The following is a 54792-nucleotide window of genomic DNA, read 5'->3' on the forward strand; positions in this document are numbered from 1 at the left end:
ACCAACTGAGCTAATCACCCCCGCTGTGTGGAGTCGCATTATAGGGAGAGTTGAAAATGAGTCAACGCATTTTCTAAAGTTTTTATTCGTTCGTCGTAAAATTAGTCAAAACGATCGCAAAACGGACTGTGGCGCATGATTTATAAACAAAAACAGCAATCTCGAACTGGATAAAGTGATCGACATTGAGGAATCGGCCCACAGTGATAGAATATTGCCCATTGTTTTCTTCCCGGAATTTGCCGATTACCGGCATCTTTATAACGTAAGGCCATTTCATGAAAATCAAAACTCGCTTCGCGCCGAGCCCGACAGGCTATCTGCATGTCGGTGGTGCACGTACCGCTCTCTACTCCTGGCTTTTCGCACGTCACAACAACGGTGAGTTTGTGCTGCGTATTGAAGACACCGATCTGGAGCGCTCAACGCCGGAAGCAATTGAAGCCATTATGGATGGGATGAACTGGCTGAATCTGGCGTGGGACGAAGGCCCATACTTCCAGACCAAACGTTTTGACCGCTATAACGCCGTAATTGACGAGATGCTGGTGGCAGGCACGGCCTATAAGTGCTACTGCTCCAGGGAGCGTCTGGATGCGCTGCGCGAAGAGCAAATGGCAAAAGGCGAAAAACCGCGTTATGACGGTCGTTGCCGCCATGACCACAGCGAGCATGCTGCGGATGAGCCTTGCGTAGTGCGTTTTGCTAACCCACAGGATGGCTCTGTTATCTTTGATGACCAGATCCGTGGTCCGATCGAATTCAGCAACCAGGAGCTGGATGACCTTATCATTCGTCGTACTGACGGATCGCCAACCTATAACTTCTGCGTAGTTGTGGACGACTGGGATATGGAAATCACTCACGTGATCCGTGGTGAAGACCATATCAATAACACCCCGCGTCAGATCAACATTCTGAAAGCGCTGAACGCGCCTGTACCGGTGTATGCGCACGTATCAATGATCAACGGTGACGACGGTAAAAAGCTGTCCAAACGTCATGGCGCGGTGAGCGTGATGCAGTACCGTGATGACGGCTATCTGCCGGAAGCGCTGCTGAACTACCTGGTGCGTCTGGGCTGGGCTCATGGTGACCAGGAGATCTTCAGCCGCGAAGAGATGATCGAGCTGTTCTCTCTGAACTCTGTCAGCAAATCAGCCAGCGCGTTCAACACTGACAAACTGCTGTGGCTGAACCATCACTACATCAATACCATGCAGCCAGAATATGTGGCGACTTATCTGCAATGGCACATTGAACAGGCAAACATCGATACCCGTACGGGCCCTGAACTGGCGGATCTGGTGAAGCTGCTTGGCGAGCGTTGCAAAACGCTGAAAGAAATTGCTGAAAGCTGCCGTTACTTCTATGAAGAGTTTGACGCGTTCGACGCCGACGCGGCCAAGAAACACCTGCGTCCGGTTGCGCGTCAGCCGCTGGAAGTGGTGCGTGATAAACTCGAAGCCATTACCGAATGGACTGCGGAAAATGTTCACCACGCGATTCAGGCTACCGCTGATGAGCTGGAAATTGGCATGGGTAAAGTCGGTATGCCGCTGCGCGTTGCGGTGACGGGGGCAGGCCAGTCTCCGGCGCTGGACGTGACCGTTCATGCTATCGGCAAATCACGTAGCGTTGCGCGTATCAACAAAGCGCTGGGCTTTATTGCTGAGCGTGAAAGCCAGCAGTAATACTCATGTAATACAAAAAACGGCAGGGTAACCTGCCGTTTTTTTATGCCTGTTATTCAGCAATACCAAGACGCGTGAGAAAACCCTGCAACCCTTCACGAGCGAGCAACTTGTGCAAACGTTCCTGTTCGACAGTCGTCATGTTTTCCAGCGAGTCGATAATTTGTGGAAGCAGGCTGGATGAGGTTGCCACGCCGTAGTGGGAGGGGCTTTCCGCCACATGGTAAACAGCCCGACGGTTACGAATGGCGGGAAGACTAATGATGTGCTCCTTAACGTGCGCATCAATACATATCACCCTCGCTCTTCCGCCTTTTACACCGTTGATACCCTCCGTTTTCCATCCTTTCTGTCGTATCCAGCGATTAACGGTTTGTCGGGCTACGCCCAGACTGTCCGCCAGCTCTTCCGTGGTCATTTTGCTGCGTAATCTTTTCATATCAGCGTTGGTCGCGAATCCCTAAACGTTGTAACAAGCCGGTAATCCCTTCCCGCAGTAATAGCGATGTCATCTGCTTTTGCTCTTCCGGCGTCATTTCATTCGCCAGCGTCAGGAGCAGGGCATGAAGCGAGCCCTCGTGGTACGCCTTATCTGGCAGTTCCGGCGTCTCTGTTGCCCTGCGCGCGCTGCGAATAAAGTCGCGCACTTTTTCATTGACGTGTACCAGACGCGCCTTGCCACCCTGAACGCCTGGCTTTGGCGATGTAATCCAACCCTCTTTGCGTACCCATTTATTGATGGTCTGTCGGCTATAGCCAGTGAGCAGGGCTAACTCTTCTGGCGTCATTCGTTCCTTGATCATACAATTTCCTGAATATCTGTGGGGTTAATTAGTGGTTCATTTTATAGCACCGTTTTACGTGAAAACGTGACAAGCTTAACTCCTGGCTGCGAGCAGGCTCGCAAAGTGATTCATTTGCATGATTTTTCGGCGATTGAAAGGCGGAGGCTGAATTTGCCGTTGACACTCTGCGGCGGAATTCATATTATGCCGCCCGTCAACATGACAGCTTTACGACGGGGCTATAGCTCAGCTGGGAGAGCGCCTGCATGGCATGCAGGAGGTCAGCGGTTCGATCCCGCTTAGCTCCACCAAACTCTAAACCCTCGTCGCAAGACGGGGGTTTTTTTATATCTTGTAAAATATTTTAGACTGTTTTTGTTGCAATTAACGTCGTTTTCTACACCTCACCTCAATCCAAATCAATAAACAAGTCTATAAATAGACCTGAACTTGATTCGTGTTATTAATAAACCTATTATCCATGCGGTCAATGAGACGATGGTAAAATAGATTATCCGGATTAATGAATAGAAAAATTTACAATAATGTAAAGATATTTATGATTGCCCTGGCGCTAAGCCTGATTGCGATTCCTTTTTCTCGTTATATCTCTCCACGGGCCATCGTCAGCGAAAATGATGTTTATCTGGCGTGGTTGCCCTTAAGTGCCATGCTCGCCATCGTGTTGTTATTTGGACGGCGGGCAATCATTCCTTTGCTGTTAAGTTTTAGTATTACTAATATTTATAATCTTGATTTAGCACCACTACAATCTGCCGTATTATTATGTTGTCAGACGTTTACCGTCTTCGCCGCCTGTGGCGTCATCCGTCTGGTGCTGGGCAAGCGCTGGCGACACAGCATACCGAATAAGTACATTGGCATACGTATTTTCTGGCTCGGATTTATGGTGCCTGTGGGCATCAAATTATCGATGTATCTGGCGGGATATTTATTTGATTTCCCGGTGACAATCTCCTCCTATTTCGGCGAAGGCTCTGCAATTTATAACGTTATCGATATTCAGAGTCTGATTTGTGCCGCCCTGATTTTCACCATGATGTTCTATTATCCGTTAAGAATGATTATTAATCCTCGCTATGCCCGAACATTCTGGCGGCGAAGCGTGAAGCCCCTCTTTTGTCACAAAAAAGCGTTATTTATCGTTGTGTGGCTGATGCTGTTGATCTCGATGATCGCTATTTTATGCGCGCCTTTTGAATCGCAGTTTATTGCGGGTTATTTGATGCCAATCGTTTTCATTCTTTTTACCCTGGGGATTGGTCGTCTGAGCTATGCGCTCATCTCTTTACTCTGGGCGGCCTCGGCGCTCATGCTGTTGACCTATAATTATAATTTTCTTAATGGCGTTGAATCGGGCCATTCGCTCTCCTTTATCCTGTCGGTGCTGATCTCTTTCGCCATCTGCCTGCTTTACATGTCGCGGATCTATCAGAAAAGTGAATGGCTGAAACAGGGGTGGCAGGAGAGGGCGCTTACCGATCCGCTCACCGGTCTGCCTAACATTCGTGCGCTGGAAGTGTTTTTACAGCATCATCCCGAAGCCAAAATCTGCTGCCTGCGCCTGGATAATCTGGAATTTCTGAGCCGTCACTACGGCATCCTCATGCGTGTACACTGTAAAAAGATGATCACCGCGTCGCTGCAACCGTTATTGCAAAAAGACGAGAAGCTCTTCCAGTTGCCTGGCAGTGAGCTGGTGGTGGTCTTGCTGGGGCCGGGCACGGCTGAACGTCTGCAATATATGGTTGATCATCTGAACAGCCGTAAGATTGTCTGGAACAAGACTGAGCTCGACATCGAGTTTGGCGCCTCCTGGGGTGAAGTGCCGGATGGAGAAAGCCTGCATCATACGCTGGGTCAGCTGAGCTGGCTCTCCGAGCAGTCCTGTGCCGGGCATAACGTCCTGGCGTTAACCAACAGTCTGGATGATGTCTCCGGTCAGACGACGGACAGAGTGCTGATGCTGGCCCGCATAAAACGCGCCCTTGATGTCGGAGGGCTTCACCTTTACGCCCAGCCAATCCATAACGCGCGTGGGGAAGGGTACTTTGAAATCCTCTCAAGGCTTGAAAGCGAGGGGGAGATCATCACGCCTGATCGCTTTATTCCGCTAATTGCTCAGTTTAACCTGAGCCACCGATTTGACCTGAACGTGGTGGAAAAATTGCTGATGTGGATGCGCAGCCATCCGTCCGAACGGGCCGGAACGCGGTTCTCCGTTAATCTGATGCCGCTGACGCTGATGCAAAATGAGATAGCGGCTGAGATCATCGCGCTTTTTGAACGCTACGCCATTGCGCCGCAAGATATCGTCATTGAGATCACCGAGGAACAGGCTTTCTCTGACTCGGGAAGCAGCATCAACAATATCCAGCAGCTGCGGGATTACGGCTTCCGCATTGCTATTGATGACTTTGGTACCGGCTATGCCAACTTTGAGCGCCTGAAGCGGCTGGAGGCCGATATCATTAAGATCGATGGCTGCTTCGTGAAAGATATCTGCACCGACAGCATGGATGCGATGATCGTGCAGTCCATTTGCAACATGGCCAAAACGAAATCGCTTTGTGTGGTGGCTGAATATGTGGAATCGGCTGAACAACGCGAGATGTTGCTGCGATTCGGCGTGGACTATTTGCAGGGCTATTTGATTGGTAAACCACTGCCCCTGACGGCGCTGGAGGCATAAAAAAAACCGGGAGCGATGGCTCCCGGTTTTTATTGCACGGTATGAATTACAGAACCAGTGCTGCAATAGAGGCAGACAGGACGCTCACCAGCGTTGAACCGTAAACCAGCTTCAGGCCAAAGCGAGAAACGACGTTACCTTGCTCTTCGTTCAGGCCTTTAATCGCACCAGCGATAATACCGATGGAAGAGAAGTTCGCGAAGGAGACCAGGAAGACGGACAGGATCCCTTCCGCACGAGGGGAGAGTGTGCTGGCAATCTTCTGGAGATCCATCATCGCCACGAACTCATTGGAAACCAGTTTCGTTGCCATGATACTGCCCACCTGCAACGCTTCGTGAGCGGGCACGCCCATCACCCAGGCAATCGGGTAGAAGATGTAGCCCAGAATACCCTGGAAGGAGATACCGAGTACGGCCGCAAACAGGGCGTTCAGCGCAGCGATCAGCGCGATAAAGCCAATCAGCATCGCGGCGACGATAATTGCAACCTTGAAACCCGCCAGAATGTATTCACCCAGCATTTCGAAGAAGCTCTGTCCCTCGTGCAGGTTTGACATCTGAATGTTCTCTTCGCTGGCATCCACGCGGTACGGGTTAATCAGCGAAAGCACGATAAAGGTGCTGAACATGTTCAGAACCAGCGCCGCAACTACGTATTTTGGTTCCAGCATGGTCATATACGCGCCCACGATAGACATGGAAACGGTAGACATTGCGGTTGCCGCCATGGTGTACATGCGGTTACGGGACATCTTGCCGAGAATATCTTTATACGCAATGAAGTTCTCAGACTGACCGAGGATCAGCGAGCTGACTGCGTTAAAGGATTCCAGTTTACCCATGCCGTTAACTTTCGATAACAGGAAGCCGATCGCACGGATAACCACCGGCAGAACGCGGATGTGCTGAAGGATACCGATCAGGGCAGAGATGAAGACGATAGGGCAGAGTACCTTCAGGAAGAAGAAGGCCAGACCCTGATCGTTCATGCTGCCAAAGACGAAGTTTGTCCCTTCGTTGGCAAATCCGAGCAGTTTTTCGAACATTTCGGAGAAGCCTTTCACGAAGCCGAGGCCTACGTTGGAGTTCAGGAAGAACCACGCAAGTAAAACTTCAATGACCAGCAGTTGGACAACATAGCGAATACGAATTTTTTTGCGGTCTGTGCTGACCAGCAATGCAAGTGCAGTAACGACAACGAGTGCCAGGACAAAATGAAGGACGCGGTCCATATTTGCTCCAAATATGAGGCAGGTTTAATTTCCGTGCACATTCTATGTAACAAGCACAAAGAAAACGAGATCAAGCCCACACTATAGTTACATCCTGTGACGAGTCTCAAAAATAGTGATCAACAAGACATTTTTGTTATGTTAGGTAAATGAGTGAAAAGTTAAGTTTGTGTGCTACGCTTCACAAATGTCTGCGCATTTTCACATTCTGTGACCTTGCTCCACCTGCCTGTCTATCGTTCCTGACTATCAGAGAAATCATGTTAACCATTACAAATGAACTTGATAATCATTCTCATTTTGATAGCATGAAACATAGCAAAGGCTATATTTCCAGAGGCAGAAATGACGAATAGTCGCGTAGAGAGTAGCAGCGGCAGAGCGGCACGCAAGCTGCGGTTCGCATTAATGGGACCGGCATTCATTGCCGCGATTGGCTACATCGATCCGGGTAATTTTGCGACCAACATTCAGGCCGGGGCCAGTTTCGGCTATAAACTGCTGTGGGTTGTGGTCTGGGCCAATCTGATGGCGATGCTGATTCAGATGCTCTCCGCGAAGCTGGGTATTGCTACCGGAAAAAACCTGGCGGAGCAAATCCGCGATCATTATCCACGTCCGGCAGTTTGGTTTTACTGGGTTCAGGCGGAAATTATCGCCATGGCCACCGATCTCGCCGAGTTTATCGGGGCGGCGATCGGCTTTAAGCTTATCCTGGGCGTCTCCCTGCTTCAGGGGGCCGTGCTGACCGGTATCGCCACTTTCCTGATTCTGATGCTCCAGCGGCGGGGGCAAAAACCGCTGGAGAAAGTCATCGGCGGCCTGCTGCTGTTCGTCGCTGCCGCCTATATTGTTGAGCTGATTTTCTCCCAACCGAATCTGGCGCAGCTGACGAAAGGGATGGTGATCCCGTCGTTACCCACTTCTGAAGCCGTTTTTCTGGCTGCCGGGGTGCTGGGGGCGACCATTATGCCGCACGTCATTTATCTGCACTCTTCATTAACCCAGAATCTGCATGGCGGGACGAGTAAAGAGCGCTACTCCGCCTCGAAATGGGATGTGACTATCGCGATGACCATTGCCGGATTTGTGAATCTGGCGATGATGGCAACCGCCGCCGCCGCGTTCCACTTTAACGGGCATACCGGGGTTGCCGATCTCGACCAGGCTTACCTGACGCTGGAGCCGTTGCTGAGCCATGCCGCAGCCACTATTTTTGGTTTAAGCCTGGTTGCTGCGGGTCTTTCATCTACGGTTGTGGGGACACTGGCCGGGCAGGTGGTGATGCAGGGGTTCGTACGTTTCCATATTCCGCTGTGGGTTCGCCGCTCGGTTACGATGCTGCCTTCCTTTGTTGTGATCCTGATGGGGCTGGATCCGACCCGCATTCTGGTGATGAGTCAGGTACTGCTGAGTTTCGGGATTGCGCTGGCGCTGGTGCCGCTGCTGATCTTCACCAGCAACAAATCGCTGATGGGCGATCTGGTGAATTCGACGTGGGTGAAGCGCGCCGGGTGGGCCATTGTGGTCGTGGTGGTGGCGTTAAACTTGTGGTTGCTGATAGGCACAGCCGCAGGCCTGTAAAAGAAAAAGGAGCCGGAAGGCTCCTTTTTGTTGTTAATGGTGATGGCCGTGACCGTGGCCTCTGCCTTTTCCATGACCCCAGCCGCCACGGCGGTCGTCACGATCGTTCCAGCCTTCGCGGTAGCCGCGTTCGTAAGCCTTACGCTTATCCCAGCCACGGTGATAGCCGTTATCGTGTTTCCACCAGCGGTTTTGACGCCATTCATAATGGCGATGCCAGTAGTCACGGTCGCGCCAGTAGCCACCGTCCCAGTATCTGCCGTAGTCATCACGATCGCCAATTTGTAATTTAATCGATGGCAACAGGGTGATTTCGCCCGCACTGGCGACCAGCGGGGCCGAAGCCAGTAATACCGCTGCAAGAATCAGTGACCTGAACATACTCTTCTCCTTCACGATCGGGGCCGCTGTGCGACCTGTTAACGCAATTTTACGAGTTGGTAAACATTCGTTTCATCGCCTCAACTCCTAAATCATGAACGAGAGCACTTTTTGCTAAAAGTGTTTTTAATCTGAACTGGACAGGATCGTATCTATCGTCTTCAGCTCTTCTGCCGTGAACCGACAATTCTCAAGCACGCCTGCTGCATCTTCAATTTGTCCGGTCTTGCTTGCGCCGATGAGCACGGATGTCACCGCATCGTGGCGCAGGATCCAGGCCAGTGCCATTTGCGAAAGCTTTTGCCCCCGGTTTTCCGCCAGCGCATTCAGCTTGCGTACCTTTTCCAGCTTTCTGTCGGTGATCTGCTCCGGGTTAAGGAACTTACTGCCGCTTGCTGCGCGAGAATCCGCCGGGATACCGTTCAGATAGCGATCGGTCAACTGTCCGCCCGCCAGGGGGGAGAAGGGGATACATCCCACCCCTTTATGCTGCAACACGTCCAGCAACCCCTCTTCAGGCGCACGTTCAAACATGGAGTACTTCGGCTGGTGGATCAGACATGGCGTGCCCAGATCCTCCAGTATTTCAATCGCCTGCCTTGCCACTTCTGCCGGGTAGTTGGACAGACCGATGTACAGCGCCTTGCCCTGACGCACCACATGGTCAAGCGCTTTCATGGTTTCACGTAGCGGCGTTTGTGGATCCGGGCGGTGGTGATAGAAAATATCGACATACTCCAGCCCCATACGCCTGAGGCTCTGGTCCAGGCTGGCGATCAGATATTTACGTGAGCCCCAGTCACCGTAAGGCCCGTCCCACATGGTGTAGCCCGCTTTAGTGGAGATGATCAGCTCATCGCGCCAGGGCAGGAAATCCTCCTGCAAAATGCGACCGAAATTACGTTCGGCCGAACCAGGAGGCGGGCCGTAATTATTGGCAAGGTCAAAATGCGTAATACCCAAATCGAAAGCACGCTGTAAAAGTTGACGGCTGTTTTCGAGTAACGTCGCGTCGCCAAAATTATGCCAAAGCCCCAGCGAGATGGCGGGAAGCTTAAGGCCGCTTTGTCCACAACGGCGATATTGCATTGTCTGATAACGATTTTTGTCAGGCTGATAACCCATTGACGAGACCTCTGGCGCTGGAAAGAAACATCAGTGTATACGTTTACACTAACCTGAAGAAAATGAGCATAGCCCAGCTTTTTTCGTAAAGCATTCTTTCCAGACCCTGATTGTCGCCAATTCTGGACACGCTTCACGCTTATTTAATACTCAGAGTGAGGTCAACGTCAGAAGGACACTTATAATATGCGTACCCCCTATTGCGTCGCCGATTACCTGCTGGACCGACTAACAGATTGTGGTGCCGATCATCTGTTTGGCGTGCCAGGCGACTATAACCTGCAATTTCTCGATCACGTGATAGACAGCCCGGACATCTGCTGGGTGGGCTGTGCCAATGAACTGAACGCGTCTTACGCCGCAGACGGCTATGCCCGCTGTAAGGGCTTTGCCGCGCTCCTGACGACATTCGGCGTTGGGGAGTTAAGCGCCATGAACGGTGTGGCGGGCAGCTTTGCCGAACATGTTCCCGTCCTCCATATTGTGGGGGCCCCGGGTATGGCGGCGCAGCAGCGAGGAGAGTTATTGCACCATACGTTGGGTGACGGCGAGTTCCGCCATTTCTATCATATGAGCGAACCCATCACCGTTGCACAGGCGGTGCTTACCGAACAAAACGCCTGCTATGAAATTGACAGAGTCCTGACCACTATGCTGCGGGAGCGCCGTCCGGGCTACCTGATGCTGCCCGCTGATGTGGCGAAAAAAGCCGCTACGCCCCCTGTAAGCGCTCTCAATGTTAACCCCGCACCGGCTGATTCAGCCTGCTTGCAGGCGTTTCGTGAGGCTGCCGAAAAGCGCTTGTCCACGAGCAAACGCACCGCGCTGTTAGCGGACTTCCTCGTACTCCGCCATGGTCTGCGCACGGCCCTTCAGACGTGGGTGAAAGAGGTGCCGATGGCACACGCCACCATGCTGATGGGCAAGGGCATTTTTGACGAACGACAGAGCGGTTTTTACGGCACCTACAGCGGATCGGCGAGCGCCGCGCCGGTCAAAGAGGCCATCGAGGGGGCTGATACGGTGCTGTGTATTGGCACGCGCTTTACCGATACGCTCACTGCCGGGTTTACCCACCAGCTGACGCCAGACCAGACGATAGAGGTTCAGCCACACGCGTCCCGCGTCGGCGACGTCTGGTTTACGGGTATCCCGATGAGGGAGGCCATTGAAACGCTGACAGCGCTGTGTAAAACCTATGTTCGTGATACGCGAGCGCCATTGGATCACAGCGGCTTTTCGTTCCCGACTATCGAAGGGGCGCTGACTCAGGAGAGCTTCTGGCGTACCCTGCAAACGTTTGTCCGCCCCGGAGACATTATTCTGGCTGACCAGGGAACGTCTGCTTTCGGCGCTATCGATCTGCGTTTACCGGCGGACGTGAACTTTATCGTCCAGCCGCTGTGGGGATCGATTGGCTACACGCTGGCGGCGGCGTTTGGCGCGCAAACGGCGTGTCCGAACCGACGCGTGATTGTCCTGACGGGTGACGGCGCCGCGCAGTTGACCATTCAGGAGCTGGGATCGATGCTGCGCGACAAGCAGCGCCCGATTATTCTGGTGCTTAACAACGAAGGATACACGGTGGAAAGGGCCATCCACGGGCCGGAGCAGCGCTATAACGATATTGCCCTCTGGAACTGGACGCAGATCCCGCAGGCGCTGAGCCTGGCGCCTCAGGCAGAGTGCTGGCGCGTCAGCGAAGCGGAAGCGCTGGCGGAGGTGCTGGATAAAGTGGCACACCATGAGCGGCTTTCGCTGATCGAGGTGATGCTGCCGAAAGCCGATATTCCGCCGCTGCTGAGCGCGCTGACCAAAGCGCTGGAGGCGCGCAATAACGCCTGATTACCTGTCGTTTCGCCATCCCATCAGCATCGGTTTGCCCGCCAGCAGGAGCCAGGCGGGCAACATCACGATACAGAGCAGCGGCAGAAGCGTGGTATCCGGTACGACAACGGCCGCCATAAACAGGCTCAGCCACGCATCGCGCGTGACCACCAGTACCAGCCCCAGAATGGAACAGGAGACGGTAATCGCCGCAGGGACAGCGTCAACGTGCTCATGCAGCATCAGCCCCAGCGCGACGCCAACAAATACCGCCGGGAAGATTCGACCTCCCCTGAAACCACAGGCCGCAGCGACCACCAGCGCCGCCAGTTTTACCAGCGCGAACAGCAGATAATCGGAGACGCTAAAGACCTGGCTGAAGGCCAGCTGCTGCATCTCGTCCAGACCCTTAAACAGCGTAACCGTTCCGCCGATGGCGCCTAAAACGCCCAGAATAAACCCCCCCATGCCCAGAATCAGCACCGGATGCTTCAGCCTGTGCATCAGGCGATGCAGACGAGGAAGACACCACACCGCGACCATCCCCAGCGCAATGGCGATGGCGACGACGACGGCACCGCTGAAAATATCGGTGAGTTGCATCTGGCCGTAGTGGGGGATGGAGAGTGAAAAATGGGGATGGAAAAACAGGCTGGTGGTGAGGGCTCCCGCAGCGGCGGCCATTAGCGGCGCGAAGAGTTTATCCCACAGCGGTACTTCATGATCACTGCTGAGGGTTTGCGAAAAAATGAGCGCAGCCGCGACCGGGGTGCCAAACAGCGCCCCGATGGTGCCTGCTGACGCCAGGATCGTCCAGTCCAGCGCGCCAACGCGCGGGAAAAGACGCGCCCCCAGAAAGACCGCCAGCGCGATATTAACCGCCATAATGGGATGTTCAGGCCCGAGGCTTACGCCCCCCGCAAGACCGATTATCAGCGCGATGATAAGCCCCGGCAGAGCAGAGGGAGAGACAGGCGCGCCAATCAAGGGTTCCAGTGCCGGGTCCGGCCCGGCATGACCCGGGCTATAGCGGATCACCAGCCCTACGGCAATCCCGGTCAGGGTCAGCATCATCATGATCCAGCCCGGCGAGTCAATGCTGATACCGAGTTTTACCGGAAGCGCGGTCCATAAAATCGTTTGCAGCACCGCCGCCACTTTCATGACGACGATGAGCACCAGGCTCGACGCCACGCCAATAATCAGCGCCGGGACAGCCAATAACAGCATGGTTCTGGCTCGCGGATGGAGCATGATGATTTCCTTGTACAAAACGGCTTAACGTTACTTTGCACAATCAGCATTGTGGCAATAGTGCAAAAGGTGCTGAAACGGTAAAGTTATAATGTGACGAAGATCGATAATCCATGGGCAGTCACCTTCTGGTCGTTGTTGTTATCACGCCTTGAATTTACAGTGTCCCAAAGATTTATTCTGACTTTAGCGGAGCAGTAGAAGAATGACAAAGTATGCTTTGGTAGGTGATGTAGGCGGCACCAACGCGCGCCTTGCCCTGTGCGATGTGAACAGCGGTGAAATTTCTCAGACGAAAACCTATTCAGGGCTGGATTACCCAAGCCTGGAAGCGGTGGTTCGCGTCTATCTGGAAGAGCATAAAGTGAGCGTTGAAGACGGTTGTATCGCTATCGCCTGTCCGATCACCGGCGACTGGGTGGCGATGACCAACCACACGTGGGCCTTCTCAATTGCCGAAATGCGGAAAAACCTCGGCTTCTCGCACCTTGAAATTATCAACGACTTCACTGCGGTTTCCATGGCTATCCCAATGCTTAAACCAGAGCATCTGATTCAGTTCGGCGGTACGGCCCCGGTTGAAGGCAAACCGATTGCCGTTTATGGCGCAGGCACCGGCCTGGGGGTGGCGCACCTGGTCCACGTCGACAAACGCTGGGTCAGCCTGCCGGGCGAAGGCGGTCACGTGGATTTTGCGCCGAACAGCGAAGAAGAGGGCATTATTCTTGAGGAGCTACGCGCCGAGATTGGGCACGTGTCGGCCGAGCGGGTGCTTTCTGGCCCGGGCCTGGTGAACCTGTATCGGGCGATTGTAAAATCAGACGGTCGTCTGCCGGAAAATCTGCAACCTAAAGATGTGACCGAACGCGCGCTGGCCGACAGCTGTATTGACTGCCGCCGTGCTTTGTCGCTGTTCTGCGTCATCATGGGGCGTTTTGGCGGCAACCTGGCGCTGAACCTTGGCACCTTTGGCGGGGTCTATATTGCGGGCGGGATCGTACCGCGCTTCCTCGATTTCTTTACCGCCTCCGGCTTCCGTGGCGGCTTCGAAGACAAAGGCCGCTTCAGGAGTTATGTCCAGGACATTCCTGTTTACCTGATTGTCCACGACAACCCAGGCTTACTGGGCTCCGGGGCGCATCTGCGTCAGGTACTGGGTCAGATCCTCTGATGCTCATTCCCCTCTCCTGCGGGAGAGGGAACGCGCTACAGGTGCATGAGCTGGCGGAACTCTTTCACTCTGCTGCGGCTTACCGGCACCTGAAAATCCAGATCCTTCAGCCGCAAAATATAGGTGTTGTTAAACCAGGGTTCGATTTCGCGGATCTTGTTCAGGTTGACGCAGAACGAGCGGTGGCAGCGGAAGAAGTGAGCGGCCGGGAGTTTATTGCAGAATTCGGTGATGTTCATCGCCATGACGTAGGATTCACGCCGCGTATAGACAAACGTCATTTTTTCATGCGCTTCGGCATAGTAAATATCGTCGACAGGCGTGACGATGATCCGTTCGTCCTTCACCAGATTAATCGTGTCGTTTTCCCGCGCTACCGGGCTGGCGCTGGCGGGTAATGCTTGCTGCTGCCACGCGGCTTCCAGCTTATGCAGCATGCTGATAATACGCGACTCCTGGTACGGCTTGAGAATATAGTCAAACGCCTCAAGCTCGAAGGCCTCCACGGCATGCTCTTTCCACGCGGTGACAAACACAATAAACGGCTTGTGGGCGAACTGATTGATATTTTGCGCCAGCAGGACGCCGTCCAGCGACGGAATATTAATATCGAGGAATATCGCGTCGACCCGGTTATGCTGTAAAAATTTCAGCACGTCCAGACCATCCTCAAAACAGCCAACAATCTCCATCTGGCTGTGGGTTTTGATAAGCCAGCTCAACTCCTGTTGAGCCAGAATTTCATCTTCTACAATGATGACTTTCATCTGTTACTCCGGCCTACGGCAACAAGGATATGGGGGCATTCACGGGCGTTCGCTCATTCGGAACATAAAAGGCAATTTCGGTGCCCGGCTCAAGACGGTGAATATGCAGCCCGTCACCGTACAGCAGTTTGACCCGGTGATGCACATTCAGCAGTCCGATCTTGTTGCCCGGCATTTCGTTTGATTTGACGCGCTCAATGACTTTAGGATCGATGCCGTGCCCGGTATCGCGCACGGCGATACGCACGCGGTTACCGCTTTCCGTCACGCTAATCGTTACCACGCCTTTGCCTTTACACGGCTGAATACCGTGAACAATGGCGTTTTCCACCAGCGGCTGGATCAGCAGGCTTGGGATCACGCAGTTGACCTCTTCATCAATATCGTAAATGACCGTCAGCTTATCGCCAAAGCGAGCCTGCTCGATGGCGATGTAATCCTTGATTTGATACAGCTCTTTTTTGATGTCGATCTGCTCGTCGTCATTTAGCTCAATGTTGTAGCGCAGATAGCGCGACAGATTAAATATCAGCTGCCGCGCGGTATCCGGATTCAGACGGATGGAAGAGGAGATAGCGTTCAGCGCGTTAAACAGGAAATGGGGATTGATCTTGCTTTGCAGGGCGCGCAGCTCTGCCTTATTTGCCATCTCGCGCAGCTGCTCTGCACGCGAAACCTCAAGTTGAGTGGAGATAATCTGCGACAGGCCAATCGCCATCTCCTGGAGCGAAGAGGTGATTTGGTGCGCATGGCAGTAGTAAATTTTCAGCGTCCCCGTGACCACGCCTTTTTCCCACAGCGGGATCACCAGCATTGAGTGGATCTCTGGCGTCCGGTGGGCTTCATCATTGTTTTTAATGATGATTTTTCCGTAGTTAATCGCCTGTCTGGTGGTCGGGCTGATGGTATCGTCGCTGTCGCGATAATTGTGCTCCCCGACGCCAACGTAAGCCAGCACGTGGTCAATATTGGTGATGGCGACCGCATCGGCGTGAATATCACGGCGGATGATATCGCAAACCTGACGTAAAGATTCGGCGTTAACGTGTCGGAAAAGCGGCAGCGTCTTGTTGGCGATATCCAGCGCCAGCTTGGCCTGACGCGCGGCGCTGGCCTCTTTTTCGCCCTCCACGCTTTGCACCAGCAGCACGATAAAACCGATACAGACGCTCCCGAGGATCATAGGAATACCGATCTTCGAGACGATATCCAGCCCCAGCGCAACGGTTGGCGCCCAGACGATGACCAGGATCATGGTCAGCGTTTCGCAGACCATCCCCGCGATAATCCCCGCACGCCAGTGCTGCTTTTTCGGGATTTTGCGGTTAATCCAGCCCGAGAGCAGCCCGGCAATAATGCTGGTGATAAAGCAGGGGACTGCCGTCACGCCGCCAATATCAATCAGGTATCGATGGGTGCCGGCGATGATGCCTGTGATAATCCCAACCCAGGGACCAAAGAGGATCCCGCCCGACATGACGGCGATGATGCGCACGTTCACCAGCGAGCCTTCTACCGGCACCCCGGACCAGGTGCTGAACAGGGCAAACATCGAAAAGATAAACGTGACGGCCAGCAGCTCTTTTGGCGAATGGGCAGATTTATGCAACAGTTCGCGGAACAAGCGGATGCGGATAAGGAAAAAGAGACAGATCAGCATTAATGCCGCGCGGTCGAACACCGCCAGGAGCATATTGAAGATTTCGTGCACGGTCAGGCCTGGGAAAACGGGAAAAATCTATGATAGAAAACATAGGGCCTGATGACCAGCTATCCATCAGATTTATCAAATGGGGAAAAACCATAATTCTCAAAGGGGATTGCTGGCTTTTGACTGAAAGCCGGTGCTTTTCCGTTTGGGGAGAAACGTCAGGTAACGATACTGAAAATATTGTGTTAAATCGTAGCGCTTAAAACTGCCTGTTCACGATAAGAGTTCCGCTTTTCACTGCAATCGCATTCCCGTTTTAGCGCAAAATATTGTTTTGCCGTTATCCTCTCGACAGCGTCTTTTTCTTCAGGTTATTTTCTAAGCACGCCACACGGGTGGCAGCGTCGCTCGGACGGTCCGGGCGCTAACGTGACTCTGAGGAATCTATGGCTGAATTCAGTCCTGAACGCCGTTTTACGCGTATCGATCGTCTCCCCCCTTATGTTTTCAATATCACTGCTGAACTGAAAATGGCTGCGCGTCGGCGCGGCGAAGACATTATCGATTTCAGTATGGGTAACCCTGACGGCCCAACGCCGCCGCATATCGTTGAGAAACTCTGCACGGTTGCGCAGCGTCCTGATACCCATGGGTATTCCACCTCACGCGGCATTCCACGCTTACGTCGGGCGATCTCCCGCTGGTATCAGGATCGTTATCAGGTCGATATCGATCCTGAAAGTGAAGCGATTGTGACCATTGGCTCCAAAGAGGGGCTGGCCCACCTGATGCTGGCGACGCTGGATCACGGCGATACCGTACTGGTGCCGAATCCGAGCTACCCCATTCACATCTATGGGGCGGTGATTGCCGGCGCGCAGGTGCGTTCTGTCCCGCTGGTGGAAGGCGTCGACTTCTTTAACGAGCTGGAACGGGCGATTCGTGAAAGCTATCCGAAGCCGAAAATGATGATCCTCGGTTTCCCGTCAAACCCAACAGCACAATGCGTTGAACTCGAATTCTTCGAGAAAGTGGTCGCGCTGGCTAAGCGTTACGACGTGCTGGTGGTACACGATCTCGCCTACGCCGATATCGTTTATGATGGCTGGAAAGCGCCGTCAATTATGCAGGTACCGGGTGCCCGCGATGTGGCGGTTGAGTTTTTCACCCTGTCGAAAAGCTACAACATGGCGGGCTGGCGAATTGGTTTTATGGTGGGAAACAAAACGCTGGTGAGCGCCCTGGCGCGTATTAAAAGCTACCATGACTATGGCACCTTCACGCCGTTACAGGTCGCGGCCATCGCGGCGCTGGAAGGGGATCAGCAGTGCGTGCTCGATATTGCCGCTCAGTACAAACGCCGTCGTGATGTGCTGGTAAAAGGGCTTCATGAAGCAGGCTGGATGGTGGAAATGCCTAAAGCCTCTATGTACGTCTGGGCGAAAATCCCTGAGCCGTATGCGGCGATGGGTTCTCTGGAATTTGCCAAAAAACTGCTTCAGGACGCGAAGGTTTGCGTCTCTCCAGGCATTGGCTTTGGTGACTACGGTGACACGCACGTGCGTTTCGCGCTGATTGAAAACAGCGACCGTATCCGTCAGGCAGTGCGGGGCATTAAAAGCATGTTCCGCGCGGATGGCCTGCTTGCAGCGAAGAGCGTTGCGGAACAACCCGAGTCGTAACGGACACCAAAAAAAACAGGCGCCAACGGCGCCTGTTTTTTTGACTGCATTTTCTTAACTAGATCATCAGAGCAAACGTTCCGGCCCAAACTAAAACAATAACCGAAATGCCCATAAAGAAATATTTCACGTTTCATCGCTCCGCGTATCTTCCGGTACGCATTAAAAAAACAGAGTCCAACTGAGTATAGAGAGTTGAAATCATGCGAAAGGGGAAATCGGAATTATCCCGTGACGTCGCTAACTTCAGCTCTGAATTCTGTGCTTTCCTGTCGCCAGACGGCGCTAATGTACGCCTAAATTTCAGGAGTGACAAGAGGCATTTTTTTAAATAATTTCCGACACTTACGAGTGTCGTGGAACGGCGACAGTTTGATTTCGGTACGCAATAAATGCCTGTTGAGCGACGGTCGAAAAAGCCGTTACGCACTGCGATTACAGGTGTTTGAAAAGGCTAGTTTCTTAGCGAAACTAACCTTCGACAGGGGTCAGATATAGAGCGAGGCTTCGCCCAGGGGGCGGGTTTTAAAGCGGCGGTGCATCCACAGATACTGCTCAGGCGCACGCATAATCTCAAACTCAATCACCTTATTGATAAAGGTCGCGGCTTCACTCTCATCTTCTGGATAGTTCGCCATCTCTGGGGAGATATGCAGACGATAGCCTGACTTATCCGCTTTTCTGACCATGGTCACCGTCAACATCGCGGCGCCTGAGAGACGTGAAATCACAAAGGTACCGTTCGTCGTAGCGACATCTTTAACCGCAAAGAAAGGGGCAAAGCTGCTGCCTTTAGGACCGTAGTCCTGGTCCGGGGCAAACCAGACGGCTTCCCCTTTTTTCAGGGCGCCAACCATACCGCGCAGATTGTTACGGCTGATCATCGCCTTATTTGAACGCATGCGGCCCCGCGTTTGTACCCATTCCATCAGCGCGCTGTTATGCGGGCGATAGGTTGCCATCATCGGCTGACAAAGACCCATAACGCGGCCGCCCAGCTCAAGCGACATAAAATGCACACCCACAACCATCACGCCGCGGTTTTGCATCTGGGCACGTTTCAGGTTATCCAGGCCTTCCACGTCAAACCATTTACGGACACGCTCGTCTGGCCAGAACCAGGCCATACCGGTTTCAAGCAGCGCCATACCGATAGATTTAAAGTTTTCCGCAATCAGCGTTTCGCGCTGCTGGGCATTGTAATGCGGAAAGCAAAGTTCGAGATTTTTTCGGGCAATGGACTCACGACGCTTAAGGAAGTGACGCGATGCGCTACCGAGCTTAGAACCCAGGAAACGGATCACGGGATAAGGAAGTTGAACCAGCAGCCAAAGCACGCCAAGGCCGAACCATGTAAACCAGTAGCGCGGGTGCAGAAACGCCCGCTGAAATTTGGATTGAGACAAAATAGTGGAACCTATGTGAAGCCTGTGAAGGTAGCGCAGACTTCGCGATACCACGTGCCATTGAGACCGTAGGACGAGGTCATGGTTGCAGGCTTTACCGTTCTTTACGACGTTGCCTGGCCATTGCTGACTTGGGTGGGCGGCATAATGTAGCACCGTTATACATTATGAGCCATCACTCGTTTTTGTTTAAAAAAGCGGCAATTGCGGAGTGGTTTGATTTGCTATTGTTTAATCTGCGTTCCCGCATGTCTCCTGAAGGTGCAGACCATGGAAACCTACCTGCAAACGGTGAAAGAAGAGTGGGTGAAGCTGATTAATGAAACCGATCCCGATGTGCATCGGCTTGCGACTGAGCTTGCCAGAGACAACGCAACTCCCCTGGTCGCTGAATTCTATCGTGTTGTGCTGGCAGATCCATCGGCAGCTGAATTCCTGACAACCGAACAGGTGGAGAGGCAGCTTCAGGAGGCGCTTCGTCGCTGGCTTATTGATGTGCTCTCATGCCGTGTGGAGCAGGTTGAAGAGCAGATGCGGGCGCAGCAGCGCGCTGCGGATGTTCATGCCCGTATTGGTATTTCGGTTGATTTAGTTGAAATGGGCTTCCGTGTTCTGAAAAAGCTGCTGTTACCTGTCATTACTACCAGCGCCCATTCGCCTGAGGTGAAGCTGCATATTTATCACTACGCGATAAACAGTATCGATCTGGCCATGGAAGTGATGTCGCGGGCCTATGTATTTAGCGAGAACAATGCGGCGAAAGAGGACGAAAATTATCGCATCTTTTCCTTAATGGAGAACGCAGAAGAGGAGAAGGAGAGACAGACCGCGGCGCTGCTGTCATGGGAAATGGTGCTTCTGTATAAGATCACGCTTAATTCCAGTATCGGCATCAGTCTGCCGCTGGGGCAGTCTGAATTTGGACTGTGGTTTAGCCATAAAGGTCGGCACTACTTCAGCGGGATCGCTGAGGCCGGTCATATCTCTCGTCTGACTCAGGAATTCGATGACCTTTTTAACGAGGTCCGTCTTGCAGGGCAGGGTCTGAGTGATAAAGCGCAGCGGGATAAATTCTTGCAGCGAATGCGTAATACCCTCTCGCAAATCATCACGCTTTTGCGCGAACTGTTTGACGAAGTGTCGCGACACGAGGTGGGGGTTGATGTCCTGACCCGCCTGTTGAATCGCCGTTTTCTGTCAACCATCTTCAAACGCGAAATCCTGCACGCCACCCGGGCGGGAACAAAGCTCTCGACGCTGCTGATTGACGTCGACAAATTTAAACAAATCAACGATACCTGGGGGCACAATACCGGGGACGAGATCCTGCGAAAAGTCTCCGGCGCGTTCTACGACAACGTGCGAACCTGTGATTACGTTTTTCGCTACGGCGGCGATGAATTTCTGATTGTGCTAACGGAAATCTCAGAGGTGGACGCGCTGCGAATTGCCGAGCGTATCCGTAGGCGGGTGGAAAAAATCAAGGTTAACTCCCCAACCGGCGATATTATCCCGCTCTCCCTCTCGATAGGCGTTGCGATGTTCAACGGGCATCCCGATTACGAGCGATTGATTCAGGCGGCGGATGAAGCCTTATACGGCGCGAAACGGCGTGGCCGAAACTGCGTGGAGCTTTGGAAGGGGGCGTAAGGAAAGACAGAAGTGTCCCCTGCAGGAATCGAACCTGCAACTAGCCCTTAGGAGGGGCTCGTTATATCCATTTAACTAAGGGGACGTAGAAATAACTGGTTTTTAAGTGTTCGTCTTGTGTTGCATGTTATCGCAAGAGTCCACGCCGCTTCAAGCTTTTAGTCCCTTTTATTTCCCATTCGTTCCTGTCTTTACGCAAAGAAAATCATTTGGTTCACTTGCCATTGCGTACATATTGAGTACAGAATGCAGAAAATCAGTGTGTACAGGATTCAGAGCCGTGGCCCTCAGTGATACCAAACTTCGCAGCATCAATGACAAGCCATACAACGGCGCGCCCGAAGTCACAGATGGTGACGGTCTCAGCGTGCGTATTACCCCTACCGGAACGATTACGTTTCAGTTTCGGTACCGATGGAATGGTAAACCTGTTCGCCTTTCTATTGGGCGCTATCCTGCTACATCTCTGAAAGAAGCTCGCGTCATTGTCGGCGAGATGCGCGAATTGTACCTCAAGGGGCTAAACCCTAAAAATTATTTTGCCAAAGAGGATGGCGAGCTGACACTTAAAGAGTGTCTCAATCAGTGGTGGAACAAGTATGTTGAGACCCTGAAGCCTAATACACAGACATTATACAAGTCAGTTGTGTACAACACTATGTACACAGAATTCCCGGATGCTCCCGTCGTAAATATTCCTGTTTCATCATGGGTTAGGTTCTTCGATAAGCAGGAAAAGAAAAACGGCAAAAAGGCCAGGGTACTTCTCCTCCAGCTGCGATCTGTAATGAACTGGTGTATCAGCAGACAGCTCATACCTTCGTGCGAGGTTCTGAAGCTCAGCGTTAAGACGATAGGAAAGAAGCCGGATGTTGGAAGCCGGGTTTTAACCTATACCGAACTGGCAAAAATATGGCTCGCACTGGAAAACAATAAGATTGTTACCTCAAACAAGGTACTTCACCAATTGTTGTTACTGTGGGGTGCCAGGTTGTCAGAGTTGCGTCTGGCTACTAACAGCGAATTCAATATGGACGATCTAATTTGGACAACTCCAGCTGAGCATTCAAAAATGGGGAATGTTATTCGTCGTCCTGTTTTTGAGCATGTAAATCCTTTTGTGGAGAGGCTGTTAAATTCGGGTAACACCGTCCTGTTTCCCGGACAGGAACTGGATAAGGCAATAGATCGTTCGTCAGCAAATCTCTACATGAAAAAGTTAAGGGATAAAATTGATATACCGGAATGGAGAACGCACGATTTCAGGCGCTCACTGGTAACGAATTTGTCAGGGGAGGGAGTTATGCCCCATGTCACCGAAAAGATGCTGGGGCATGAACTGGGTGGTGTGATGGCCGTGTACAACAAACACGACTGGCTGGTGGAGCAGAAAGAGGCTTATGAAATATATGCCGATAAAATATTCTGGCATGTTAAACAGCTCGGTTGACGCCGCCCTCTTCAATCCACTTCATAACTGCTTTACGGCTATATCGTGATGGATAGGTGAGAACAGGATCGGGGAAACCACGTTCTTTGCGTAAACGCCAGACAGCAGTTTTTTTCTTTTTGAGCAGGTCGAACACTTCCTGCTCTTCCATAAAATCAGTAGTAGTCATAAATACCTCATTAAAAATTACCGTTAAAAATACACGTACCACACCCGCCGCGAGCGCCTTCAGTGCAGACATCGCAGCGATCTACTTTTTTTGTTTCTCTTTCCCCTCTAACTTCAGACATGCCTTTATATGCAGTCGAGGCTCACCGTCTTTCGGTTCCGGCCATTGACGAGTCTTGTTCACTGCCAGCTTATCGATCAATGCCTGTGTAATCTTCTCGTCAGTTATGCCAGCGCGTCGCTGGGCATCCCACAGCAGGAATTGCATATCAGCCCACTCGCTGAGGTCTTCAGGTTCGTCCGCTGCTTCCAGTGCTTCTTTTGAAAGGTGCTTAAGCGGGCCGACAGGACCAACATCACCGAACGTGGCCTGTGACCAATCAGCATGGCGCTGACGGATGAGATTGCGCAACTGCAAAGATGAACCGGTTTCTTCCGGTAACTTGTTAGCCGCCTTTACATGTTCGGCCCCCTGAAGCATGGCGGCGCGTATTGTGCGAGCAATATGTTCACGAAGCTGCTGGCTCCCGTGATACTTGACTGCTATATCACGCAGCTCGTTCACCAGCTCACGGATCTGATGGTCTTTCATTGCTACCGGCGCTGGCGGGGAGGCGTAAAGCCTGTCTCCGATTCTCACCCCGGATTTAGGCGCAGGTCCGTGACCGATATATCTCAGGGTAAATCCCTCGCAGACCTCAGACACAGGCTCCGCTTCGAGCGATGCCAGCGCAATCTTCATCGCAGCGTGCGCCATAGCCGCATCTTCGTTTACTGCGCCGGGCATAGCATCTCGCTCTTCTTCAAGCTCCGCGATGGTCTTCAGTAGCCATTCTTTGGTAAGGGTAATCATGATGCTGCTCCTTCCTGATACTGTTCGAACCAGAACACCACTGGCTTCTCCACTGCCTCGATAAGGCCGAAACGCTCTGCCGTTCGGAAGTTCATGCTGCTCTTGCGCCCTCGCTCGACCTGAAGAGATATCTGCTTTCTAAACATTTCCAGCGAGTAGGACGTTTTCAGTAAGTTGCAGGGCGCACATGCCGGGAATAGGTTTTCCAGTCTTTCAGCCTCTGGCCTGTAGTATTCACCCGTCGCCTTCAGTTTGAAGATGCCTTTCGCAGCAGCCTTCATACACTGCTCAGATTTTCGCAGTACCGCCTCAACGTGGTCAGCATGCCAGCCCTTTTCGGGAAGTTCGCAGCCACAATAAGCACAGCGACCACCGAACTTCATGCGCAGCTCTGCGCGCTGTTTTTTCGTCAGTGCCATGCTCACTCTCCTTTTCCGGCTGCGGCCAGAGCCGACTTAGACTCATCAATGTTCCACTTCGCATCACCACAGCACAGAATCCCGTTTGAGGCTTCGTAGCCAAACGCCTCTGTATGTTCGATAAAGGCGTGCGCGCATTGGAGGTGGTGTGATAGCTCAGCAATCCGCTTCTCTGCCTCTCTGAGCTTATCTGCCCACCGATTACAGGCCATGAAAGCCATTCGCCGCTGTGATTCAACCTCAGCGATCCGATTCTCTGCTGCTTCCAGCTCATCCAGCAGCGCCAGTACGGTGGCGGGGTTGGCTGCGGCGATAAATCCTGCGCATTTGGCTGGAACATCACCGTCCGAACAATTAACGACTGTCGAGCCTTTATCGTCCGTTATGTATGCTTTCGAATGTTGCGTCGCGCGCATGTATTGCCACTTCACGCCACCTGCGCGAACCGCCGCTTCCCGTAATACACGGTTGTCGATGTTGCTCACTGGGCGGCCTCCGGTTCCTCTGGAATTGGAGCCCAGTGAGTGATAACAACATCGTCGATATCGATATCACCGTTCTGGAAAGTCCATTGCCAACTTCCAGTCTCTTTCTGCCCAAAGGTAATCCACATTGAGCGCCAACCAATCAGCCATCCCTCACCGGTTGAATCGAAAAGCAGAACCGTGTCATTGGGTGATGGAAGGCATTCATGCACGGAGAATGCTTTTTCTTCCAGCGCATCGCTCCATGAGACAGCCGCGATCTTTCCGCCAAAGATTGTCATTCCAGCGTTTACTGCTGGCTCTTTACCATCCTCAAACTCAACGACGAAAGTCACTTTGCTCATGACTGCACTCCTTTACGAAGCTGGGCGGCGATGTCTTCGAGTATTCCATCAGCGAGCGAGCGATCGAAATCCCCCTCTGGCGCATCAGCCATAAACTCTGTAGATGTGAGGATCATCCATGCGATGTCTGCCGCGTTCTTTGCCGTGTCATCGATAAACCCAGCCTCCCATGCGGCCAGCATCCTGTTAGCAACAAAGTGAGCGCCTTCCTTGTGGGCCTGCGCCCGCACTTCAGCCAGGAAAGCGTCGGTCGCCGTGGTTTCTGGCTCGTACCCATCAGCATTAACGTAGCGAGTAATTTCCTCTTCGTAGAATGTCTCTGGCTCAACGTGCGCAACGTGACATTCTTGAGTAATGAACTTCTTCAGCCCCGCATTCTCGGCAGCCAGCGCAGCAGCTTCATTACGAACCTTACGCAGTTCCAGAACAGCTACCTGCACTGCATAAGCGAACATAGCAGCAGGGCGGCCACTCACCTTTTCACTGTCTCGTTGCATGTTGACAGCAATAGTCATCAGTTCATCCAGCTGTTCGCCGGTCATTGGTTTATTGGCTGTCATGATTTTGCTCCTGCTGCAATTTGTGTTGCTTGACGAAGTGGGCCACAGCCTTTGACTGGCTGGTGACAATCCCATTAAGGATGACGTTCTTACCGCGATAGATTTGCGCTTTCCCGATCTCATTACCTTCAAGTCTGACGTAAAGAGTTTTACCTTTGATCTCAGTTTCAGGGACTGGTTGTGACAGGCGGTAAGTTTCACGCGCTTCGGCAATCGCTTTATGTTCGTCCATAATCGACAGCGCCTCGGCCAGAGCAGTGCCTTCAAGAGTAAAGACACCTTCATCACTGATCGTGGCCTGAGCCATCAGCTCAACGAAACGGCGTGCGTTCTTGACGCTCAGCTCCGGCGCGATAGAGCTACGGGTTACTTTCGATTTACCCTGGGCAGCCGCTACAGCTTTATCATGTTGGAGAACTTTCCCGGCCTGTTCGCCATACTCCATAACGCGATCAACCGCGACATCGACTGACACAGCACCGGATTTAACCTCCTGCTGAACGTCATGGTTCGCCGTACTGAGGAGCAGCAGCTTCTCGACGGTGGCCACAGACTTATTCACCAGCTTTGCAATCTCGCTGGTGGTCTGGTTGAAGGCGTTATGTAGCTCCTGAATAACAGCTGCCTGTTCCATATCGGATAGCGGGAGCTGGTTGTTACTGGTCATGATGCGCGCCAGGCGCTGAACATCGCTACCATTGAACGGCATGATATGGATACGGTCTACTGGCTTACCAGCTTCTGCACAGCGCGCATAGCAGCGACGCCGACGGTGGCCTTCAACAACCCACACTCCACCTTCATCGCGGGCGATAACTTCCAGTGGAGGAACAGAACCACCGTTCATCAGGTAGTTGAAGAGGTCATCATCTGCCTGGCGGGTACGTTCATCATCTTCGCGTTTGTTGAAACCTTCCCGCACATGGATTTGATCAAGGCTGATGAACATCCCGGTATCGGTGCGCTTGATGGTCCCGTCACGGGTCATTTGCTTGAATGAGTTAGCCATCAGAGAGCCACCTCGTTATTTTGGGAAATGACGATGGGTGACAGCTCACGCAATTCTCGCTGGGCTTCCAGTAAATGCATATTGGTTCTGGTCTTCGTGTGGCGTTCAATAATGCGGTCACACTCTTTGGCCCAGTTTGCGACATCTTCACGCAAAGTAGCGTTCTGAACAGCCAGTTCTTTACGCTGCGCCATCGCTTCACAAAGCGCGACGCTGGTATAGTCCAGGCGGTTAGCCAGTTCGGTCATAATGCCGCGATAAGCTGGCGGAAGGAGAGGGGCGGCCTTACGCGCTGCGTCGATCAGCTGCTCCCGGGTCATACTTGGTTGTAACTCGGTGACGTTCTGTGTGTTCGTCATGGATAGTTTCTCCGTGTTATACGCGCTCTGCACAGCGCTGAATTTTGGTTGCACGAATCCCTCGCCGATTGGCGACAAAAAATAAAGGGGGTTCGTTTTAGTAAGCACCCACCCAGGGCACTTAGTGAAACGGGCGGCTGCCACCGCCAGTTAGCTTCTCCACAATTGGAAGCGCGTTCTCCTGAGTTGATTTAACGACTACGGCCTCTCAAGTTGAACGCAGAACGCGCTTTCAGTTGTGTAAAAGGGGCGGTCGACATTAAGGACATTCAAAACTGCCGACCGCCAAGACTACACACAGCATCTGGTACAGCTACTACGGTTTACCACGGTCCTAACGTGATTCGTTTGTGGTGGCTGGTGCTGAACTCCAGCTCAGTGGCGCGGTGTTTCAATATCGTAACCGCCCGTTCCATCCGCGTTCGATCAATCCATATGCTCGCTTAGAACGTTTCGCCTGCTTATCTTTTCTCAACCGTTTGACGGTCAGCCCCGCCATTCACCACAACGTTGAGAGCACTAAATGATGCTTCTAAACAGCTATCGGTTGGGTATCACGTATCGCATTGCGATCTGGTGTACTTATTCACAGATAGTGCTCTCTACGTTGCATCCTCGTCTATTCCGAGGTGTCACACCTGATCGCCACGCTGGTGAAACGTCTCTGGCCGTCGTACTTGCCTGGCTTGCACATTCCGGCTACCCGCTGGATCTGGATACTTGAAGGAATCCCCGGACCGCTGCGGCACATGTGCCATATACCGTACTGCAACTGCTGCCTGTCTTTTCACCACATCAGGCTCGGTGGTTCTCGTGTACCCCTACAGCGAGAAATCGGTTAAAATCTTCTCACCCCTACAGAGAGTGATGGATTCCGCCGATGGACAACAAATGGTTGCAGGACTTACTGCGCTCGATCCTGCGTGACATAGACATTAGGCGTTTAATGCACATGCTAATCATCTTCGTCATTCTCACGGTTTTTCTGCCTGACTCTGTTAAGCAGTCTGTTGGCGCTCATAATCCGGAATTCCTTCCAGCATTCAGCCTGTACTACCTGATGATCCTCTGCGTCAGCTTTTTTATTTCTTCGCTGACCAGCTTCACTACCAAATCTGTATCAAACGCGCTTCAAATCCTGGCTTTACGCTTAAAAGTCAGCATGCTTTCAGTACCTGAAAAGCAGTGCCTTCTGTCTTTCATCAAAAACGGTGGTCACGTTGTCTATGCTAAAAATCACAATCCTGTAGTGGAACAGCTGGTCTACAAGGGTATTCTTAGAAAAACCTATTCCCTAAACTGCGGACCTGACATGGAAGGTTACGTTATTGATGATAAGTATCACTTCCACATTCTAAGGCATTTATCTTCTTACCTTTGACCAAGCCGTTTAATCCTCAAAGCCAGCTTTTTAAAAGCTATAGAAACTAATTTTTCAATTCGGGTTCTATTGCGACGTTTCATCCTGATTAGCTCATCGAACGTATCAGGTAGAACCTTGAAATCCGCAGGCAACTTTGTGAGGTCACACCCGCATTCCGGACACTTTGAATAAAGTGGCTCAATCTTAACGCCTCTCGGCAGTGCGACCATCTTCCTGTTTGCGCTTGAACTCATCATCACCCCATCATGTGCCATATGCCGTACTGCTAACTACCACACCGGCGCAGGTAACTGTCAGTACCCTTGGTGTGATTTAAATGTACCTTTAGTTACTTAAATGGTCAAGCGAGGAATGTACTTTTTGTTACCTGAAGGGGTGAAAAAAAATGCCAGTAGGATATCTGGCATTGGAAATGAATAACTTAGATGTTCTGGGTTATCTGAACTACCTTCCCAACGATCCGGCAGTTTCCGTCTATTGGGATAGGTTTAAATGCAGGATTTAGGGGCATTAAGTAAGCGTAAGGGCTATCCCAAACAAGCTTTTTTACCGTTGCCTCAGCTGAGCCATCAAGTATCGCCACCACAATTTTTCCGTAGAGGTCATCTAGTTGGCCATAATGAGGTTCAACAATAACGATCGATCCTTCTGGAATGGATGGCAGGCCGTGAGGGTTGGTCATTGACTCACCGCGAACTACCAGGCCGAATACTTCATCAGAAACGTTTGCAGTGGTTTGCGTCCATGAAATCACATCAGAAAGCCTTGAGCATGCATAAGTATCAGTCCACATACCAGCCTGAACAGCGGAGATAATAGGGACTGCCGTTGGGGGCTTAAGGAACGGAACAACTTTTGTATCGTCCTGCGTTTCCATACCCTGACCGTAAAGAATCCATTCTGGAGTTGTCTGCAACGCCATTGCCAGCTGGTGGAGGTTCTCACCATCAGGTTTGGTTGTACCGCTCTCCCACTTAGTTACGGAAACACGGCTGACGCCTAAGCGTTTAGCCAGGGTCTGCTGTGTTATGTCGAGCTGGACTCGTCGGGATCTTATTCGGTCTTTCATCTCTGTTTTCATGTAACCAATGTTACATTGATTCCTTGTAACTGTTGTTTGCTATTTGATGTACCTTTTGTTACCTTTAAGGCGTGAGTTAACCAGGAGGAACCATGCGTAAATCAGAAGTCATTGAGCACTTCGGCGGCGTATCAAAAACCGCAAGTGTTCTTGGGATTTCCCACCCGGCAGTTTGCCGATGGGGTGAGGTCATCCCTCAAAAGCAAGCGTTCGTCATCGAGCGAATTACGAAAGGCAAGCTTAAGTACGATGCGAGCCTTTATCAAAAGGCTACAGATTCAGCTGCTTGAAAGTAACTACAAAGGGAAAATCAATATGGTAGAGCCAAGCCTGAAAGAAGTAGTTAAAGCGATGTGTAAAGTGTATCCAGGAGGCCGTGAGGCTATGGCCGGTGCTCTTGGCATGTCAGTTACGCAGTTCAATAACAACCTGTATGAGAAGAATGGCTGCCGCTTCTTTGAAGTGAACGAGCTGGAGGCCATGGAAGACATCTCGAATACGTCCCTCCTGGCAGATTACTTTGCCCGTCGTCGTGGTGCGCTGCTGGTGGACGTTCCTCAACTTGAAGACCTTGATCGTGTCGACCTGTTTGATCGTGCTATGAGAACGTCGGCAGCGCGCGGACGTGTTGATACCGTGATCCAGAGAGCTCTCGAAGATGGGGTAATCGAACGTCATGAAGCTGAAGAAATCAACGAATATCACCGCCGTCATCTGGCAGCGCGTGAAGAAGAGATCCGCGCGATTGTCGCGCTGTTTAGCCGTAAGAAAAGCCAAAAGAAGTGACGCCCGCGAGTGTGCAGCTCCGGGCGTCGTGGCGTGTCGTATTCAGTGGAGAAACTAACGCATGAACAGTTTAAACCGATTGAGACCAGCGAAGCAATTCAGATGCCTTCCACTGGTGGGAAAAGATTCCCCGTTCGGCTATGTGGAGAGATTAAACAACCAGGCGGATCAGAACAACTACCAGCCTGTGAACGCGATGGTAGAGGCATTTGCACTGATGAACGAGAAGGGGCGTGAGGAATGGCTGAAGTTGACCGGCGATTCAGAGACCACAGAGGCATCACCGTCCACGTCATCAGGTGGGAGCCCGAGACTCGACGCGTTATATACCTTCGCGAAGGGTACGATCATGAGTGCTTCAGCCCTCTTGAGCAATTCCAGCGTAAATTTACAGAGTTAAAGGACGACCATGAGCACTAAATTAACCGGTTACGTTTGGGACGCTTGCGCTTCTTCAGGCATGAAGCTGTCCAGCGTTGCCATCATGGCGCGCCTGGCAGACTTCAGCAGTGATGAAGGGGTTAGCTGGCCTTCTATTGCTACCATCGCGCGCCAGATTGGTGCTGGTGAGAGCACGGTTCGCACAGCTATATCTCAGCTGGAAAAAGACGGTTGGTTAACCCGCCAGCAGCGTCGTAAAGGCAATCGCAATGCATCGAATGTTTACCAGCTCAATGTTTCGAAATTACAGGCAGCTGCCTTTTCTCACCTGTCAGAATCTGACGCGTCAAAATCTGATGCATCAAAATCCGACCCGTCAAAATTTGATGCGTCGAAAAACAGTAATAATGGCAGTTTTCACCCGTCAGAATCTGGTGGGGATCCGTCAGTAAAATCAACTACTGATCCATCAGATAAAAAACCTAATTGTCAGGTTGCGTCGCAACCCGACACTGCATGTGTCAATCAGGTTGATTTGATAACTGGTCAGGCAGTCTTAATCCTCAACCATCTCAATGACGTTACTGGTAAGACATTCCGCAAGGGGAAAAGCTCCCTGGATAATATTCGCGCCAGACTTCGTGAGAACTTCACACACGATGAGTTGCTGTTGGTTATTGATTACAAGCACGAGCAGTGGAAAGACACGAAATACTACGAACACATGCAGCCTACAACTTTGTTCAGGCCAACGAAGTTCGAAGGATATTTGCAGAACGCGTTGCGCTGGAATAGCAAAGGCCGACCTAAGCGCGAGGACTGGGACGCTGTCCGCAAACAAGATCCATTAAAATTCGGTCAGCCAGACAAAGTCATCCCGGCAGGTTTCAGAGGAGCGAACTCATGAGCCTTCTGAAAGATATTCAAATTTTCATCGCCGCTAATCCTGGCTTAACGAACAAAGAGATTGCGGCATCAATGCCACAGTACGACGTTCATGCTGTTCAGCGCGGTGTATGCCATCTGGTCAAACTGAATCGCGCAACCCGCCAGCATAACGGCAAGTGCTACCAGTATTTTGCCAAAGCACCGGGTGGGGAGGTTGGCGAGGGGCGTTCTGCACTGAAAATCAACCGGGCTGATAAACCAGCTGTACCAGAACAGGAAGAAGCTCTGAATCCGGCTGTGACCACAATGATGGATAAGGCTCAAGGCCTGTTTGAAAAAGGGCTCTACCAGCGTGCAGCCACGGTTCTGATGGATGCCTTCAATCGCTCTAAGAACGAAGAGCAGAGGATGAAGATACTGATTGAGCGTCAGCGTTGCCTGAGCATGGCGCCGAAAGTGAAAGCACCCTCTGATGCATGGTGTCTGGCTGGCCGAGCGAGGAATGTCTGATGAAATACTCACTGATTTACGCTGACCCAGCCTGGCTTTATGACAACAAAGCCAGTAACGGTGCAGCAGAAGATCACTACGACACGATGAAACTGATCGACATGAAGCGCCTCGCGGTTTGGGACCTGGCTGCCGAGGATGCTGTTCTGGCTATGTGGTTCACCGGTACCCACACCCGCGAAGCTATCGAACTGGCTGAAGCGTGGGGCTTTAAGGTCCGCACGATGAAGGGCTTTACCTGGGTGAAGTTCAATCTACTGGCAGAGAAGCATATCAACAAAGCACTTCAGGCAGGCCGTGTAGAGGATTTTTACGACTTCTTAGACCTGCTGAACGCACAGACCCGCATGAACGGCGGGAACTACACCCGAGCCAATACCGAAGACCTGTTGATCGCCACCAGGGGAAATGGACTGGAACGCAAGTGTGCCAGCATCAAGCAGGTTATCTACAGCCCACTCGGTGAGCACAGCCGGAAGCCGGCAGAGGTGCGTTTCCGTCTGGAGAAGCTTTACGGTGATGTTCCACGCATCGAACTATTCAGCCGTTGCGGTGCGCCTGGCTGGGACCACTGGGGAAATCAATCTGAATCACCAGCTGTTGAGCTTATACCGGCAGTTGCCGTTCCCATGAAAAAACTACAGGAGCGCGCCGCATGAAAAAGCTATCTACCGAGCATGAGAACGCTGTGCGTGATGTAGCCCGTCAATGCAACGATGCCATCAAAAAAGCCCTAAAGCAGAAGCCAAAGCCAAGCTGGAATGTCGTAGTGCCTCCCATCCTGAAGGAGTACCACGAGAAGGTTAAACCGATGGGCGTAAGCCTGGTGATGTTTAACAGCGTAATCGGACGCCTGAACGGGCGTTATGGAGTCGATTCATGATCGAATTAACGCCGCGTCAGAATGAAGTGTTCGAAGCTATCAAGGTTCATATCGAAAAGGCTGGCTTCCCACCTACGATGCTGGAGCTTGCCGGATTAATTGGCTGCGCATCACCGAACGCTGCTGTAGCGCACGTGAAGTCACTTAAGAAAAAGGGTTACATCACTGTTGCTCCTGGCGCAGCCAGGGGCATTACCGTCGTCAAAACGAAATGGGATGCAGAACCAGTGACGATCATCAAAGACCTGCTATCCGGTGGAGATAAGGCCAGAGATAACGCTGTTGAATGGCTGAAAAAACAGGGAGTGACGTTATGAAACTGGTGCTCCCGTTCCCACCGAGCGTAAACACATACTGGCGAGCCCCAAACAAGGGGCCGTTAAAAGGCCGCCATCTTATCAGCGAGAAGGGCAGGGCATACCAGAGCGCGGCATGTGCAGCGATCATTGAGCAACTGTGTTGCTTACCAAAACCATCATCATCACCAGCTGCGGTGGAGATCCTTCTCTTTCCGCCAGATGCCCGCCGCCGCGACATCGACAACTACAACAAGGCTCTGTTTGATGCGCTTACGCATGCTGGCATTTGGGAGGATGACAGCCAGGTGCAGAGAATGCTGGTGGAGTGGGGGCCGAAAGTGCATGGCGGAAGGGTAGAAATATCGATAACCAGGCATCAACCAACAATGGGAGGAATTGGGTGAGAGCCATACTGACGCCCGAAATTGCGCCGATGTCCGGGGTGGTTCTGTTCCGCCCTGGTACAGAACTGCTCTGGCTATTCCGTCAGGGAAGGGTAGTTATTGAGCCACCATCCGAAGCCATACAGCATCTACCATCTGGATTAATCCCTGAAGCCCACCAGCCCCTGACTGACGATGCCAACATGCAGGCTATTTTCGTTAACGAGAGGGTCATTCAGCGAGCCGGTGGATTAAGTAGCCTTGATGCCTGGCTGGAGAGAAAATTTCAATGTCAGTGGCCTCACACTGACTGGCATGCCACTGACTTTACGGTTATGCGCCACGCTCCGGGGAGCATTCGTCTTTGCTGGTCATGTGATAACCATTTACGTGAGCAAACCACTGAAAGACTGGCAGGAATTGCCATGCAGAACCTGGTAAAATGGCTGCTGGAAAGGGTAAATATTGATTTAGGTTTCAGCCCTGACCACACTCTTTCGCTTCCTGAGTTCTGCTGGTGGATGGTACGTAATGATCTGGCTGACCTTGTTCCTGAATCGGTGGCGAGTAAAGCACTCAGAATCAAGCCAGAACAGCACAGATCAGTGATGAGGGAAAGCGACATTGTCCCGTCATTACCGGCTACGCAAATCTTTCAGGAGAAGGCAAAAAAGATAGTGGCGGTGAAGGTCGATCCTGAAACGCCGGAATCTTTCATGCTGAGGCCAAAGCGCCGACGCTGGGAAAACGAGAAATACACCCGCTGGGTGAAGTCGCAGCAGTGCTGTTGCTGTAATAACCCGGCAGACGACCCCCACCACCTGATAGGCCACGGGCAGGGTGGAATGAGTACTAAGGCGCATGACCTGTTTGTGATACCGCTGTGCAGAGCGCATCACGACGAGTTACACGCTGATCCCGTGGCATTTGAAGCGAAATACGGCGACCAGTTAACGCTGCTGTTTCGGTTTTTAGATCGTGCGCTGGCAATCGGCGTACTGGCGTAAGTGGAGACGCAAATGATCAATCCTTCAGAAGTAGGTAAATCCGGCGAGTTGGTTCGCCTTCGCACTCTAGAAAGTATCTGGGTACAGGGAAAGCTCCGCATGTGGGGCCGCTGGTCTTATATCGGTGGTGGCTCGGGCGGAAACATGTTCAACCAGCTGCTGGCATCCGGGAAAATAACCAAATCCGCCATCAACGATGCGCTGCGCCGCATGAAGAAATCCGGCATCACTAAACCCGAGCTGGAAGCATACCTGCGTGAAATCCTCGACAGTAAAAACAAAACTGGCCTGGCGTTCTGCTCAGACGAGGAGGGGCTAATCATTGACGGCGTTATTGCAGCGGTATTGATGAACGAAGAATACCGTGGGCTGTATGGCGTGATTGTTGATCGTCATCGTCTGCGTAAAAGCAAACTCCAGATGGCTAAAGAGCTTAATTCAAAACACCCCGACTGGACCCTTATTACATGCCGTCGTCGCATTGATACATGGGTTAGTCTTGCAGAATCGATCCTTTACGCACCACTTTGTGATGCGTTCGGCACAAATGTCGACAGATTTAAGTTGCATAGTGAGCAAGAAAGTGCTTAAATTGTGGTAGGCTCGGGACAGTAAAGCGTACTGAGCAACAAATCAAAACATAAACCCGCCACTGCTGCGGGTTTTTTTTTAAGGGCTGCCTCCGGGTGGCCTTTTTTGTTTCCCCTCGTTCTGAGAGGACTCACGGCAAAAAGAGGGGGCTAAATGTCCGATCCTGTTTCTGGCGCTACGGTAGCTGCTGGTGGTCTCATGGGGGCCAGTATCTTTGGCCTGGCAACCGGTATTGATTACGGCGTGGTGTTTGGTGCATTTGCTGGCGCGGTGTTCTACGTCGCTACGGCGGTAAATATCAGCCGCCTGAAGCTGGTGGGCTATTTCATCACATCATTCATTTTTGGTGTTCTGGGTGCGCCTCTCCTCGGTTCTTACTTTTCGAAATGGACGGGTTATAGCGACAGGCCACTTGATGCGCTGGGCGCGGTAATCGTAGCCGCTATTGCGATTAAGCTGCTGACGTTCGTCAACAGTCAGGATTTGGGTAGCCTGTTTGGAATTCTCTCTCGTTTACGTGGAGGAGGGACCAGCAATGGTAACAAGTGATCCGAGTGCAATGGCGAATGCCATCATCTGCGGGGTGATCGTTCTTGCCCTCATGTTCTACCAGCGCGGGGGGGCGAGACATCGTCCTCTGATATCGCTGATGGCTTATTTTACGGTGCTGGTTTATGCCAGCGTCCCTTTCCGTTACCTGTTCGGCCTGTATCACGAATCACACTGGTTTGTGGTGCTGGTGAACGTCCTGATTTGCGCTGCTCTTCTCTGGGCACGGGGAAACATGGCGCGCCTAGTTGATGTACTGAGGCACTAATGAACCAAACACAATTTCAGAGGGCGGCTGGTATCAGCGCCGGCTTAGCTGCGCGCTGGTTTCCGCATATCGACGCCGCTATGAAGGAATACGGCATAACCGCACCGCTTGATCAGGCGATGTTTATTGCCCAGATGGGGCATGAAAGCACAAGATTTACCCGGCTGGTGGAGAACCTGAATTACGCGGCAGAAAACCTGGTACCTACGTTCGGCAGCCACCGCATCACGCAACAGCAGGCCGCCGCACTTGGCAGAACAGCAACGCAAACGGCAAACCAGAAAGCGATCGCCAATCTGGTATACGGCGGTAATTGGGGAAAAGAACACCTTGGCAATCAGGTTGCCGGTGATGGCTGGAAATATCGCGGTCGCGGGCTGAAACAGGTTACCGGCCTGAGCAACTACCGCAGTTGTGGCCAGGCGTTGAAACTGGACCTCGTTACCCACCCGGAGTTGCTTGAACAGGATGAATACGCCGCGCGCTCAGCTGCATGGTTCTTTGCCTCCCGCGGTTGCCTGCTTCATTCCGGCGACGTGGAGCGCGTGACGCTTCTTATCAATGGCGGCAGAAACGGGCTTGATAAACGCTGCGCGCTGTTTAACCTGGCGAAATCGGTACTCGTATGAAGAAGTGGTTAAGTCTCCTGATTCCTCGTTGGGAAACAGACACTGTAGTTTTACAGGTCAGGGGGAATGAGCTTCACATTGTCTGTAGCTACGAGGATATCGATCCCGGCGAAATGTTTGACGGCATGTGCGAGCTTAAGACCTTCACTTGGCTGAACTGGTCCTTTCCGTTTGGGGAACCTATCAACGTTCGCTAGTTTGAGCCAAAGGTAGCAGCATGAGCATTCTGGAAATAATCATTGGCGTTATAGGCGCTATATGTGTTGCCGCAGCTGGTGGCTTTGGTCTGGGCCATATCCGCGGCACCAGCAAAGCAGAGGCTAAAGCTGATCAGCAGCGCACCAAAGATAATGCAGCGGCAACGGTCGCAGCAGCCGAACGCCGGGTAGAAGCAACGAAAGAGGCCAGCAATGTACAGCAGACTGTTAACCATATGCCTGGCGACGATGTTGATCGCGAGCTGCGGGACAACTGGACCCGTAAGGGTTGAGGTAGTGGACACGGCTTGCGACTGGGTTAAACCCATCTACGGGACAACGCACGATTGGGATGTGCTGGACCGCCAGACCAAGAAAGACATCCTGGCTCATAACAAAGCGTGGCAGGCTAACTGCCAGAAACCAACTGAGAAAAAACTATGAGCGAAGCTAAACCGCAGGACGGCACTACCGTAAAGGGATATCGCACGCTGGGGCCGCAAGAAATTGAAGATATGAACGAGTTGAAGAAAGTCAGCCGTGAATTCTGTCAATTGCTGGAAAAGCAGAAGGTGTGGGTACAAGACGAACTCTCTGTGACTGGTAATCATTCTGCTGAGGCGCATGAAGCTGGTCGCTGCCTGTCTCTTGCACGCACCAAAATGCAGGAAGCCTGCATGTGGGCATGTCGTGCTGTGGCACGTCCTGATGCTGACTGTTAGCCATAAAACACACATAGAGCCTCGCAATAGCGCGGCTTTTTTATTACCAGAAGCAGGAGAAGAAGCATGTTAACAGTAAAAGTAATGTCGCCAGGTGGCGGTGAAGAGATTCATTGCGGATTGAGCGTAGGGTTCAATCCAGGCCACTGGCATCCGCTGGTGGCTTTTTTTATGCGCATCGCACGCGCAAATCAAAGAAAGTCTTTCAGCTGTGAGCCTGGGCAAACCGTTAACTTTCGGCGGATTTGCCGTGCGGCAGGCTCACGCCTAAAAGGAAATAAATCATGGGTCAGAAAATCATTACGTTGTCCGGCGCTGCGACGGATGTTCTTTATGCACTGTTTTTCCGTGGCGCGCTTCAGTCTGGTGACCTGCCAGCTAAATCTGGTGCTGCTGAGCTTCGGGAGCTGGGATTCGCTGAAACACGCCATACCGCGACGGAGTATCAAAAGGAAAATTATTTCACCTTCCTGACCGCTGAAGGGCAGGCGTTTGCTATAGAGCATCTGGTCAATACTCGTTTTGGTGTGAAGCAGTATTGCAGCGCAATCACTATTGGCGTTGAGCTGGACACATCAGGCGCACAACAGGCTGTTGATGAACTGGATGACAAAATCCGTAACAGCGACGCATTCAAAGTCCTGAAAGATGGCTGGACTTTCGAAAAGAACGGGGTGCTGATTATTAATAACGGCGAGGTGTTCGTTACCGATGCGAAGATCGACGATGACGTAGTGTCTAAGAGCTACAGCGTTAAATTAAACGTCGCCGACAAAGGTAAACCGCACGAAGCTGGTATGGTCCTTAGTGTTGAAGGCGACCAGAGCAAGGTTGAGTTTCTGGCCGATCGCTATACGGTGCATGAAGCCGCTCAATCAGCCAGCAATAATGAAAAGACGACATTCAATGTTGGTTTGTCTTTTGGTGGCTTCCCTGGAGCAATTAGTCATGATAAGGCTAATCCCGCTGATGGTAATAATGCCACCAAAACCAGCCTCAATGATGAGATGCGCGAAGCCATTATCTCCGCCGTACGCGAAAGCGATTTGTTCGCAGCCCTCCAGGCAAAGATTGATGCGCAAACAGCTTCAGTAGCTGGCCTGCAACAGGCGATGCACGATGCGGTGAACGATGCTCTTCGCAATGCGCTGAAGCCTGGCGGCATCCTCTGGAATACACGGTCGAGTGGACTCTGAGGGTGGGTGTATGCGTATCACTGTATTGGATGACGATCCGGGGCGGAAAATTAATCTCGCTCAGGAACGATATAAAGTATATATCGATGGCGTTGAAGTTAAGCACGTATTCACTGCTGATGATGAAAAAGGCGAGGTAATTGCCGCCGTGACCGATGAGCGCGGATACATTAAGGCGGAGTACGGCGAAGTGAAGCGACAGACGCTTTACGGGAAAGTCACCATTAAGAGTCAATAAACCCCGATGGAGAAATTATGCAGGTCACTATTGATGGTGTCCCGTTTGTGCCTGCCTGCGCTTCAGCGTCACGGATTGGCATTGCCATTACTACCCACAACCGGCCGCAGGTGCTTGCAAATTCACTTGAGCAACATCGTAAATATTTACCTCCCGGCGCAGTGGTATTCGTCATCGATGACGGGTCAAACCCTCCTGCAAAAGTGCCGGATTGGTGCAAGTTAATCCGGCACGATAAGTCACTTGGGATTGTCGCATCTAAAAATGCCAGCCTTGAATGCCTTATGGACTCAGGATGCGAACATTTATTTTTGTGGGATGACGATGCATATGCCATCGCCGACAACTGGCACCTGCCTTACATCAAATCACCTGAGCCTCACCTTGCTTACCAGTTCCTCGATCTGGCAGGAACGAATAAGCTGAAGGATATGGCGGTCCTGTGCCGGGATGATAAGCACATCGCTTACACCGGGCAGCGCGGCGTGATGCTGTATTACCACCGCAGCGCCATTGAGAAAGTAGGTGGATTCGATCCGATATACGGCCGTGGTATGTATGAACACAGTGACCTCGCGCTACGTATCCATAACGCTGGCCTGACGACGTGGGCTTACGGTGATGTGGTCGGTTCAGAAAAGCTGATCCACTCTCTCGATGAGCATGAAGCCGTAGAGCGTTCGGTACCGCGTCCCGACCGACAGGTGCTGGTGGAACGTAACGTGAAGATCCACAACGAACGGCGTGATGCCGGATTTACTGGTTACGTTGAATACCGTCAGCAGCGCGACGTGGTTATCACAACACTGCTCACCAGTCAGCCTGACCCGCAGCGCGGCACGAGAATGGTGGCCTCGCCTGACATGCTGAGCAAATGGGCGGCCTCGCTTCGCCAGTGTGGGCGTATAGCGCTGGTGGATGAATTACTGACAGCCCCGGCAGATGTTGAGCTGTATCTCGTACCTGACGTGAAGATGAATGTCTACTTTCGTCGCTGGCTGCACATCTGGCAGCACCTGCGAGATCACCCGGAATACCGGTTCGTCTGGTGTACTGATGGTACCGATGTCGAAATGATTCGCGCGCCGTGGGAAGAAATGGAACCCGGGAAGGTGTATGTCGGTTCTGAACCGAAGACCTACGCCGACTCCTGGGCGAAACAGAATCATCCTGAGCGTATCTATCAGGAATTCATTGAAGCGCACCGCGGCGATGTGATGCTTAACGCTGGTCTGCTGGGTGGCACTCGCGCTGATGTAATGGCGTTCGCTCACGGCATCATCCGTCTTTACTACCGGATCGAGAGTTATCGTTTCTGGAAGAAGGAACAGGCTGGCGCTGCGGTGGGGGATATGATCGCTTTTGGCATTGTCGCGCAGTCATTCGCTGACAGGCTGGTCACCGGCCCTCTGGTACATACCGTTTTCAAAACTGATGGTATCGGTAAGGAGGCCGCATGGTGGAAACACAAGTGAAGTTTGTTGTGGTTGGTCACCACTCACGACATAAGCAAGCGTTGCGTCTGGCTGAATCCCTTGGTGCTTTCCTGCTAATTGATAACAGTGACCGTGGGGCGAACTGGAATCATCACCGCGCGCTACAATGGGCTGCTGAGCAATCAGACAGAGTGATTATCATCGAAGAGGATGCATTACCCGTTGATGGTTTTCGTTATAAGGCTCAGGACTGGCTGGCGAGGTTCCCGTGTCACATGCTGAGTTTTTATCTCGGTACCGGGCGGCCGCCACAGTATCAGATGCAGATTGCTGAGCGGCTAATAGTGGCTGATAAGACTCGCGCTGATTACATCACGCTGCCGAGACTCATTCACGGCGTTTGCTACAGCGTCCCGCCTGAGCATGTGCAGCGCGTGCTATCCCGCTGGGATAACAGCAAGCCCGCCGATTACGCTGTTGGTGATGCATGGGGTGGCTCAGTGATCTATCCGTGTTACTCGCTGGTGGACCATGCTGACGGCGAGCCGGTTGAGCGTCACCCTGACTCAGCGCCACGCACAGAACGCCGCCGGGCGTGGAGGTTAGCCTGATGCCTGCGTTAATACCGAGAGCATGCCGTAAGCGTGGCTGTTCTGGCACAACCACAGACCGCTCAGGCTATTGTCCCAAGCACCTTAACGAAGGCTGGCAGCAGCATCAGCGAGGACAGAGCAGGCATCAGCGAGGTTATGGCAGCAAGTGGGACAGGCTGCGCCCAATCGTTCTCGACAGAGACAAACACCTTTGTCAGGAATGCCTGCGAAATGGAAGGTATACACCCGCTGAGACGGTGGACCACATCATCGCCAAAGCAAATGGGGGTACCGATGACCTGTCCAACCTCGAAAGCCTCTGCAAGCCCTGCCACAGAGCGAAGACAGCGGTCGAGAGACTCAAATGACATCATTTCTCATTTGAAATGAGAAAGGGGGAGGGTGGGTAAAAACCTCAGGGGAATCACCCCAAAGGACCGCCGCCTAACCTCTTTTCACATCGCCGCAGGTTAGAAAACTTTTTTATGGGGTCCCCCACTCGATGATTAATAGGAGTTTTCGATTATGTCTGGACCACCGAAAACCCCGACCCATCTACGTTTGGTGAGGGGTAACCCATCTAAACGCCCGATCAATGAGAACGAACCAAAACCCCCTTCAGGGGTACCCCCAACGCCGAAGCATTTCGACAAGCAGGGGAAATACTGGTTTAAACGGATGGCCGACGAGCTTGATGCTATCGGTGTGATGTCTCAGCTTGATGCCAGAGCCCTTGAGCTGCTGGTTGAGGCCTATACCGAATACCGGCATCACTGCGACACGCTTGAAGTTGAGGGCTACACCTACCGGACCGAAACGCAGAGCGGGGATGTGCTGATCAAGGCTCACCCCGCCGCCATCATGAAAGCTGATGCCTGGAAACGTCTGCGTGCCATGCTTGGTGAGTTCGGTATGACGCCAGCCAGCCGATCGAAAGTGAATGCAAAAGGTCCTGAAGCGGTTGACCCGCTGGCCGAGTTTATGAAAGCGAGGGATTAATGGCTAAGGTTGCAGAAGGCATCCGCTACGCCGAGAGGGTAGTGGCGGGGGAAATTATTGCCTGTGAGTATGTGCGCCTTGCCTGTCAGCGTTTTCTTGACGATCTGGCACATGGCGAAGAGCGCGGTATTTTCTTCAGTGAGCCGCGCGCGCAGCACATTCTGAATTTCTATAATTTTGTGCCTCACGTAAAAGGCGCGCTGGCAGGACAGCCTATTGAGCTGATGGACTGGCACGTTTTCATCCTGATTAATATTTTTGGTTTTGTTATCCCGCTGGTTAACGAAGAAACGGGAGAAACTGTCCTGCGTAACGACGGCAGCGGTCGTCCAGTAATGGTTCGGCGCTTTCGTACAGCAGATGTTGAGGTGGCCCGTAAAAATGCCAAATCGACTCTTTGCTCCGGCGTGGGGCTTTATATGGCTGGTGCCGACGGCGAGGGCGGGGCGGAGGTTTATTCCGCTGCAACCACCCGTGACCAGGCGCGAATTGTTTTTGAAGACGCGAAAAATATGGTCAAGAAGGCGAAAGCCACTCTTGGGCGGATCTTCGAATTCAACAAGCTCGCTATCTACCAGGAGCAAACGGCCTCCAAATTCGAGCCTTTATCATCAGATGCGAACAACCTCGACGGCCTGAACATTCATTGCGCCATCGTCGACGAGCTGCATGCTCACAAAACCCGTGACGTCTGGGACGTTCTGGAGACGGCAACCGGCGCGCGTCTGCAATCGCTGCTTTTCGGTATCACCACCGCCGGTTTCAACAAAGAAGGCATCTGCTACGAATTGCGTGATTACGCCATCAAGGTGCTGCGTGGGCTGGTAAAAGACGATACGTTTTTTGCCATCATCTACACCTTAGATGAAGGTGACGATCCCTTTGATGAAAAAGTCTGGCAGAAGGCGAATCCGGGGCTGGGTATCTGTAAGCGCTGGGATGACCTGCGCCGCCTGGCTAAAAAGGCGAAAGAGCAGGTTTCGGCCAGAATTAACTTTTTCACCAAGCACATGAATATCTGGGTTACCGCTGAGTCAGCCTGGATGGACATGATGAAATGGGAGAAATGCGAGTTTATCGCCCCGCAGCACGAACTTAAAACCTATCCCTCCTGGGTGGGCGTTGACCTGTCAAACAAAATTGATATCTGTGCGGCCGCTAAAGTCTGGCGCGCGCCAGATGGCCACGTTCATGCGGATTTCAAATTCTGGCTACCGGAAGGACGCCTTGAGAAATGTTCACGCCAGATGGCAGAGCTCTATCGTAAGTGGGCCGGGATGGACAAGCTGATCCTTACCGACGGGGATGTAATCGACCATGCTCAGATTAAGGAAGAGCTACAGCTGTGGGTAGCTGGCGAGAGCCTGAAAGAAATTGGCTTCGACCCGTGGAGTGCGACGCAGTTCAGCCTTGCACTGGCAGAAGAAGGGTTGCCGCTGGTGGAAGTGCCGCAGACGGTTCGCAATTTCTCTGAGGCGATGAAAGAGGTCGAAGCTCTGGTATACGGTGGCCGCTTCCATCACAGCGATCACCCGGTGATGAACTGGATGATGTCCAACGTAACCGTCAAACCTGACCGGAACGAGAACATTTTCCCGAATAAGTCCACACCAGAGGCCAAAATTGATGGCCCTGCGGCTTTGTTCACAGCAATGAGCCGCGTTCTGGTTAACGGTGGCAACGACCAGCAGGATCTCTCCGGATTCTTCAATAATCCCATCATGGTAGGTTTCTGATGAAAAAAAACAAACGGCCAGGCAGGGTTAAAAGTGCTCTGCTTAACTGGCTTGGTGTGCCTATCAGCCTGACTACCGGCACGTTCTGGGAGGAATGGTTTGGTACCAGCAGCAGCGGAAAGGTGGTAACGGCCGATAAAGCCATCCAGCTATCGGCTGTGTGGGCATGCGTAAGACTGTTAAGCGAGTCTATTTCAACCCTTCCGCTGAAAATATACGTTCGACAGCCTGACGGTTCGCGTAAAGCGGCAACCGATCATCCGGCCTATTCGATACTGTGCCGCCGACCCAATTCAGAAATGACACCATCACGCTTTATGTTGATGGTGGTCGCCAGTATTTGCCTGCGCGGGAACGCCTTCATTGAGAAGAAATTCATCGCAAACCGCCTGGTTTCGCTGGTGCCTTTGCTGCCGCAGAACATGGTGGTTAAACGTCTCGTGACCGGGGCGCTGGAATACAAATACACTGAAAACGGTAACGAGCGCGTCATTCCCGTCAAAAACATCATGCACATTCGCGGGTTCGGTCTTGACGGCGTTTGCGGCATGATGCCGATGAAAACAGGCCGGGATGTGATCGGTTCTGCAATGGCGGTTGAGGAGTCTGCTGCGAAGATATTTGAACAGGGGCTTCAGAGTTCAGGTTTTCTCTCCGCTGAGAATGCGCTGTCTGACGAACAACGTGAAAGACTTCGCAGCTACATGGCTGCATTTACCGGTTCAAAAAACGCCGGGAAAATCATGGTGCTTGAAGGCGGATTGAAGTACCAGGGCGTCACCATGAATCCCGAAGACGCCCAGATGCTGGAAAGCCGCTCTTTCAGTATTGAGGAAATCTGTCGCTGGTTTCGCGTTCCGCCTTTCATGGTCGGTCACACCACGAAGCAAAGCAGCTGGGCATCCAGTCTGGAGGGCATGAACCTCCAGTTCCTGACACATACCCTGCGACCCCTGTTGGTGAACATAGAACAGGAAATAGGACGGTGCCTGCTGGACAGCGATGATGAGGTGTTCGCGGAGTTCTCTGTAGAAGGACTGCTGCGCGCCGACAGCGCGGGCCGTGCTGCGTACTATACCAGCGCGCTCCAGAATGGGTGGATGTCCCGCAATGACGTGCGCCGTCTTGAGAATATGCCACCGATTGAAGGGGGTGACATTTACACCGTTCAGCTCAACCTGACGCAACTGAAAAATCTCGAAAGCAGCAATCCTGCTGTGCAGGCTCTGGCCCTGAGAGAACTGCATAACCATATATTCCCTGACATTTCCTTTGAACAATCTCCGCTGAAACAGGCCGCTTAGGAGCACTTTCCTGATGAGCAAAAAACAACTTCCGGCAGCACCGGCGGGTCGCCCCTGCGCGCGGGTCACCTGTGAAACTTTACCCTCCGCCCTGGATCGCTGGGATGGCGGGATCAAAGCTGCGGCCACCGACGACAACAGTATTTCTGTTTTTGATGTGATCGGACAGGACTACTGGGGTGAAGGCGTAACAGCCAAACGTATCGCCGGTGCGCTACGGGCGATGAATGGCGCCGACGTCACGGTCAATATCAACTCCCCTGGCGGTGACATGTTCGAAGGCCTGGCAATCTACAACCTTCTGCGTGAATACGAAGGCCGTGTGACGGTGAAGGTGCTCGGAATTGCCGCCAGTGCCGCCTCAGTCATTGCGATGGCCGGGGATGATATTCAGATCGGTCGTGGTGCATTTCTGATGATCCACAACTGCTGGGTCTACGCGATGGGTAACCGCCATGACTTTGCGGAACTGGCACAGTCTCTGGAGCCATTCGATAACGCTATGGCAGACATCTACGCGGCGCGTTCCGGCCTTGATATGGCAGCTGTTCAGAAACTGATGGATGCCGAGAGTTATATCGGTGGCAGTGACGCTGTGGCGAAGGGACTGGCAGACAGCCTTCTTTCTGCTGATGCGGTCAGTGATAGCGATGAATCACCCGCGGCCGCGCTTCGAAAACTTGATGCGCTGCTGGCTAAAACCAACACCCCGCGCTCTGAGCGCAGAAAACTCATTAAAGCCTTATCCGGTGGCATGCCTGGCGCTGTCACCACCAACGACGGTACGCCGGGCGCTGCCGAAGAGATCAAACCTGAAACCCTCAATTCACTTGAAAGCGCTCTTGCGGCGTTAGTCAAATAAGGACCCTTTATGTCTGAAGTAAACGAAATTCTGAAAAAAGTCACTGCCAGCATTGAAGATGCAACCAGCAAATTCAACGCGAAAGCAGAAGAGGCACTGACCGAAGCGAAAAAGAATGGTCAGCTCTCAGCTCAGACCAAAGATGTTGTAGATAAAATGGCGACAGAGCTCAATGCTCTTAAGGAAGCTGAAAAAACCCTTAAGGCCAGCCTTGGTGAGCTGGAACAGCATGTTGCCCAAATGCCATTGAACAACGCTGCTAAAGTTACCGAAACTGTTGGACAGGTGGTGATTAATAGCGAGGCGTTGAAGGCCTTTGCCGCGAGCGTTGAAGGCAATAAGCGCGTAAGCGTCCCAGTTCACGCGGCCTTGCTTTCTACAGATGTTGCAGATGGCGTGGTTGAACCACAGCGACTGCCTGGCATCGACACTGCACCAAAACAGCGTCTCTTCATTCGTGATCTGATTGCGCCTGGCCGCACATCTTCACCGGCTATTTTCTGGGTGCAGCAAACGGGCTTTACCAATGCAGCGAAAGTCGTTGCAGAGGGGACTGCCAAACCTTACAGCGATATTGAATTCGCAACTAAAATCACGCCGGTGACAACCATCGCGCACATGTTTAAGGCATCCAAGCAGATCCTTGACGATTTCGCTCAACTCCAGTCTACGGTTGACGCTGAGATGCGTTACGGCCTGAAATATGTTGAGGAACAGGAAATCTTGTTCGGCGACGGAACTGGTGTGCACTTGCACGGCATCGTTCCTCAGGCCTCAGCATTCGACCCGGCATTTTCTGTTGAGAGCCAGAACGGGATTGATGATCTGCGCCTGGCAATGCTCCAGGCTCAACTGGCTCGTTTCCCTGCATCTGGCCACGTCCTGCACTTCATCGACTGGGCGAAAATCGAGCTCACGAAAGACAGTCTGGGCCGCTATATCCTGGCTAACCCGGCATCCCTGACTGGCCCTACGCTTTGGGGGCTTCCGGTGGTAGCAACTGAGGCAGCAGCTTTCCAGGGCAAATTCCTGACAGGCGCATTCAATGCCGCAGCTCAACTGTTCGATCGTGAAGATGCCAACGTGGTTATCTCCACCGAAAACGCCGACGACTTCGAGAAAAACATGATCTCCATTCGCTGCGAAGAACGTCTGGCGCTGGCTGTGAAACGCCCAGAGGCGTTCGTGTACGGTTCATTCAGCACCGGCGCGGGTAGCTGATAACTATTGCGGCCTTCGGGCCGCTTTTTTCGGGGCAAACAAATGCTTGATAAGAATGTGGTGAAACAGCATTGCCGCATTGATACCGACTTTACGGGTGATGATGCTCTGCTGGAGATTTACGCAGGTGCGGCGGCCCGGTACGTCCAGACATGGACACGCCGAACGCTCTATGAAAAGGAAAGCAGCCCTGGTTACGCTGACGATCCGGACCCGATACTGCTCAATGATGATGTTAAGGCAGCCATGCTACTGCTTATTGGTCACTGGTATGCAAACCGGGAAGCAGTGAACATCGGAAACATTACGACAGAAATTCCTTTCGCCGTAGAAGCACTTTTGCAGCCCTATCGGATTTATGGATTGTAGGGGGTGTTATGCAGGCCGGAAGACTGAGAGACAGGATCACAATACAGAATATTACTACGGAAAGGGATGATTCCGGTCAGCCAGTTGAATCCTGGCATGACGGCGCAGAAACCTGGGCAGAAGTAAAGGGCATCAGCGGGCGTGAACTGGTAGCCGCTGGCGCTGAAACCGCAGTCGCTACTATCAGGGTATGGACACGATTTCGTAGCGATATAACTGCTGCGTCCAGACTCAGGGTTATGACTGGCCCGCTCAAGGGGGCCATTTTAAATATCATTGGTCCGCCGATACCTGATTCTCGCGGTATTCAGCTCGAAATTCTTTGTAAGCAGGGGATCGAAAAATGATAGACACGAGCCTCGATTTTTCTGGGTTAAATGATATCGCAAAGGACCTGGAGGCGCTTAGCCGCGCTGAAAACAACAAGGTCCTGCGTGATGCTACGCGCGCCGGTGCCGAAGTGCTTAAGGAAGAAGTAATCGCACGCGCACCAGTGCGCACCGGGAAACTGAAAAAAAACGTGGTGGTGGTGACCCAAAAAAGCCGCCGCCGCGGGGAGATTTCTTCCGGCGTCCATATTCGTGGCGTTAACCCGCGCACCGGCAACAGCGATAACACGATGAAGGCGAATAACCCGAGAAACGCCTTTTACTGGCGATTCGTTGAGCTGGGCACCGCGAACATGCCTGCACATCCGTTTGTACGACCCGCTTACGATACACGCGAGGAAGAGGCCGCCAGCGTCGCCATTGCCAGGATGAATCAGGCTATTGATGAGGTATTGAGCAAGTGAATGAAGATAATATCTACGCCTTGCTTTCTTCCCTGGCAGAGGGACGGGTATATCCCTATGTCGCGCCATTAGGTAGTGACGGGAAACCGTCTGTCTCTCCACCCTGGATTATCTTTTCCATCGTCGATGATGTTTCCGCTGACGTGCTGTGTGGCCAGGCAGAGAGCAGGGTTTCCGTTCAGGTCGATGTGTATTCCACTTCGATCGCTGAATCACGATCCCTGAGAGATTTGGCGCTCGCTTCGCTTGAGCCGTTAAACCCTACAGAGGTGGTAAAAATCCCCGGGTACGAGCCGGATTATCGGCTCTACCGTGCCACCCTGGATTTTAAAGTTACCCCCTGACAATTAATTCACCCAACGAACCCGCCTGATGGCGGGTTTTCTTTTTCCAGGAGACAGCTATGTCTGCACTTTATGAAAAATCGCAGCTGACGAAGATCCTTATTTCCTCCCTGCCAGCCACCAAAGAAACGATGGATTCCGCAACCTTCCTCGATCTGAGTTGCACCATCAAAGAAATTCAGTTCACCGGTGGTCAGAAGCAGGATATCGACGTAACAACACTTTGCTCTACCGAGCAGGAGAACATCAACGGCCTGCCTTCTCCGTCAGAAATCTCTCTGTCCGGCAACTTCTACAAGAATCCGGCGCAGGATGCCTTGCGTGATGCGTATGACAACGATACGACTTACGCTTTCCAGGTCATTTTCCCGTCCGGCAAAGGCTTTAAGTTCCTGGCTGAAATCCGCCAGCACACCTGGTCTTCCGGTACCAACGGCGTAGTGGCGGCAACGTTCTCCCTGCGCCTGAAAGGTAAGCCTGAAAACATCGAGTCTGGCTCCTGAGAGGTCGCATGAAGAATATTAAAAATCTCGCCTTGGCTAAGATGTCGGGTTTTCGTCATAAGACGGTCGCCGTTCCTGAGTGGGAGGGCGTCAAAGTGGTTCTCCGTGAGCCGTCAGGTGAAGCCTGGCTGCGCTGGCAGGAAGTGGTGAAAGCGGGTACTGATGATGAAAATGTGTCGGTATCGGAAAAGGCACACCGTAATCTTTGCGCTGACGTGGTGCTCTTCATTGACGTCCTGTGCGACACCGATAAGCAACCGGTATTCAGCGTAGACGAAGAAGAGCAGGTGCGTGAAATCTACGGCCCCGTCCATTCACGCCTGCTCAAACAGGCGCTTGACCTGATCAACAACGCGGACGAAGCGCGGGAAAAGTCTCAACCCCCGGCGTAAAGTTTCTGATGTCGCTTGCGCTCCGGATGGGGCGCACGCTCTCAGAGCTTCGGCAGAATATGACGGCAAGCGAGCTTCTGATGTGGATTGAGTACGACAGGCAAAGTCCGGTTGGCGATATTCGCGGTGACATTCAGGCCGCCCAGCTCGTCTCTGCCATCTACGGCTCGCAGGGGGCAAAAGTACCGCTGGACGATGCGATCCTGCGCTGGGGTGGTGATGAGCAATCAGAACCGAATGACCCGTTTGCAGAACTTGAGGCTGCACTTACAGCTGCAACTCAGTGACAAATCTAGTACTTGGGTTTAGCATTAGCATGAATAATGCAATCAAGGTGCAAAAATGAAAAAGTTAATTATAGCTGCCATGTGTTTGTTTTTTATCAGCGCGTGTAAGCCTGAGAAAAATGATTTTATTAAAAATGGCGAAAACATCGTCAGAGAGAAATTAAATAACCCAGATGATGCTAAGTTTAACGCTGAATATTTTAAGTATGGTGATAATGCAGCATACGTTTGTGGTGATGTGACTTACAAAAAAAATAATGATGGCACAAGTTATCGTAATAAATTTTACGTCTATGTCGAGATTATTGATGGGAAATTAACAAGTAATGGTTCAGCAGTGGTGATTAAAGAGGACGACAAGGCATTTCTTGAGGTCTATAAGACGCTTTGCAGGTAGGGCAATTTTATTCAATACGAAGCTCGCTGTGTGCGAGCTTTTTTATTTGGTGAAAGCATGGCAACTCTTCGCGAACTGATAATTAAAATCTCTGCTAACTCCCAATCGTTCCAGTCGGAAATTTCCCGCGCCTCACGCATGGGGCAGGATTATTACCGAACCATGCAAAATGGTGGCCGCCAAGCGGCAGCTGCGTCCAGAGAAACTCAGAGAGCTTTGGCTGACTTAACGGGACAACTTAATTCCGCTAAAGCGTCTGCTGTTGGTCTTGCCGGAGCATTTGCAGGAGCATATGCCACCGGGCACCTTATTTCTTTAGCTGACGAGTGGAGTTCAGTTAACGCCAGGTTAAAGCAGGCATCACAATCTACAGATGATTTCAACGAGTCACAGCGCGCGCTGATGGAAATCAGTCAGCGAACCGGTACGGCATTTTCAGATAATGCCAGCCTCTTTGCGCGTTCAGCCGCTTCTATGCGTGAATATGGCTACAGTTCAGAAGAGGTTCTGAAGGTAACCGAGGCTATATCAACAGGGCTTAAGCTGTCAGGTGCAAGCTCGTCTGAGGCCAGTTCTGTAATCACGCAGTTTAGCCAGGCTCTGGCGCAAGGTGTTCTTCGTGGCGAGGAATTTAACTCTGTCAACGAAAACGGTGATCGCGTTATTCGCGCGCTGGCATCCGGCATGGGTGTCGCCAGGAAAGACTTAAAGGCTATGGCCGATCAGGGACAACTTACCGCCGATAAAGTTGTTCCGGCTTTAATCAGCCAGCTTGGGGCGTTACAGGATGAATATAGCGCGATGCCACAGACCGTTGCATCAGCAACGACCAAAATTGAAAACGCATTTCTGGCGTGGGTAGGTGGTGCAAATGAAGCCACTGGGGCGACAAGCGCGCTAACCGCGGCATTGAATGCGATTTCAGATAATATCAATACCGTTGCCTCTGCTGCTGGCGTGCTGGCGGCCATCGGAGGTTCAAGATTTATTGGCGGCATGATTGGCGATCTTGGAAGCCAGACGGCGCAGTTGGTTGAAGCGAGGAAAAATGAAATAGCGCTCGCCGCCGCAAGGGCAAGTACAGCCACACAATCACAGCGCAAGGCCGCTGCCGATGCTATTGCTGCTGAGCGGGCTTACCAGCTTGCTCAGTCAGAACTTGTGCTGGCAAAGAATACTAATGCTGAGGCTACTGCCACTCAAAATGCCATATCCAAGCGCCGGGCAATGATTACAGCAAATGCGGCACTGGTACAGTCAAACAGAGCCGTTGCAGCCTCTCAGCAGGCACTAAACTCTGCAACATCAGTGCTGGGGCTTGTAAAAACAGGCGCTACAGGCCTGCTGGGTCTTGTCGGCGGGTTGCCTGGGCTGTTGATGCTGGGGGCCGGTGCCTGGTACACGATGTATCAGAATCAGGAGCAGGCACGTCGTTCCGCCCAGGAGTATGCTGGTCAGATTGATGAAATTAGGCAAAAAACCTCAAAAATGTCTCTGACCGAGACGGATGAAAATCGTGGGCAAACCGTTGAGGCTCTCGTTGAACAAAATCGTTTGGTTGATGAGCAAGCCAAAAAGGTTGGTGAGCTGAAAAACCAGATCGACGATTTGAATGCATCGCGTGGAAAACCGGGCATTACCAGCGAGAACGATGCAAATATCCTTAAAGCAATAGCTATTGTTACGGATCAACTCGCTGTTGAAGAGGGAAAATTGAATGACATGCGAGATAAATCTCGCGGCATTCAACAGGCTCTCGAAGAAATTGAGCGGCGTCGTAATGATTTAATACGCGAACAAGCCTGGCGACAGAATGCGGTATATCAATCGATGATCATGATGAATGGTCAGCATACTGAATTTAACCGTCTGCTGGGTCTGGGAAATCAGCTATTAATGGCCCGGCAAGGGCTGGCTAACGTCCCGCTCAGACTTCCTCAGGCCGACCTCGACAAAAAGCAAACCGATGCCCTCGAAAAGAGCCGCCGGGATCTGGAGTTGTCACGCCTGAAGGGTGAAGCAAAAGAGCGACTGCGTCTGAGTTATGCAGCCGATGATCTGGGGTTAACCAGTGATCCGCAATTCCAGACAGGCCGTCAGGAGTTGATTAATAACGGCCTTGCTGAATGGCGGAATAATGAGGCCAACAAACCTAAGGCGAAGGGCGGTAAAACCGAAGGCGAGAAAACCGAGGATGTGTATAAGCGCCTTATCAAGCAGCAAAAAGAGCAGATTGCCCTGCAAGGCCAGAATACTGAACTGGCGAAGGTTAAATACCAGGTCAGCCAGGGCGAACTTGCTTCTCTGACAGAAGCCCAGAAAAAGACGGTATTGCAGAATGCTGCGCTGATTGACCAGGTTAAATTACGTGAGCAACTGCGAAATTACGAAGCCAACCTTGCTGACAGTAACGCCAGCGCCCGCGCAGCCAATGAAGCGCAACTGCTGGGCTACGGGCAGGGCTCCCGGTTCCGTGAAAGACTTCAGGAGCAGTTCAATCTGCGTAAGGATTTTGAGCAGAAGAATACCGATCTTCTCCGCCAGCGTCAGGCTGGTGAAATCGACGAGACGTTCTATCAGCAGGGGCTGGCACTTAATAAGCGCTACCTCGAAGAGCGCCTGCGCGACCAGGAGGGATATTACGCAGCTTCTGATGCGCAGCGTGACGACTGGATGACGGGACTGTCTGAGGGTTATGCGAACTGGGTGGACGAAGCCACTGATTATTCTTCCATGGCCGCTGACGGCATGAAGCAGGCCATGGGTGGCGCGGTCACCACGATCACCGACATGCTCAATGGCAACGTTGACAGCTGGAAGGGCTGGGGCGTGAGCGTACTGAAGATTATCCAGAACGTTCTGGTGAACATGGCTGTTGCTAATGGCGTCAGCTCAATTGGATCACTGTTCAGTTTTGGTGCCACGTCAGCCGCAACCGCCAGCAGCGGTACCGCTATTCAGAATGCTGGCGCGAACTTCACATTTAATGCGAAGGGTAATGTTTACGACTCTCCGTCCCTGAGCGCTTACAGCAATGGCGTTTTCCAGACGCCTCAGCTGTTTGCTTTTGCCAAAGGCGCAGGGGTTTTTGCCGAGGCTGGTCCGGAAGCCATTATGCCGCTTACGCGCGCCGCTGATGGTTCGCTGGGCGTTCGGGCAGTTGGTACTCCGCAGGTCTCCGGCGGTGTGCCTTCAGTTAACTTCGGCGATATCAATATTCAGGGTGGATCACCACAGGCAGCCAGTCAGGGAACAGCCGGCGCCGCTGGCAGACAACTGAAAGATGCCATCACTGGCGTCATTAACGAACAGGCCAGCATGCCGGGCTCGCCTCTGTGGCGATTAATCAAGGGAGTTTAACCATGGCAGTCGAAACCTTCAGCTGGTGCCCAAAGGTTGCCTCTCAGGTTGATACAAGTTTTCGTACCCGAAAGGCGCAGTTTGGCGATGGCTATACACAGGTGGCCGGGGACGGCATCAACCCGGCAACACCTCAGTGGAGCGTGAGCTTTACCGGCGACGAGGCTTACATTCAGGCCATTAAAAACTTTTTGAACAGACATACAGGGTGGAAGTCATTTATCTGGAAGCCGCCGCTTGAGCCTTCAGGTTTATGGCGCGCGGAATCCTTCCAGATATCTACCCACGGCAACAAAAAATACACCCTCAGCAGCACATTCATACAGGCATACCATCCATGAGTATTTCATCTGATGTCCAGAAACTGGAACCGGGTAAGCGCGTCCGCCTGATCGAGGTGGACGGTTCAGCGTTCGGTGCGGGTATTCTTCGCTTTCACAACGAGACAATCCCGCATACCGAGGCGGAAATCATCGCCGCAGGCGGCGACGAGTCAAAACTTGAGCCGAAGTCGGTGTGGTGGCAGGGGCAGGAGTATGGCGCGTGGCCGTATGAACTGACCGGCATATCTGTAAGCAGTGACGGCCAGAGTTCACGGCCGTCCCTCACCGTGGCAAACATCAGCGGTACGATTGGCGCGCTGTGCCGAAGGTTTCAGGGGATGGCTAAAGCAAAGGTGATCATCCATGACACCTTCGCCCACTACCTGGACGCAAGAAATTTTCCTGACGGGAACCCGACTGCGAATCCCAACGAGGAGCGCAAACAGGTTTATTACATCGACCGTAAATCAGGATCGGACGATGAAACCGTAGAGTTTGAGCTTTCCAGTCCAGCCGACCTGCGCGGGCAGCTCATTCCGACCCGGCAAATTCAGCCAATGTGCACGTGGTGCATGCGGGGCTGGTACAAAACCGGGAACGGCTGCACCTACGCCGGGCAAAACGGCTGGTTCGATAAAGACGGCAACCGGGTGGACGATCCTTCACAGGATGTTTGCTCCGGACTGCTGTCAACGGGCTGCAAACCTCGTTTCGGAGAGAATGAGCAGCTGGATTATGGCGGGTTCCCCGGGGCTTCACTTCTGAGAGGATAATCATGCGCGAGAAAACAGTTAGCGCCATTCTGGCGCATGCCGCCGCATCCTTCCCCGAGGAGTGCTGTGGCGTGGTTATTCAGAAGGGGCGGGTGGAGAAGTACATCTCCTGCAAAAACAATGCTGAGTCACCGACTGAGCAATTTGAACTCAATCCTGAGGATTATGCGGCCGCCGAAGAGCAGGGCACTGTGGTGGCGATCGTCCACAGCCATCCCGGCGACGGGGCAACAACTCAGCCGAGCGAGCTCGACATGCTGATGTGTGATGCCACGGAACTGCCCTGGATTATTGCATCGTGGCCGGAGGGCGACATTCGCACCGTCATGCCTCGCGGAGACCGTCCCCTCGCAGGGCGCCAGTTTGTACTCGGGTATGCAGACTGCTGGTCTCTCATCATGGACTATTTCCGCATCGAGCACGGCATTGAACTGCCCAACTACAGCGTAGATCGCCACTGGTGGGAGCAGGGTGAAAACCTCTATATGGATAACTGGCAGGAATGCGGTTTCCGTGAGTACGACGGTCCCGCTCAGC

The 54792-nt window shown here is 52.4% G+C and carries 65 protein-coding genes, 2 tRNA genes and 2 pseudogenes (1 of these 69 only partly in view); 49 read left to right on the forward strand and 20 right to left on the reverse strand.

Features of this window, described 5'->3' with window-relative positions:
• The first annotated feature begins 278 nt into the window (after window positions 1-278).
• Window positions 279-1694, forward strand: a complete 1416-nt coding sequence (gltX, locus tag INF61_RS19350) for a glutamate--tRNA ligase (protein ID WP_015572231.1) — start codon at window positions 279-281, stop codon at window positions 1692-1694.
• A gap of 52 nt (window positions 1695-1746) precedes the next feature.
• On the opposite strand, the gene INF61_RS19355 is transcribed toward gltX, so the two are convergent.
• Both INF61_RS19355 and INF61_RS19360 read right to left on the reverse strand, forming a co-directional pair.
• On the reverse strand, window positions 1747-2133 hold the full coding sequence (locus INF61_RS19355) for a YfeC-like transcriptional regulator (RefSeq protein WP_017383469.1): 387 nt from the start codon (window positions 2131-2133) through the stop codon (window positions 1747-1749).
• Between the two features lies 1 nt (window position 2134).
• Window positions 2135-2497: a YfeC-like transcriptional regulator gene (locus INF61_RS19360; RefSeq protein ID WP_015572232.1), complete on the reverse strand. Its 363-nt coding sequence runs from the start codon at window positions 2495-2497 to the stop codon at window positions 2135-2137.
• A gap of 217 nt (window positions 2498-2714) precedes the next feature.
• Here INF61_RS19360 and INF61_RS19365 point away from each other — a divergent pair.
• Together INF61_RS19365 and INF61_RS19370 are read left to right on the forward strand one after the other, a co-directional pair.
• Window positions 2715-2790, forward strand: a tRNA-Ala gene (locus INF61_RS19365).
• A gap of 212 nt (window positions 2791-3002) precedes the next feature.
• Entirely contained in the window at window positions 3003-5192 is a 2190-nt protein-coding gene (locus INF61_RS19370; RefSeq protein WP_193548011.1) for an EAL domain-containing protein, read from the forward strand.
• A 46-nt stretch (window positions 5193-5238) separates the two neighbouring features.
• On the opposite strand, the gene nupC is transcribed toward INF61_RS19370, so the two are convergent.
• On the reverse strand, window positions 5239-6426 hold the full coding sequence (nupC, locus tag INF61_RS19375; RefSeq protein WP_006811440.1) for a nucleoside permease NupC: 1188 nt from the start codon (window positions 6424-6426) through the stop codon (window positions 5239-5241).
• 345 nt (window positions 6427-6771) lie between these two features.
• Here nupC and INF61_RS19380 point away from each other — a divergent pair, with 345 nt between their 5' ends.
• On the forward strand, window positions 6772-8010 hold the full coding sequence (locus INF61_RS19380; RefSeq protein ID WP_017383466.1) for an Nramp family divalent metal transporter: 1239 nt from the start codon (window positions 6772-6774) through the stop codon (window positions 8008-8010).
• 33 nt (window positions 8011-8043) lie between these two features.
• Here the strand turns inward: INF61_RS19380 and INF61_RS19385 are convergent, their stop codons facing one another.
• Together INF61_RS19385 and mgrA are read right to left on the reverse strand one after the other, a co-directional pair.
• Window positions 8044-8391 carry a DUF2502 domain-containing protein gene (locus tag INF61_RS19385; RefSeq protein WP_015572233.1) on the reverse strand — a complete coding sequence of 116 codons (348 nt, stop codon included), beginning with the start codon at window positions 8389-8391 and terminating at the stop codon, window positions 8044-8046.
• 126 nt (window positions 8392-8517) lie between these two features.
• Entirely contained in the window at window positions 8518-9516 is a 999-nt protein-coding gene (gene mgrA / locus INF61_RS19390) for an L-glyceraldehyde 3-phosphate reductase (protein WP_015572234.1), read from the reverse strand.
• Window positions 9517-9702: 186 nt separating this feature from the next.
• Here mgrA and ipdC point away from each other — a divergent pair, with 186 nt between their 5' ends.
• Window positions 9703-11361 carry an indolepyruvate decarboxylase gene (gene ipdC, locus INF61_RS19395; RefSeq protein WP_039270231.1) on the forward strand — a complete coding sequence of 553 codons (1659 nt, stop codon included), beginning with the start codon at window positions 9703-9705 and terminating at the stop codon, window positions 11359-11361.
• On the opposite strand, the gene INF61_RS19400 is transcribed toward ipdC, so the two are convergent.
• A complete protein-coding gene (locus tag INF61_RS19400) occupies window positions 11362-12597 on the reverse strand; it encodes an ion channel protein (protein WP_045141727.1) in 1236 nt (411 codons plus the stop codon). It abuts the gene before it with no gap.
• A 205-nt stretch (window positions 12598-12802) separates the two neighbouring features.
• Here INF61_RS19400 and glk point away from each other — a divergent pair, with 205 nt between their 5' ends.
• Window positions 12803-13768 carry a glucokinase gene (gene glk / locus INF61_RS19405; protein WP_193548012.1) on the forward strand — a complete coding sequence of 322 codons (966 nt, stop codon included), beginning with the start codon at window positions 12803-12805 and terminating at the stop codon, window positions 13766-13768.
• 35 nt (window positions 13769-13803) lie between these two features.
• Here the strand turns inward: glk and INF61_RS19410 are convergent, their stop codons facing one another.
• Window positions 13804-14535, reverse strand: coding sequence for a LytTR family DNA-binding domain-containing protein (locus INF61_RS19410; RefSeq protein ID WP_017383462.1), 732 nt, complete (start codon window positions 14533-14535; stop codon window positions 13804-13806).
• A 13-nt stretch (window positions 14536-14548) separates the two neighbouring features.
• Window positions 14549-16246 carry a sensor histidine kinase gene (locus tag INF61_RS19415; protein WP_032654382.1) on the reverse strand — a complete coding sequence of 566 codons (1698 nt, stop codon included), beginning with the start codon at window positions 16244-16246 and terminating at the stop codon, window positions 14549-14551.
• Window positions 16247-16632: 386 nt separating this feature from the next.
• On the opposite strand from INF61_RS19415, the gene alaC reads away from it, so the two are divergent.
• Window positions 16633-17868, forward strand: coding sequence for an alanine transaminase (gene alaC / locus INF61_RS19420; protein WP_017383460.1), 1236 nt, complete (start codon window positions 16633-16635; stop codon window positions 17866-17868).
• A 58-nt stretch (window positions 17869-17926) separates the two neighbouring features.
• Here alaC and ypdK read toward each other — a convergent pair whose 3' ends face one another.
• Together ypdK and lpxP are read right to left on the reverse strand one after the other, a co-directional pair.
• Entirely contained in the window at window positions 17927-17998 is a 72-nt protein-coding gene (gene ypdK / locus INF61_RS23145; protein ID WP_099458937.1) for a membrane protein YpdK, read from the reverse strand.
• Window positions 17999-18356: 358 nt separating this feature from the next.
• On the reverse strand, window positions 18357-19277 hold the full coding sequence (gene lpxP, locus INF61_RS19430; RefSeq protein ID WP_086527955.1) for a kdo(2)-lipid IV(A) palmitoleoyltransferase: 921 nt from the start codon (window positions 19275-19277) through the stop codon (window positions 18357-18359).
• Between the two features lie 267 nt (window positions 19278-19544).
• Between lpxP and INF61_RS19435 the strand changes: the two genes are divergently transcribed.
• Window positions 19545-20924, forward strand: coding sequence for a diguanylate cyclase (locus INF61_RS19435; RefSeq protein ID WP_193548013.1), 1380 nt, complete (start codon window positions 19545-19547; stop codon window positions 20922-20924).
• Window positions 20925-20937: 13 nt separating this feature from the next.
• Here INF61_RS19435 and INF61_RS19440 read toward each other — a convergent pair.
• Window positions 20938-21009: transfer RNA gene (locus INF61_RS19440), tRNA-Arg, on the reverse strand.
• Window positions 21010-21204: 195 nt separating this feature from the next.
• On the opposite strand from INF61_RS19440, the gene INF61_RS19445 reads away from it, so the two are divergent.
• Window positions 21205-22374, forward strand: a complete 1170-nt coding sequence (locus INF61_RS19445) for an integrase family protein (protein WP_193548014.1) — start codon at window positions 21205-21207, stop codon at window positions 22372-22374.
• Here the strand turns inward: INF61_RS19445 and INF61_RS19450 are convergent.
• The 8 genes and pseudogenes from INF61_RS19450 to INF61_RS19485 form a co-directional block, all read right to left on the reverse strand.
• The gene (locus tag INF61_RS19450) at window positions 22358-22543 is read right to left on the reverse strand and encodes a hypothetical protein (protein WP_022648922.1); all 186 of its coding nucleotides are present in this window, start codon (window positions 22541-22543) and stop codon (window positions 22358-22360) included. The two genes, INF61_RS19445 and INF61_RS19450, sit on opposite strands and share 17 nt — an antisense overlap.
• A gap of 123 nt (window positions 22544-22666) precedes the next feature.
• Window positions 22667-22939 (reverse strand): annotated as a pseudogene (locus tag INF61_RS19455) (dATP/dGTP pyrophosphohydrolase domain-containing protein); the annotation flags it as partial.
• Window positions 22940-23391: 452 nt separating this feature from the next.
• Window positions 23392-23814, reverse strand: a complete 423-nt coding sequence (locus INF61_RS19460; RefSeq protein WP_129318445.1) for an HNH endonuclease — start codon at window positions 23812-23814, stop codon at window positions 23392-23394.
• A gap of 2 nt (window positions 23815-23816) precedes the next feature.
• Window positions 23817-24299 carry an ead/Ea22-like family protein gene (locus tag INF61_RS22935; protein ID WP_370553154.1) on the reverse strand — a complete coding sequence of 161 codons (483 nt, stop codon included), beginning with the start codon at window positions 24297-24299 and terminating at the stop codon, window positions 23817-23819.
• Window positions 24296-24580, reverse strand: coding sequence for a DUF551 domain-containing protein (locus tag INF61_RS19470; protein WP_370553169.1), 285 nt, complete (start codon window positions 24578-24580; stop codon window positions 24296-24298). The genes INF61_RS22935 and INF61_RS19470 overlap by 4 nt, the downstream gene beginning before the upstream one ends.
• Before the next feature lie 59 nt (window positions 24581-24639).
• Window positions 24640-25203 carry an ead/Ea22-like family protein gene (locus INF61_RS19475; protein WP_370553156.1) on the reverse strand — a complete coding sequence of 188 codons (564 nt, stop codon included), beginning with the start codon at window positions 25201-25203 and terminating at the stop codon, window positions 24640-24642.
• Window positions 25190-26212 carry a chromosome partitioning protein ParB gene (locus INF61_RS19480; RefSeq protein WP_193548016.1) on the reverse strand — a complete coding sequence of 341 codons (1023 nt, stop codon included), beginning with the start codon at window positions 26210-26212 and terminating at the stop codon, window positions 25190-25192. The genes INF61_RS19475 and INF61_RS19480 overlap by 14 nt, the downstream gene beginning before the upstream one ends.
• Window positions 26212-26571, reverse strand: a complete 360-nt coding sequence (locus INF61_RS19485) for a hypothetical protein (protein ID WP_227413515.1) — start codon at window positions 26569-26571, stop codon at window positions 26212-26214. Before INF61_RS19485 ends, INF61_RS19480 begins: the two co-directional genes overlap by 1 nt.
• 880 nt (window positions 26572-27451) lie before the next feature.
• Here INF61_RS19485 and INF61_RS19490 point away from each other — a divergent pair.
• Window positions 27452-27952: a super-infection exclusion protein B gene (locus INF61_RS19490; RefSeq protein ID WP_193548018.1), complete on the forward strand. Its 501-nt coding sequence runs from the start codon at window positions 27452-27454 to the stop codon at window positions 27950-27952.
• Window positions 27953-28376: 424 nt separating this feature from the next.
• Here the strand turns inward: INF61_RS19490 and INF61_RS19495 are convergent, their stop codons facing one another.
• Window positions 28377-29036, reverse strand: a complete 660-nt coding sequence (locus tag INF61_RS19495) for a S24 family peptidase (protein WP_193548019.1) — start codon at window positions 29034-29036, stop codon at window positions 28377-28379.
• Between the two features lie 92 nt (window positions 29037-29128).
• Here INF61_RS19495 and INF61_RS19500 point away from each other — a divergent pair, with 92 nt between their 5' ends.
• The 39 genes and pseudogenes from INF61_RS19500 to INF61_RS19690 form a co-directional block, all read left to right on the forward strand.
• Window positions 29129-29326 (forward strand): Cro/CI family transcriptional regulator, encoded by a 198-nt coding sequence (locus tag INF61_RS19500; protein ID WP_016530206.1) that lies wholly within the window; start codon window positions 29129-29131, stop codon window positions 29324-29326.
• Window positions 29327-29351: 25 nt separating this feature from the next.
• Complete coding sequence (locus INF61_RS19505) at window positions 29352-29822, forward strand: YmfL family putative regulatory protein (RefSeq protein WP_045326188.1); 471 nt, start codon at window positions 29352-29354, stop codon at window positions 29820-29822.
• 240 nt (window positions 29823-30062) lie between these two features.
• Window positions 30063-30242 carry a DUF4222 domain-containing protein gene (locus INF61_RS19510; RefSeq protein WP_063945205.1) on the forward strand — a complete coding sequence of 60 codons (180 nt, stop codon included), beginning with the start codon at window positions 30063-30065 and terminating at the stop codon, window positions 30240-30242.
• Window positions 30232-31110 carry a conserved phage C-terminal domain-containing protein gene (locus INF61_RS19515; protein ID WP_045338880.1) on the forward strand — a complete coding sequence of 293 codons (879 nt, stop codon included), beginning with the start codon at window positions 30232-30234 and terminating at the stop codon, window positions 31108-31110. The genes INF61_RS19510 and INF61_RS19515 overlap by 11 nt, the downstream gene beginning before the upstream one ends.
• Window positions 31107-31601 (forward strand): hypothetical protein, encoded by a 495-nt coding sequence (locus tag INF61_RS19520; RefSeq protein ID WP_059443610.1) that lies wholly within the window; start codon window positions 31107-31109, stop codon window positions 31599-31601. Before INF61_RS19515 ends, INF61_RS19520 begins: the two co-directional genes overlap by 4 nt.
• Window positions 31601-32260 carry an MT-A70 family methyltransferase gene (locus tag INF61_RS19525; RefSeq protein ID WP_193548020.1) on the forward strand — a complete coding sequence of 220 codons (660 nt, stop codon included), beginning with the start codon at window positions 31601-31603 and terminating at the stop codon, window positions 32258-32260. Before INF61_RS19520 ends, INF61_RS19525 begins: the two co-directional genes overlap by 1 nt.
• Window positions 32257-32484, forward strand: a complete 228-nt coding sequence (locus tag INF61_RS19530; protein WP_044703894.1) for a hypothetical protein — start codon at window positions 32257-32259, stop codon at window positions 32482-32484. Before INF61_RS19525 ends, INF61_RS19530 begins: the two co-directional genes overlap by 4 nt.
• Window positions 32481-32801 (forward strand): LexA family transcriptional regulator, encoded by a 321-nt coding sequence (locus tag INF61_RS19535; protein WP_193548021.1) that lies wholly within the window; start codon window positions 32481-32483, stop codon window positions 32799-32801. Before INF61_RS19530 ends, INF61_RS19535 begins: the two co-directional genes overlap by 4 nt.
• Window positions 32798-33187: a RusA family crossover junction endodeoxyribonuclease gene (locus INF61_RS19540; RefSeq protein WP_193548022.1), complete on the forward strand. Its 390-nt coding sequence runs from the start codon at window positions 32798-32800 to the stop codon at window positions 33185-33187. The genes INF61_RS19535 and INF61_RS19540 overlap by 4 nt, the downstream gene beginning before the upstream one ends.
• Window positions 33184-34173: a DUF968 domain-containing protein gene (locus tag INF61_RS19545; protein WP_193548023.1), complete on the forward strand. Its 990-nt coding sequence runs from the start codon at window positions 33184-33186 to the stop codon at window positions 34171-34173. The genes INF61_RS19540 and INF61_RS19545 overlap by 4 nt, the downstream gene beginning before the upstream one ends.
• A gap of 12 nt (window positions 34174-34185) precedes the next feature.
• Entirely contained in the window at window positions 34186-34764 is a 579-nt protein-coding gene (locus tag INF61_RS19550) for a DUF1133 family protein (protein WP_193548024.1), read from the forward strand.
• A gap of 153 nt (window positions 34765-34917) precedes the next feature.
• On the forward strand, window positions 34918-35313 hold the full coding sequence (locus tag INF61_RS19555) for a phage holin family protein (protein ID WP_126542749.1): 396 nt from the start codon (window positions 34918-34920) through the stop codon (window positions 35311-35313).
• On the forward strand, window positions 35300-35581 hold the full coding sequence (locus INF61_RS19560) for a phage holin family protein (RefSeq protein ID WP_058645254.1): 282 nt from the start codon (window positions 35300-35302) through the stop codon (window positions 35579-35581). The genes INF61_RS19555 and INF61_RS19560 overlap by 14 nt, the downstream gene beginning before the upstream one ends.
• Complete coding sequence (locus INF61_RS19565; RefSeq protein WP_126542748.1) at window positions 35581-36210, forward strand: glycoside hydrolase family 19 protein; 630 nt, start codon at window positions 35581-35583, stop codon at window positions 36208-36210. The genes INF61_RS19560 and INF61_RS19565 overlap by 1 nt, the downstream gene beginning before the upstream one ends.
• Before the next feature lie 217 nt (window positions 36211-36427).
• Window positions 36428-36700, forward strand: a complete 273-nt coding sequence (locus INF61_RS19570; protein ID WP_126542746.1) for a hypothetical protein — start codon at window positions 36428-36430, stop codon at window positions 36698-36700.
• Window positions 36657-36851 (forward strand): hypothetical protein, encoded by a 195-nt coding sequence (locus tag INF61_RS22940; RefSeq protein WP_227413516.1) that lies wholly within the window; start codon window positions 36657-36659, stop codon window positions 36849-36851. Before INF61_RS19570 ends, INF61_RS22940 begins: the two co-directional genes overlap by 44 nt.
• Window positions 36848-37129, forward strand: a complete 282-nt coding sequence (locus tag INF61_RS19575; protein ID WP_096151856.1) for a hypothetical protein — start codon at window positions 36848-36850, stop codon at window positions 37127-37129. Before INF61_RS22940 ends, INF61_RS19575 begins: the two co-directional genes overlap by 4 nt.
• Window positions 37130-37413: 284 nt before the next feature.
• Complete coding sequence (locus INF61_RS19585) at window positions 37414-38325, forward strand: DUF1983 domain-containing protein (RefSeq protein ID WP_227413517.1); 912 nt, start codon at window positions 37414-37416, stop codon at window positions 38323-38325.
• Between the two features lie 10 nt (window positions 38326-38335).
• Window positions 38336-38563 (forward strand): hypothetical protein, encoded by a 228-nt coding sequence (locus tag INF61_RS19590; protein ID WP_193548025.1) that lies wholly within the window; start codon window positions 38336-38338, stop codon window positions 38561-38563.
• A 17-nt stretch (window positions 38564-38580) separates the two neighbouring features.
• Window positions 38581-40038, forward strand: coding sequence for a glycosyltransferase family 2 protein (locus tag INF61_RS19595; protein ID WP_193548026.1), 1458 nt, complete (start codon window positions 38581-38583; stop codon window positions 40036-40038).
• Complete coding sequence (locus INF61_RS19600) at window positions 40020-40610, forward strand: hypothetical protein (RefSeq protein WP_193548027.1); 591 nt, start codon at window positions 40020-40022, stop codon at window positions 40608-40610. Before INF61_RS19595 ends, INF61_RS19600 begins: the two co-directional genes overlap by 19 nt.
• A complete protein-coding gene (locus INF61_RS19605) occupies window positions 40610-40960 on the forward strand; it encodes an HNH endonuclease (protein WP_072205168.1) in 351 nt (116 codons plus the stop codon). The genes INF61_RS19600 and INF61_RS19605 overlap by 1 nt, the downstream gene beginning before the upstream one ends.
• 157 nt (window positions 40961-41117) lie before the next feature.
• Window positions 41118-41591: a phage terminase small subunit P27 family gene (locus tag INF61_RS19610; RefSeq protein ID WP_022650844.1), complete on the forward strand. Its 474-nt coding sequence runs from the start codon at window positions 41118-41120 to the stop codon at window positions 41589-41591.
• On the forward strand, window positions 41591-43327 hold the full coding sequence (locus INF61_RS19615) for a terminase large subunit (protein WP_016063095.1): 1737 nt from the start codon (window positions 41591-41593) through the stop codon (window positions 43325-43327). Before INF61_RS19610 ends, INF61_RS19615 begins: the two co-directional genes overlap by 1 nt.
• The gene (locus INF61_RS19620) at window positions 43327-44631 is read left to right on the forward strand and encodes a phage portal protein (protein WP_022650845.1); all 1305 of its coding nucleotides are present in this window, start codon (window positions 43327-43329) and stop codon (window positions 44629-44631) included. Before INF61_RS19615 ends, INF61_RS19620 begins: the two co-directional genes overlap by 1 nt.
• 13 nt (window positions 44632-44644) lie before the next feature.
• Window positions 44645-45493, forward strand: a complete 849-nt coding sequence (locus tag INF61_RS19625; RefSeq protein ID WP_045342764.1) for a head maturation protease, ClpP-related — start codon at window positions 44645-44647, stop codon at window positions 45491-45493.
• 9 nt (window positions 45494-45502) lie between these two features.
• Window positions 45503-46714, forward strand: coding sequence for a phage major capsid protein (locus tag INF61_RS19630; RefSeq protein WP_023296252.1), 1212 nt, complete (start codon window positions 45503-45505; stop codon window positions 46712-46714).
• 42 nt (window positions 46715-46756) lie between these two features.
• Complete coding sequence (locus INF61_RS19635) at window positions 46757-47083, forward strand: head-tail connector protein (RefSeq protein ID WP_193548028.1); 327 nt, start codon at window positions 46757-46759, stop codon at window positions 47081-47083.
• Between the two features lie 8 nt (window positions 47084-47091).
• Entirely contained in the window at window positions 47092-47430 is a 339-nt protein-coding gene (locus INF61_RS19640) for a phage head closure protein (protein WP_032665372.1), read from the forward strand.
• Window positions 47427-47876: an HK97-gp10 family putative phage morphogenesis protein gene (locus INF61_RS19645; RefSeq protein WP_044703926.1), complete on the forward strand. Its 450-nt coding sequence runs from the start codon at window positions 47427-47429 to the stop codon at window positions 47874-47876. Before INF61_RS19640 ends, INF61_RS19645 begins: the two co-directional genes overlap by 4 nt.
• Complete coding sequence (locus INF61_RS19650; RefSeq protein ID WP_045349448.1) at window positions 47873-48220, forward strand: DUF3168 domain-containing protein; 348 nt, start codon at window positions 47873-47875, stop codon at window positions 48218-48220. The genes INF61_RS19645 and INF61_RS19650 overlap by 4 nt, the downstream gene beginning before the upstream one ends.
• Before the next feature lie 59 nt (window positions 48221-48279).
• Window positions 48280-48699, forward strand: a pseudogene (locus INF61_RS19655) (phage tail tube protein); the annotation flags it as partial.
• A gap of 32 nt (window positions 48700-48731) precedes the next feature.
• A complete protein-coding gene (locus INF61_RS19660; protein ID WP_023330763.1) occupies window positions 48732-49115 on the forward strand; it encodes a phage tail assembly chaperone in 384 nt (127 codons plus the stop codon).
• Between the two features lie 8 nt (window positions 49116-49123).
• Entirely contained in the window at window positions 49124-49402 is a 279-nt protein-coding gene (locus tag INF61_RS19665) for a DUF4035 domain-containing protein (protein WP_193548029.1), read from the forward strand.
• Between the two features lie 55 nt (window positions 49403-49457).
• A complete protein-coding gene (locus INF61_RS19670) occupies window positions 49458-49799 on the forward strand; it encodes a hypothetical protein (protein ID WP_045349446.1) in 342 nt (113 codons plus the stop codon).
• Between the two features lie 57 nt (window positions 49800-49856).
• On the forward strand, window positions 49857-53159 hold the full coding sequence (locus INF61_RS19675; RefSeq protein ID WP_193548030.1) for a phage tail tape measure protein: 3303 nt from the start codon (window positions 49857-49859) through the stop codon (window positions 53157-53159).
• Between the two features lie 2 nt (window positions 53160-53161).
• Window positions 53162-53500 (forward strand): phage tail protein, encoded by a 339-nt coding sequence (locus INF61_RS19680; RefSeq protein ID WP_063959197.1) that lies wholly within the window; start codon window positions 53162-53164, stop codon window positions 53498-53500.
• Window positions 53497-54255: a phage minor tail protein L gene (locus INF61_RS19685; protein WP_006809150.1), complete on the forward strand. Its 759-nt coding sequence runs from the start codon at window positions 53497-53499 to the stop codon at window positions 54253-54255. The genes INF61_RS19680 and INF61_RS19685 overlap by 4 nt, the downstream gene beginning before the upstream one ends.
• Window positions 54256-54257: 2 nt before the next feature.
• Window positions 54258-54792, forward strand: the 5' portion of a protein-coding gene (locus tag INF61_RS19690; RefSeq protein WP_193548031.1) for a C40 family peptidase. The gene runs 176 nt beyond the window's last position; only the first 535 of its 711 coding nucleotides appear in the window; its start codon is at window positions 54258-54260; its stop codon lies beyond the right edge, outside the window.

Source organism: Enterobacter cloacae complex sp. P18RS, assembly GCF_014982105.1.
GTDB lineage: Bacteria > Pseudomonadota > Gammaproteobacteria > Enterobacterales > Enterobacteriaceae > Enterobacter > Enterobacter hormaechei_C.

What these genes read in the sequence shown, in the direction of transcription:
- INF61_RS19435 (WP_193548013.1), top strand. Translation starts at nt 19,545, where the DNA reads ATGGAAACCTACCTGCAAACGGTGAAAGAAGAGTGGGTGAAGCTGATT.
- INF61_RS19685 (WP_006809150.1), top strand. Translation starts at nt 53,497, where the DNA reads ATGAGTATTTCATCTGATGTCCAGAAACTGGAACCGGGTAAGCGCGTC.
- INF61_RS19640 (WP_032665372.1), top strand. Translation starts at nt 47,092, where the DNA reads ATGCAGGCCGGAAGACTGAGAGACAGGATCACAATACAGAATATTACT.
- INF61_RS19470 (WP_370553169.1), bottom strand. Translation starts at nt 24,580, where the DNA reads ATGACAATCTTTGGCGGAAAGATCGCGGCTGTCTCATGGAGCGATGCG.
- glk (WP_193548012.1), top strand. Translation starts at nt 12,803, where the DNA reads ATGACAAAGTATGCTTTGGTAGGTGATGTAGGCGGCACCAACGCGCGC.
- INF61_RS19535 (WP_193548021.1), top strand. Translation starts at nt 32,481, where the DNA reads ATGATCGAATTAACGCCGCGTCAGAATGAAGTGTTCGAAGCTATCAAG.
- INF61_RS19490 (WP_193548018.1), top strand. Translation starts at nt 27,452, where the DNA reads ATGGACAACAAATGGTTGCAGGACTTACTGCGCTCGATCCTGCGTGAC.
- INF61_RS19530 (WP_044703894.1), top strand. Translation starts at nt 32,257, where the DNA reads ATGAAAAAGCTATCTACCGAGCATGAGAACGCTGTGCGTGATGTAGCC.
- INF61_RS19380 (WP_017383466.1), top strand. Translation starts at nt 6,772, where the DNA reads ATGACGAATAGTCGCGTAGAGAGTAGCAGCGGCAGAGCGGCACGCAAG.
- INF61_RS19660 (WP_023330763.1), top strand. Translation starts at nt 48,732, where the DNA reads ATGAAGAATATTAAAAATCTCGCCTTGGCTAAGATGTCGGGTTTTCGT.
- INF61_RS19410 (WP_017383462.1), bottom strand. Translation starts at nt 14,535, where the DNA reads ATGAAAGTCATCATTGTAGAAGATGAAATTCTGGCTCAACAGGAGTTG.
- INF61_RS19550 (WP_193548024.1), top strand. Translation starts at nt 34,186, where the DNA reads ATGATCAATCCTTCAGAAGTAGGTAAATCCGGCGAGTTGGTTCGCCTT.
- INF61_RS19620 (WP_022650845.1), top strand. Translation starts at nt 43,327, where the DNA reads ATGAAAAAAAACAAACGGCCAGGCAGGGTTAAAAGTGCTCTGCTTAAC.
- INF61_RS19370 (WP_193548011.1), top strand. Translation starts at nt 3,003, where the DNA reads ATGAATAGAAAAATTTACAATAATGTAAAGATATTTATGATTGCCCTG.
- INF61_RS19630 (WP_023296252.1), top strand. Translation starts at nt 45,503, where the DNA reads ATGTCTGAAGTAAACGAAATTCTGAAAAAAGTCACTGCCAGCATTGAA.
- INF61_RS19645 (WP_044703926.1), top strand. Translation starts at nt 47,427, where the DNA reads ATGATAGACACGAGCCTCGATTTTTCTGGGTTAAATGATATCGCAAAG.
- INF61_RS19505 (WP_045326188.1), top strand. Translation starts at nt 29,352, where the DNA reads ATGGTAGAGCCAAGCCTGAAAGAAGTAGTTAAAGCGATGTGTAAAGTG.
- INF61_RS19520 (WP_059443610.1), top strand. Translation starts at nt 31,107, where the DNA reads ATGAGCCTTCTGAAAGATATTCAAATTTTCATCGCCGCTAATCCTGGC.
- INF61_RS19605 (WP_072205168.1), top strand. Translation starts at nt 40,610, where the DNA reads ATGCCTGCGTTAATACCGAGAGCATGCCGTAAGCGTGGCTGTTCTGGC.
- INF61_RS19635 (WP_193548028.1), top strand. Translation starts at nt 46,757, where the DNA reads ATGCTTGATAAGAATGTGGTGAAACAGCATTGCCGCATTGATACCGAC.
- INF61_RS19575 (WP_096151856.1), top strand. Translation starts at nt 36,848, where the DNA reads ATGAGCGAAGCTAAACCGCAGGACGGCACTACCGTAAAGGGATATCGC.
- INF61_RS19540 (WP_193548022.1), top strand. Translation starts at nt 32,798, where the DNA reads ATGAAACTGGTGCTCCCGTTCCCACCGAGCGTAAACACATACTGGCGA.
- INF61_RS19500 (WP_016530206.1), top strand. Translation starts at nt 29,129, where the DNA reads ATGCGTAAATCAGAAGTCATTGAGCACTTCGGCGGCGTATCAAAAACC.
- INF61_RS19560 (WP_058645254.1), top strand. Translation starts at nt 35,300, where the DNA reads ATGGTAACAAGTGATCCGAGTGCAATGGCGAATGCCATCATCTGCGGG.
- nupC (WP_006811440.1), bottom strand. Translation starts at nt 6,426, where the DNA reads ATGGACCGCGTCCTTCATTTTGTCCTGGCACTCGTTGTCGTTACTGCA.
- INF61_RS19400 (WP_045141727.1), bottom strand. Translation starts at nt 12,597, where the DNA reads ATGCTCCATCCGCGAGCCAGAACCATGCTGTTATTGGCTGTCCCGGCG.
- INF61_RS19585 (WP_227413517.1), top strand. Translation starts at nt 37,414, where the DNA reads ATGGGTCAGAAAATCATTACGTTGTCCGGCGCTGCGACGGATGTTCTT.
- INF61_RS19570 (WP_126542746.1), top strand. Translation starts at nt 36,428, where the DNA reads ATGAGCATTCTGGAAATAATCATTGGCGTTATAGGCGCTATATGTGTT.
- INF61_RS19625 (WP_045342764.1), top strand. Translation starts at nt 44,645, where the DNA reads ATGAGCAAAAAACAACTTCCGGCAGCACCGGCGGGTCGCCCCTGCGCG.
- INF61_RS19460 (WP_129318445.1), bottom strand. Translation starts at nt 23,814, where the DNA reads ATGGCACTGACGAAAAAACAGCGCGCAGAGCTGCGCATGAAGTTCGGT.
- INF61_RS19480 (WP_193548016.1), bottom strand. Translation starts at nt 26,212, where the DNA reads ATGGCTAACTCATTCAAGCAAATGACCCGTGACGGGACCATCAAGCGC.
- INF61_RS19680 (WP_063959197.1), top strand. Translation starts at nt 53,162, where the DNA reads ATGGCAGTCGAAACCTTCAGCTGGTGCCCAAAGGTTGCCTCTCAGGTT.
- INF61_RS19555 (WP_126542749.1), top strand. Translation starts at nt 34,918, where the DNA reads ATGTCCGATCCTGTTTCTGGCGCTACGGTAGCTGCTGGTGGTCTCATG.
- INF61_RS19565 (WP_126542748.1), top strand. Translation starts at nt 35,581, where the DNA reads ATGAACCAAACACAATTTCAGAGGGCGGCTGGTATCAGCGCCGGCTTA.
- INF61_RS19385 (WP_015572233.1), bottom strand. Translation starts at nt 8,391, where the DNA reads ATGTTCAGGTCACTGATTCTTGCAGCGGTATTACTGGCTTCGGCCCCG.
- INF61_RS19600 (WP_193548027.1), top strand. Translation starts at nt 40,020, where the DNA reads ATGGTGGAAACACAAGTGAAGTTTGTTGTGGTTGGTCACCACTCACGA.
- INF61_RS19525 (WP_193548020.1), top strand. Translation starts at nt 31,601, where the DNA reads ATGAAATACTCACTGATTTACGCTGACCCAGCCTGGCTTTATGACAAC.
- alaC (WP_017383460.1), top strand. Translation starts at nt 16,633, where the DNA reads ATGGCTGAATTCAGTCCTGAACGCCGTTTTACGCGTATCGATCGTCTC.
- INF61_RS22940 (WP_227413516.1), top strand. Translation starts at nt 36,657, where the DNA reads ATGTTGATCGCGAGCTGCGGGACAACTGGACCCGTAAGGGTTGAGGTA.
- INF61_RS19610 (WP_022650844.1), top strand. Translation starts at nt 41,118, where the DNA reads ATGTCTGGACCACCGAAAACCCCGACCCATCTACGTTTGGTGAGGGGT.
- INF61_RS19670 (WP_045349446.1), top strand. Translation starts at nt 49,458, where the DNA reads ATGAAAAAGTTAATTATAGCTGCCATGTGTTTGTTTTTTATCAGCGCG.
- INF61_RS19450 (WP_022648922.1), bottom strand. Translation starts at nt 22,543, where the DNA reads ATGACTACTACTGATTTTATGGAAGAGCAGGAAGTGTTCGACCTGCTC.
- INF61_RS19615 (WP_016063095.1), top strand. Translation starts at nt 41,591, where the DNA reads ATGGCTAAGGTTGCAGAAGGCATCCGCTACGCCGAGAGGGTAGTGGCG.
- INF61_RS19355 (WP_017383469.1), bottom strand. Translation starts at nt 2,133, where the DNA reads ATGAAAAGATTACGCAGCAAAATGACCACGGAAGAGCTGGCGGACAGT.
- INF61_RS19675 (WP_193548030.1), top strand. Translation starts at nt 49,857, where the DNA reads ATGGCAACTCTTCGCGAACTGATAATTAAAATCTCTGCTAACTCCCAA.
- INF61_RS19590 (WP_193548025.1), top strand. Translation starts at nt 38,336, where the DNA reads ATGCGTATCACTGTATTGGATGACGATCCGGGGCGGAAAATTAATCTC.
- INF61_RS19515 (WP_045338880.1), top strand. Translation starts at nt 30,232, where the DNA reads ATGAGCACTAAATTAACCGGTTACGTTTGGGACGCTTGCGCTTCTTCA.
- ipdC (WP_039270231.1), top strand. Translation starts at nt 9,703, where the DNA reads ATGCGTACCCCCTATTGCGTCGCCGATTACCTGCTGGACCGACTAACA.
- INF61_RS19360 (WP_015572232.1), bottom strand. Translation starts at nt 2,497, where the DNA reads ATGATCAAGGAACGAATGACGCCAGAAGAGTTAGCCCTGCTCACTGGC.
- mgrA (WP_015572234.1), bottom strand. Translation starts at nt 9,516, where the DNA reads ATGGGTTATCAGCCTGACAAAAATCGTTATCAGACAATGCAATATCGC.
- INF61_RS19595 (WP_193548026.1), top strand. Translation starts at nt 38,581, where the DNA reads ATGCAGGTCACTATTGATGGTGTCCCGTTTGTGCCTGCCTGCGCTTCA.
- INF61_RS19495 (WP_193548019.1), bottom strand. Translation starts at nt 29,036, where the DNA reads ATGAAAACAGAGATGAAAGACCGAATAAGATCCCGACGAGTCCAGCTC.
- INF61_RS19475 (WP_370553156.1), bottom strand. Translation starts at nt 25,203, where the DNA reads ATGACAGCCAATAAACCAATGACCGGCGAACAGCTGGATGAACTGATG.
- INF61_RS19665 (WP_193548029.1), top strand. Translation starts at nt 49,124, where the DNA reads ATGTCGCTTGCGCTCCGGATGGGGCGCACGCTCTCAGAGCTTCGGCAG.
- INF61_RS19485 (WP_227413515.1), bottom strand. Translation starts at nt 26,571, where the DNA reads ATGACGAACACACAGAACGTCACCGAGTTACAACCAAGTATGACCCGG.
- INF61_RS19510 (WP_063945205.1), top strand. Translation starts at nt 30,063, where the DNA reads ATGGCTGAAGTTGACCGGCGATTCAGAGACCACAGAGGCATCACCGTC.
- gltX (WP_015572231.1), top strand. Translation starts at nt 279, where the DNA reads ATGAAAATCAAAACTCGCTTCGCGCCGAGCCCGACAGGCTATCTGCAT.